Annotated in this window: 53 protein-coding genes and 1 pseudogene; 48 read left to right on the forward strand and 6 right to left on the reverse strand. The window is 60.0% G+C overall.

Annotated elements, in window-relative coordinates; all coding sequences use genetic code 11:
• Positions 1-160: 160 nt before the first annotated feature.
• The 14 genes from DW661_RS03110 (at position 161) to ffh (ending at position 15,080) form a co-directional block, all read left to right on the forward strand.
• A complete protein-coding gene (locus tag DW661_RS03110) occupies positions 161-550 on the forward strand; it encodes an Asp23/Gls24 family envelope stress response protein (protein ID WP_006234031.1) in 390 nt (129 codons plus the stop codon).
• A 27-nt stretch (positions 551-577) separates the two neighbouring features.
• On the forward strand, positions 578-2,239 hold the full coding sequence (locus tag DW661_RS03115; RefSeq protein ID WP_118934575.1) for a DAK2 domain-containing protein: 1,662 nt from the start codon (positions 578-580) through the stop codon (positions 2,237-2,239).
• Between the two features lie 9 nt (positions 2,240-2,248).
• Positions 2,249-4,426, forward strand: coding sequence for an ATP-dependent DNA helicase RecG (locus tag DW661_RS03120; RefSeq protein ID WP_118934577.1), 2,178 nt, complete (start codon positions 2,249-2,251; stop codon positions 4,424-4,426).
• On the forward strand, positions 4,423-5,073 hold the full coding sequence (gene rsmD / locus DW661_RS03125; RefSeq protein WP_117646443.1) for a 16S rRNA (guanine(966)-N(2))-methyltransferase RsmD: 651 nt from the start codon (positions 4,423-4,425) through the stop codon (positions 5,071-5,073). Before DW661_RS03120 ends, rsmD begins: the two co-directional genes overlap by 4 nt.
• Positions 5,066-5,563 (forward strand): pantetheine-phosphate adenylyltransferase, encoded by a 498-nt coding sequence (coaD, locus tag DW661_RS03130; RefSeq protein ID WP_118934579.1) that lies wholly within the window; start codon positions 5,066-5,068, stop codon positions 5,561-5,563. Before rsmD ends, coaD begins: the two co-directional genes overlap by 8 nt.
• Positions 5,564-5,631: 68 nt before the next feature.
• A complete protein-coding gene (locus DW661_RS03135) occupies positions 5,632-6,129 on the forward strand; it encodes an ATPase (RefSeq protein ID WP_040358176.1) in 498 nt (165 codons plus the stop codon).
• On the forward strand, positions 6,129-6,683 hold the full coding sequence (locus tag DW661_RS03140; protein ID WP_117646444.1) for a DUF177 domain-containing protein: 555 nt from the start codon (positions 6,129-6,131) through the stop codon (positions 6,681-6,683). The genes DW661_RS03135 and DW661_RS03140 overlap by 1 nt, the downstream gene beginning before the upstream one ends.
• A 64-nt stretch (positions 6,684-6,747) precedes the next feature.
• Positions 6,748-6,927 carry a 50S ribosomal protein L32 gene (gene rpmF, locus DW661_RS03145; protein ID WP_022094017.1) on the forward strand — a complete coding sequence of 60 codons (180 nt, stop codon included), beginning with the start codon at positions 6,748-6,750 and terminating at the stop codon, positions 6,925-6,927.
• A gap of 87 nt (positions 6,928-7,014) precedes the next feature.
• A complete protein-coding gene (plsX, locus tag DW661_RS03150; RefSeq protein WP_118934581.1) occupies positions 7,015-8,034 on the forward strand; it encodes a phosphate acyltransferase PlsX in 1,020 nt (339 codons plus the stop codon).
• A gap of 124 nt (positions 8,035-8,158) precedes the next feature.
• Positions 8,159-8,401 carry an acyl carrier protein gene (locus DW661_RS03155; RefSeq protein WP_055309519.1) on the forward strand — a complete coding sequence of 81 codons (243 nt, stop codon included), beginning with the start codon at positions 8,159-8,161 and terminating at the stop codon, positions 8,399-8,401.
• 3 nt (positions 8,402-8,404) lie between these two features.
• Positions 8,405-9,130: a ribonuclease III gene (gene rnc / locus DW661_RS03160; RefSeq protein ID WP_118225802.1), complete on the forward strand. Its 726-nt coding sequence runs from the start codon at positions 8,405-8,407 to the stop codon at positions 9,128-9,130.
• Between the two features lie 10 nt (positions 9,131-9,140).
• Positions 9,141-12,677: a chromosome segregation protein SMC gene (gene smc / locus DW661_RS03165; RefSeq protein ID WP_118934583.1), complete on the forward strand. Its 3,537-nt coding sequence runs from the start codon at positions 9,141-9,143 to the stop codon at positions 12,675-12,677.
• Positions 12,677-13,594 carry a signal recognition particle-docking protein FtsY gene (ftsY, locus tag DW661_RS03170; RefSeq protein WP_089571706.1) on the forward strand — a complete coding sequence of 306 codons (918 nt, stop codon included), beginning with the start codon at positions 12,677-12,679 and terminating at the stop codon, positions 13,592-13,594. Before smc ends, ftsY begins: the two co-directional genes overlap by 1 nt.
• 10 nt (positions 13,595-13,604) lie before the next feature.
• Positions 13,605-15,080 carry a signal recognition particle protein gene (ffh, locus tag DW661_RS03175; RefSeq protein WP_117629292.1) on the forward strand — a complete coding sequence of 492 codons (1,476 nt, stop codon included), beginning with the start codon at positions 13,605-13,607 and terminating at the stop codon, positions 15,078-15,080.
• A 120-nt stretch (positions 15,081-15,200) separates the two neighbouring features.
• On the opposite strand, the gene DW661_RS03180 is transcribed toward ffh, so the two are convergent.
• Positions 15,201-15,965, reverse strand: a complete 765-nt coding sequence (locus DW661_RS03180; RefSeq protein WP_118934585.1) for a DUF134 domain-containing protein — start codon at positions 15,963-15,965, stop codon at positions 15,201-15,203.
• 166 nt (positions 15,966-16,131) lie between these two features.
• Here DW661_RS03180 and thyA point away from each other — a divergent pair, with 166 nt between their 5' ends.
• The 5 genes from thyA (at position 16,132) to DW661_RS03205 (ending at position 21,021) form a co-directional block, all read left to right on the forward strand.
• Entirely contained in the window at positions 16,132-16,980 is an 849-nt protein-coding gene (gene thyA / locus DW661_RS03185; RefSeq protein WP_117629294.1) for a thymidylate synthase, read from the forward strand.
• A gap of 9 nt (positions 16,981-16,989) precedes the next feature.
• Complete coding sequence (locus tag DW661_RS03190; RefSeq protein WP_117820270.1) at positions 16,990-17,508, forward strand: dihydrofolate reductase; 519 nt, start codon at positions 16,990-16,992, stop codon at positions 17,506-17,508.
• A 109-nt stretch (positions 17,509-17,617) separates the two neighbouring features.
• Positions 17,618-18,532 (forward strand): RNA methyltransferase, encoded by a 915-nt coding sequence (locus DW661_RS03195; RefSeq protein ID WP_118934587.1) that lies wholly within the window; start codon positions 17,618-17,620, stop codon positions 18,530-18,532.
• Between the two features lie 125 nt (positions 18,533-18,657).
• On the forward strand, positions 18,658-20,007 hold the full coding sequence (locus tag DW661_RS03200; RefSeq protein WP_117820269.1) for an MATE family efflux transporter: 1,350 nt from the start codon (positions 18,658-18,660) through the stop codon (positions 20,005-20,007).
• Positions 20,008-20,250: 243 nt separating this feature from the next.
• Positions 20,251-21,021, forward strand: a complete 771-nt coding sequence (locus tag DW661_RS03205; protein ID WP_117820268.1) for a transposase — start codon at positions 20,251-20,253, stop codon at positions 21,019-21,021.
• Positions 21,022-21,107: 86 nt separating this feature from the next.
• On the opposite strand, the gene DW661_RS03210 is transcribed toward DW661_RS03205, so the two are convergent.
• Positions 21,108-21,593 carry a cob(I)yrinic acid a,c-diamide adenosyltransferase gene (locus DW661_RS03210; RefSeq protein WP_118934588.1) on the reverse strand — a complete coding sequence of 162 codons (486 nt, stop codon included), beginning with the start codon at positions 21,591-21,593 and terminating at the stop codon, positions 21,108-21,110.
• A 92-nt stretch (positions 21,594-21,685) separates the two neighbouring features.
• Between DW661_RS03210 and ftsH the strand changes: the two genes are divergently transcribed.
• From ftsH to DW661_RS03230, 3 genes and pseudogenes are all read left to right on the forward strand, one after another.
• Complete coding sequence (gene ftsH, locus DW661_RS03215; protein WP_192934582.1) at positions 21,686-23,578, forward strand: ATP-dependent zinc metalloprotease FtsH; 1,893 nt, start codon at positions 21,686-21,688, stop codon at positions 23,576-23,578.
• 78 nt (positions 23,579-23,656) lie between these two features.
• Positions 23,657-24,118 carry a DUF523 domain-containing protein gene (locus DW661_RS03220; RefSeq protein ID WP_117637753.1) on the forward strand — a complete coding sequence of 154 codons (462 nt, stop codon included), beginning with the start codon at positions 23,657-23,659 and terminating at the stop codon, positions 24,116-24,118.
• A 213-nt stretch (positions 24,119-24,331) separates the two neighbouring features.
• A pseudogene (locus DW661_RS03230) lies at positions 24,332-24,553 on the forward strand (IS3 family transposase); the annotation flags it as partial.
• A 114-nt stretch (positions 24,554-24,667) separates the two neighbouring features.
• On the opposite strand, the gene DW661_RS03235 reads toward DW661_RS03230, so the two are convergent.
• Both DW661_RS03235 and DW661_RS03240 read right to left on the reverse strand, forming a co-directional pair.
• Complete coding sequence (locus tag DW661_RS03235) at positions 24,668-25,270, reverse strand: Type 1 glutamine amidotransferase-like domain-containing protein (RefSeq protein ID WP_118934596.1); 603 nt, start codon at positions 25,268-25,270, stop codon at positions 24,668-24,670.
• 515 nt (positions 25,271-25,785) lie between these two features.
• Positions 25,786-26,868, reverse strand: a complete 1,083-nt coding sequence (locus tag DW661_RS03240; protein ID WP_118934598.1) for an iron-containing alcohol dehydrogenase family protein — start codon at positions 26,866-26,868, stop codon at positions 25,786-25,788.
• Positions 26,869-27,378: 510 nt separating this feature from the next.
• Between DW661_RS03240 and ileS the strand changes: the two genes are divergently transcribed.
• The 11 genes from ileS to DW661_RS03295 all read left to right on the forward strand — a co-directional run bounded on the left by ileS (position 27,379) and on the right by DW661_RS03295 (position 39,820).
• Positions 27,379-30,156, forward strand: a complete 2,778-nt coding sequence (ileS, locus tag DW661_RS03245) for an isoleucine--tRNA ligase (protein ID WP_370448140.1) — start codon at positions 27,379-27,381, stop codon at positions 30,154-30,156.
• 238 nt (positions 30,157-30,394) lie between these two features.
• A complete protein-coding gene (gene lspA, locus DW661_RS03250) occupies positions 30,395-30,976 on the forward strand; it encodes a signal peptidase II (RefSeq protein ID WP_118934602.1) in 582 nt (193 codons plus the stop codon).
• Positions 30,976-31,989 carry an RluA family pseudouridine synthase gene (locus DW661_RS03255; protein ID WP_118934604.1) on the forward strand — a complete coding sequence of 338 codons (1,014 nt, stop codon included), beginning with the start codon at positions 30,976-30,978 and terminating at the stop codon, positions 31,987-31,989. The genes lspA and DW661_RS03255 overlap by 1 nt, the downstream gene beginning before the upstream one ends.
• An 82-nt stretch (positions 31,990-32,071) precedes the next feature.
• The gene (locus tag DW661_RS03260) at positions 32,072-33,367 is read left to right on the forward strand and encodes a glycosyltransferase family 2 protein (protein ID WP_117786779.1); all 1,296 of its coding nucleotides are present in this window, start codon (positions 32,072-32,074) and stop codon (positions 33,365-33,367) included.
• Positions 33,368-33,445: 78 nt separating this feature from the next.
• Positions 33,446-33,871: a prepilin peptidase gene (locus tag DW661_RS03265; protein ID WP_118934606.1), complete on the forward strand. Its 426-nt coding sequence runs from the start codon at positions 33,446-33,448 to the stop codon at positions 33,869-33,871.
• A gap of 31 nt (positions 33,872-33,902) precedes the next feature.
• Positions 33,903-35,150, forward strand: a complete 1,248-nt coding sequence (locus DW661_RS03270) for a deoxyguanosinetriphosphate triphosphohydrolase family protein (protein WP_118934608.1) — start codon at positions 33,903-33,905, stop codon at positions 35,148-35,150.
• A 60-nt stretch (positions 35,151-35,210) separates the two neighbouring features.
• Positions 35,211-36,560, forward strand: a complete 1,350-nt coding sequence (locus DW661_RS03275) for a replication-associated recombination protein A (protein ID WP_199584835.1) — start codon at positions 35,211-35,213, stop codon at positions 36,558-36,560.
• 100 nt (positions 36,561-36,660) lie between these two features.
• Positions 36,661-37,248 carry a hypothetical protein gene (locus DW661_RS03280; RefSeq protein ID WP_117639347.1) on the forward strand — a complete coding sequence of 196 codons (588 nt, stop codon included), beginning with the start codon at positions 36,661-36,663 and terminating at the stop codon, positions 37,246-37,248.
• Positions 37,241-37,618, forward strand: coding sequence for an ATP-binding protein (locus DW661_RS03285; protein ID WP_089571730.1), 378 nt, complete (start codon positions 37,241-37,243; stop codon positions 37,616-37,618). Before DW661_RS03280 ends, DW661_RS03285 begins: the two co-directional genes overlap by 8 nt.
• Position 37,619: 1 nt before the next feature.
• Positions 37,620-38,411: an RNA polymerase sigma factor SigF gene (locus DW661_RS03290; RefSeq protein WP_118934612.1), complete on the forward strand. Its 792-nt coding sequence runs from the start codon at positions 37,620-37,622 to the stop codon at positions 38,409-38,411.
• Positions 38,408-39,820, forward strand: a complete 1,413-nt coding sequence (locus tag DW661_RS03295) for an AI-2E family transporter (RefSeq protein ID WP_118934614.1) — start codon at positions 38,408-38,410, stop codon at positions 39,818-39,820. The genes DW661_RS03290 and DW661_RS03295 overlap by 4 nt, the downstream gene beginning before the upstream one ends.
• A gap of 6 nt (positions 39,821-39,826) precedes the next feature.
• Here the strand turns inward: DW661_RS03295 and DW661_RS03300 are convergent, their stop codons facing one another.
• Positions 39,827-40,066, reverse strand: a complete 240-nt coding sequence (locus DW661_RS03300; protein WP_089571736.1) for a hypothetical protein — start codon at positions 40,064-40,066, stop codon at positions 39,827-39,829.
• A gap of 196 nt (positions 40,067-40,262) precedes the next feature.
• Between DW661_RS03300 and alaS the strand changes: the two genes are divergently transcribed.
• From alaS to DW661_RS03370, 14 genes are all read left to right on the forward strand, one after another.
• On the forward strand, positions 40,263-42,920 hold the full coding sequence (alaS, locus tag DW661_RS03305; protein WP_118934616.1) for an alanine--tRNA ligase: 2,658 nt from the start codon (positions 40,263-40,265) through the stop codon (positions 42,918-42,920).
• Positions 42,921-42,937: 17 nt separating this feature from the next.
• Complete coding sequence (gene ruvX / locus DW661_RS03310; protein ID WP_117716063.1) at positions 42,938-43,366, forward strand: Holliday junction resolvase RuvX; 429 nt, start codon at positions 42,938-42,940, stop codon at positions 43,364-43,366.
• Positions 43,359-44,792, forward strand: coding sequence for an endolytic transglycosylase MltG (gene mltG, locus DW661_RS03315; RefSeq protein ID WP_233547444.1), 1,434 nt, complete (start codon positions 43,359-43,361; stop codon positions 44,790-44,792). The genes ruvX and mltG overlap by 8 nt, the downstream gene beginning before the upstream one ends.
• Positions 44,793-44,794: 2 nt before the next feature.
• A complete protein-coding gene (locus tag DW661_RS03320; protein WP_117637704.1) occupies positions 44,795-45,292 on the forward strand; it encodes a YqeG family HAD IIIA-type phosphatase in 498 nt (165 codons plus the stop codon).
• Between the two features lie 8 nt (positions 45,293-45,300).
• Positions 45,301-45,834 carry a shikimate kinase gene (locus DW661_RS03325; protein ID WP_099431675.1) on the forward strand — a complete coding sequence of 178 codons (534 nt, stop codon included), beginning with the start codon at positions 45,301-45,303 and terminating at the stop codon, positions 45,832-45,834.
• On the forward strand, positions 45,831-46,940 hold the full coding sequence (locus DW661_RS03330) for a hypothetical protein (protein WP_118934620.1): 1,110 nt from the start codon (positions 45,831-45,833) through the stop codon (positions 46,938-46,940). Before DW661_RS03325 ends, DW661_RS03330 begins: the two co-directional genes overlap by 4 nt.
• A gap of 132 nt (positions 46,941-47,072) precedes the next feature.
• Entirely contained in the window at positions 47,073-48,203 is a 1,131-nt protein-coding gene (locus DW661_RS03335) for a Xaa-Pro peptidase family protein (protein ID WP_118934622.1), read from the forward strand.
• 159 nt (positions 48,204-48,362) lie between these two features.
• Positions 48,363-48,926, forward strand: a complete 564-nt coding sequence (gene efp, locus DW661_RS03340; protein ID WP_117806186.1) for an elongation factor P — start codon at positions 48,363-48,365, stop codon at positions 48,924-48,926.
• A 24-nt stretch (positions 48,927-48,950) separates the two neighbouring features.
• Positions 48,951-49,313, forward strand: a complete 363-nt coding sequence (locus tag DW661_RS03345) for an Asp23/Gls24 family envelope stress response protein (RefSeq protein ID WP_006233982.1) — start codon at positions 48,951-48,953, stop codon at positions 49,311-49,313.
• A 3-nt stretch (positions 49,314-49,316) separates the two neighbouring features.
• The gene (gene nusB / locus DW661_RS03350; protein WP_118934624.1) at positions 49,317-49,904 is read left to right on the forward strand and encodes a transcription antitermination factor NusB; all 588 of its coding nucleotides are present in this window, start codon (positions 49,317-49,319) and stop codon (positions 49,902-49,904) included.
• Between the two features lie 2 nt (positions 49,905-49,906).
• A complete protein-coding gene (locus DW661_RS03355; protein WP_089571754.1) occupies positions 49,907-50,173 on the forward strand; it encodes an exodeoxyribonuclease VII small subunit in 267 nt (88 codons plus the stop codon).
• Between the two features lie 8 nt (positions 50,174-50,181).
• The gene (locus DW661_RS03360; RefSeq protein WP_118934638.1) at positions 50,182-50,985 is read left to right on the forward strand and encodes a TlyA family RNA methyltransferase; all 804 of its coding nucleotides are present in this window, start codon (positions 50,182-50,184) and stop codon (positions 50,983-50,985) included.
• Entirely contained in the window at positions 50,982-51,842 is an 861-nt protein-coding gene (locus DW661_RS03365) for an NAD(+)/NADH kinase (RefSeq protein ID WP_118934626.1), read from the forward strand. Before DW661_RS03360 ends, DW661_RS03365 begins: the two co-directional genes overlap by 4 nt.
• Positions 51,832-53,460 (forward strand): DNA repair protein RecN, encoded by a 1,629-nt coding sequence (locus tag DW661_RS03370; protein WP_118934628.1) that lies wholly within the window; start codon positions 51,832-51,834, stop codon positions 53,458-53,460. The genes DW661_RS03365 and DW661_RS03370 overlap by 11 nt, the downstream gene beginning before the upstream one ends.
• A 221-nt stretch (positions 53,461-53,681) precedes the next feature.
• Here the strand turns inward: DW661_RS03370 and DW661_RS03375 are convergent, their stop codons facing one another.
• Positions 53,682-54,539, reverse strand: coding sequence for a MurR/RpiR family transcriptional regulator (locus tag DW661_RS03375; protein ID WP_117639502.1), 858 nt, complete (start codon positions 54,537-54,539; stop codon positions 53,682-53,684).
• 271 nt (positions 54,540-54,810) lie between these two features.
• Between DW661_RS03375 and DW661_RS03380 the strand changes: the two genes are divergently transcribed.
• The gene (locus tag DW661_RS03380; protein ID WP_118934630.1) at positions 54,811-56,814 is read left to right on the forward strand and encodes a fructose-specific PTS transporter subunit EIIC; all 2,004 of its coding nucleotides are present in this window, start codon (positions 54,811-54,813) and stop codon (positions 56,812-56,814) included.
• Positions 56,815-57,157: the final 343 nt, after the last annotated feature.

Consider the following 57,157-nt stretch of genomic DNA (forward strand, 5'->3'; position numbering starts at 1 on the left):
GTTGTAAAACCCGTCGCTTATGCGGCGGGTTTTTTCATGCCGCGATCGCTTGTGGCGAACGTTACCGTATCAACATTTCGTGTCGAGGATGTAATCGTGAACCCCGCCGCCTTAACATGGCGCGGTCGTTGTAAAATGTTGGAATGATTGCTCCCACGACATGGTGCCGCGAGCACCAGAAAAGGAGATTCTTGTGTCTGAGACCATTAACGGCAGCCTGAGCGTCTCGAACGACGTTATTGCCGATATTGCCGGTTATGCCGCGATGACGTGCTACGGCGTCGTCGGTATGGCCGAACAGCTCCAGGGCGCCGAGAGCGTGCGCCTGCTTGCCGGCCAGCGCCTTCGCAAGGGCGTGCTTGTTTCCGCCGACGAGAACGGCCTTACGGTCGATCTTCACGTCGTGCTCGAGAACGGCGTCAATATGAAGTCCGTCTGCCACAATCTTTCGAGCTCCGTTGCCTTCACCCTGCAGGAGATCGCACAGATCGATCCCGCCAGCCTTAAGATCGGCATTCACATCGACGCGCTCAAGAGCCGTCTGAACTAGCATCCGAAAACGGAGATTCAAATACCCATGATTGCAAAGACCATTCGCACCTGTTTTCCGATCGCTGCGGCTGCCGTTTCCGACAAGGCCGAGGAGATCAACAAGCTCAACGTCTTCCCCGTACCCGACGGCGACACCGGCACCAACATGTCGCTCACGCTCGCTTCGGTGACTAAGGAGCTTTCCGCCCTTCCCGCCGACGCCGACATGGAGGCCATTGCCGGAGCCATCACCCACGGCTCCCTGATGGGCGCCCGCGGCAACTCCGGCGTCATCACCTCGCAGATTCTGCGTGGTGTGGCCGAGGGCCTCGTCTCTGCCGATGAGGCCATTACGTCCGCCAATATCGCCTTCGCCTTCCGTCGTGCCGTCAAGGTCGCCTTCCAGGCCGTTCGTAAGCCCATCGAGGGCACGATCCTTACGGTGCTGCGTGACGTCTCGACCAAGGCAGACGAATGCGAGAAGAAGAAGTTCTCGGCCGAGGATGCGCTCGACGCCATCGTCGTCGAGGCCTACCAGTCCGTCGCCCGCACGCCCGACCTGCTGCCCGTTCTGAAGGAGAACGGCGTGGTCGACTCCGGTGCCTTTGGCTTTGCCATCTTCCTGGAGAACTTTGTTGCCGCCGCGCTTGGCCGCAGCACCGTGGTCGAGGATTTCTCCGCCACGTTCGATTCCGCTGGCTCTGCCCGCGACGCGGCCCTCGATCGCGTCGAGATCGAGGCCAACGACGATTGGGAGGGTTCGGAGTTCCGCTACTGCAACGAGTTCCTCTTTAAGGCCGACGCCCCGTTTGACGAGGACGAGTGCCTTAAGTTCCTGGGCTCCATGGGTGACTGCGAGCTGCTCGTGGGTGCTTACCCCGACTACAAGATCCACGTGCACTCCAACACCCCGAACTTGGTGCTTGAGCACATGCTGCAGCTTGGTCAGATCTACGAGGTCTTTATCCACAACATGGAGATGGAGGCCCACGACCGTACCGCTAAGATCCACGAGGACCAGGAGAAGGCCGCCGAGCCCGCGAAGGCCCTGGGCTTTGTCGCCGTTGCCGCCGGTTCCGGCGAGGCCGACATCCTCAAGTCCCTCGGCGTCGATGTTATCGTGTCGGGCGGTCAAACCATGAATCCCTCGACCGCCGACCTGCTGGGCGCCGTCGACCAGGTCAACGCGACCTCGGTCATCATCCTGCCCAACAACGGCAACATCCGCATGGCTGCCGAGGCCGCTGCTTCCGCCTGCACCGACAAGAAGGTCGCCGTCGTTCCCACCAAGACCGTTCCGCAGGCCTTCTCCGCGCTGTTCGCGGTCCTGCCCGATTCTGAGCTCGAGGACGCCGTTGCCGCCATGGTCGACGCCATCAGCGAGGTCCGCGATGGCGAGGTCACCCGCGCCGTGCGCGACTCCAGCGCCTCCGACGGCTCGCCGATTCACTCCGGTGACGTCATGGGTATCATTGCCGGTTCCATCGACGTGGTCGGCTCCGATGTGAAGCAGGTCACGCTCGACTGCATCAACCTCATGCAGGAGGAAGAGGAGGGCGACGCGCTGACGATTTTGGCCGGCGAGGAGCTGTCCGATGAGGCCTTCCAGGAGATCGTCGACGCCATCGAGGAGGCTCAGCCCGATCTGGAGATCGACGCCCATCGTGGCGAGCAGCCGCTCTATCCCGTGATCTTCTCGATCGAGTAGGCTCTGCCTATGTCCGAGCTGTGCTCCGTGCCGCGCGTCTCGGAGCGTTTTGCCCAGAGCAATGCGCTCGATGAGGATATCGCGCGACTCAAATATGTTTCGGGTAAACGTGAGGAGGCCCTTCGCCGTCTGGGAATTCGGACGGTGGGGGACCTCCTTCTCCATATTCCTCATCGCTACCTGGACTTCACTCGCTCGTGGTCCATCGAGATGGCGCCCATCGGTACCGTGTGTACCATCATCGCCACGGTCGATCGTATTGTCCAAAAGCAGCCCCGTCCGCGTATGCAGGTGACTGAGGTCTCGCTCGTGGACGAGACGGGCGTGCTGCAGGTTGCCTTTTTCCGTCAGCCTTGGATTGCCCAACAGCTTAAGCAGGGCGACCGCCTGGCCGTGATGGGCAAGGTCGAGTTTGCCTACGGTTTTAAGCAGATGGCCTCGCCCCACTTTGAAAAGCTCGAGGACGGGCGCGCCGCCGGCACCATTTTGCCGGTTCACTACGTAAGTGACGGCGTGAGTCAGGCATGGATGCGCCGTATCGTGAGCGGTGCGCTCGAAGTGGCTGCTAATCCGTTCGATCCCATTCCCGCGCCGCTGCGCGCAAAGCGGAAGCTCATGAGCAATGCCCGTGCGCTGCGCTCGATCCACTTTCCCTCGAGCATGGCCGAGCGCGACATCGCACGCCGGCGTCTTGCGTACGAGGAGTGTCTCTGCTTGCAGCTCGCACTGCGTCTGCGCAACGATGGCGGTATGGTCGACGTGGTGCCTTATGCGCATGCCGCGGGAGGGCACCTGGCGGCGCTCAAGGAGGCCCTGCCGTTTTCGCTGAGCGACGAGCAGGAGGCCGCGTTCCAAGACATCCTGCACGACATGTGCGATGGCGGGCGCGTGATGAACCGCCTACTGCTGGGCGACGTCGGTACCGGCAAGACGGCCGTCGCCGCTTGCGCGCTGGCCGTCGCGGCCGATTCGGGTACTCAGTCCTGCGTTATGGCGCCTACGGGCGTGCTGGCGCGCCAATATGCCGATAAGACCGGCCCCTTGCTCTCGCAGGCTGGCATGTCCTGGGCGCTCCTGACGGGTGCCACGCCGGCGGCCGAGCGCGAGCAGATCCATGCGCAGCTGGAATCGGGCGAGCTTGACGTGCTCTTTGGCACCCATGCGGTGCTTTCGGATAACGTTGCGTTCAAGCATCTGTCGCTTGTCGTCATCGACGAGCAGCACCGGTTTGGCGTCGGCCAACGCAACGCCCTACGCGCGAAGGGCCCCGGTGCGGACCTGCTCGTTATGACGGCCACGCCTATCCCGCGCACGTTGGCGCTCTCGGTCTATGGCGACCTGGATACGAGCATCATCCGCCATCGTCCAATTCCGGGTGCCGGCGTGACGACGCGCGTCCTCACCGAGTCGAGTCGCGACCTGGCCTATGGCGCCATCCGTGAGGCGCATGAAAAGGGTCAGCAGGCCTACGTGATTTGCCCGCTCGTGGAGCCGAGTGACTCGGCCGATGAGCTGGAAGACGTGCCCGGTATTGCCCGCGACGATGAGGGCCGCGTGACGGTTCCCGTGCCGCTGCACGATACGGCGACCGAGCTCGATCGCCTGCGTCTGGCGTTGCCGGGCCTTGCCATCGAGCGCCTTCACGGCCGTATGCCAGCGGGGGAGAAGGACCAGGTTATTGATGCCTTTAAGCGTGGCGAGATTGACGTGCTCGTCTCGACTACGGTGGTCGAGGTGGGCGTCGACGTGCCTAACGCCACCGTCATGGTCATCGAGAACGGCGAGCGCTTTGGTTTGGCTGCCCTGCACCAGCTGCGCGGTCGCGTGGGCCGCGGCAGTGTGTCGGGCACGTGCCTGGTCATGACGCACTTCAAGGGCAACGGCGGCGCGTCGCCAGCACAAGATCGCCTGCAATCGCTCGAAAAAACTTCGGATGGTTTTACGCTTGCCCAGATGGACCTGCGTCTGCGTCACGAGGGCGAAATCCTGGGTTACCGTCAGCACGGCGGCGTGACCTTGCGCTTTGTGGACCTGGACGCCGATGAGGACCTTATCGAATGGGCCCATTTGGACGCGGTCGAGCTCTTGCGGTATGCTTGCACCCTTGACTCCGTGGCGACGCGCCCCCTGCGCGATGCGGTCGCCATGCGATATCGACACATTTTTAAGGAGGTCAGCGGAGGATGAGAATCATCGGCGGTGAATGGCGCGGTCGCAAAATCGAAGAGCCGCGCGGTCGCGATGTTACGCGTCCGACGACCGACCGCGTGCGCGAAGCGTGCGCATCCATGGTCCTATCGGCCTTTGACTTTGATTTGGACGAGGTCCGCGTACTGGATGCCTTTGGCGGCTCCGGTGCCCTAGGCATTGAGATGCTCTCGCGGGGAGCCCGTTCGCTCACGACGTTCGAGATCGATCGCAATGCCGCGAGGCTCATTACCAAGAATATCGAGTCGCTCTGCCGCGATCGCGCGCGTTGGCGTGTGGTGACGGGCGATGTCCTTGCGAGCGCTTCGCGCGGCCGCGTGCCGGGCGGCCCCTTTGATCTGGTCTTGCTCGACCCGCCCTATGCTTTTGGTGCCGAGCCGGTCGATGAGCTGCTGCAGAACCTGGCCCAGCAGGGTTTGCTCACCCCGGGCGCCTATGCTCTGTTTGAGCATGCTGCCGCCGACGTGGGCGCACATCCTGCCGGCTTTGTAACCGTGCGTGAGAAACGCTATGGCATCACCTCGGTCGACCTGCTCCGTTGGGTCGGCGAGGGCGAGGATGACGATACCGTCGCCGATGCCGATGGCAGCGACGGCACGACTTTTCAGGAGGATGCTCATGAATGACACCATCAACCGCGTGATCGTCCCGGGCACCTTCGATCCCATCACGTTTGGCCATATCGATGTGATCCGCCGCGCCCGTCGCATCTTTCCCAGCGTGATCGTCGCTGTTGCCGAGTCGCAGGGCAAAAACGGCGTGGGCACCACGTTTATGCTCGATGAGCGCGTGGCGCTGGCCCGCGAGGCGCTCGGCGATATCGACGGCGTCGAGGTCCTGCCCTTTACCGGCCTCTTGGTCGACTTCGCTCGTGAGCAGGGGGCGGGGGCCGTGGTCAAGGGCCTGCGCGCCATGACCGACTTTGAGTATGAGCTGCAGCAGGCCGACCTCAACTATCGCTTGGATAACGAGCTGGAGTCCATCTTTGTCATGAGTGCTCCACAGTACGGCTACATCTCGAGTTCGGTGGTGCGCCAGATTGCTTCGCTCGGTAGCGACGTTTCCAATTTTGTTCCGCCCAATGTGGTCAAAGCGCTCAAACATCGCTTTTGGTGACGTTTCTTATTGCCTGGTGGCATGTGGTAAACTAGCACGATGATATGTTACCTATGAAAGGAGACCGGATGCCGGGCGAGAATTTTCCTGGCGATAGGATCGTCAGCTTGGTCGATGAGCTCGAAGGGCTGATCGAGGAAGCCAAGCCGCCTTTCGGCAAGAACGCTCAGTTCAAGGTCATCGACGCCGACGTGTTCTTCAACATCCTCGACGAGATCCGCATGAGCTATCCCGAGGAGTGGCAGAAGTCCCGCCGTATCCTTAAGGAGCGCGAGGAGCTTATGGCTTCCGCCGCCGCCCAGGCCGATTCCATCATCGCCGACGCTCAGCAGCAGGCCCTCACCATTGCCGGTGAGCAGGAGATCGTCCGCCTTGCGCAGCAGCAGGCCGACGACATCCGCGATCGTGCCCAGCAGTACGAGCGCGAGACGCGTTATGCTGCCGAGGACTATGCAGAGCAGGTCTTTACGCACCTGGAGGAGAACCTCAAGAGCCTGACCGGCACCGTTACCCGTTGCCGTCAGCAGCTCAACGAGGGTGCCGCCCAACAGAATGGTCAGTGGTAATGGCTGAGTTCCCGAGCGTTACCGTCGATCTTTCCGAGCAGCTCGAGTTTCCTGGAGATTCGTATCCGCTGACCGGTAAGGTCGATGTTGCCACCTATACGGTGGGCGAGAAGGAGTACCAGCTGCAGAACGGCATTGATTACGATGTGGTCTTTACCAATGCCGGCACCGGTGTTCTGCTTACGGGCATGGTCCGCGCGCATGCAACCGGTGAGTGCGACCGTTGCCTGGAGCCCGCTTCGTTTGATATCGCCGGTGAGATCGAGGAATTCTATCTCTTTAACGAGCCCGAGGATCCCGAGGCCTACGAAGACGGCTACGAGTTACTGGGCGAGGATCGCATCGTCGATCTGGGTGAGCCCATCAACGACGCGGTTGTCATGGACACGCCGTTCGTTGTCCTGTGCAAGCCCGATTGTCGCGGTCTGTGTCCCACTTGCGGTTGCAATCTCAACGTCGAGCAATGCGATTGCGCCGCACAGGCAGAGGCAGAATGGGCCGCTGCCACGGAAAATCCATTTGCAGCATTGAAGAATCTTAAGCTCGATGAGTAAAACTGTGGTAGTATCGCTACTTGCGCGTAATCGCCACACTGGATAGTTTATAAGGAAGGTCACTATGCCCGTACCTAAACAAAAGCAGGGTCGTATCCGCACTCACACCCGTCGTTCCGCCAACATGAAGATCTCGGCTGCGGCTCAGTCCACGTGCCCCCGTTGCGGCGCTGTCAAGCTTCCGCACCACGTGTGCCCCAGCTGCGGTTTCTATAAGGACCGCGAGGTTATCGTTACCGAGTAACGGTATACTCTGGATGCGATGCCGTTCCAAATGGAACCACAATGGCCGGCTCAATGAGTCGGCCATTTTTGTAAAAGGAGTATGTATATGAGTAACGTTCGCGTTTGTGTAGACGTTGTGGGCGGAGACGAGAAACCTCAGGTTGTTCTCGATGGTATCGAGGCTGCACTTGCCGCCGATCCCGATATCGAGGTCCTGGCAGTCGGTCCCGCCGAAATCGTCAATCTCTTTGCCGCGGCCCATGCACGTGTGGAGGCTCTGGAAGCCCCTGACATTATCGCCATGGATGACGATCCCATTCGCGCCGTGATGACCAAGCGCAAGTCCTCGATCGTGCTTGCCTGCCGCGCCATCAAAAAGGGCAACGCGGACGCGTTTTTCTCCGCCGGCTCCACCGGCGCCATGACCGCTGCCGCGACCGCCTACGTGACGCCGTTTAGGTATCAGGCCGAAGGCAAGAAGCAGCCGGTGCGCCCCTGTTTGACCAATGCGCTGCCCAATCGCGCCGGCGGTCTGACGGTGCTGTGCGATATGGGCGCCAACCCCGATGTCGAGGTCGACGACATGGTGCGTTTTGCCCAGATGGGTAGCGCCTATGCCCGCGTTGTCCTGGGCATCGAGCATCCTCGCGTGGGCCTGCTTGCCAATGGCACCGAGGATGAGAAGGGTTCCAACTTTACCAAGGCCTGCTTCCCGGCCATGAAAGCCGCCGTTCCCGGCTTTGTGGGCAACTGCGAAGGCACCGACCTCACCTCGGGCAATTTCGATGTCGTTGTTGCCGACGGCATGTCGGGCAATATCGCTCTCAAGGCTACCGAGGGCGCTGCCAAGTTTTTGCTACAGGAGCTCAAGGGCGCCTTTATGGCCTCGCTCGGCACCAAGATCGCCGCGCTGCTCATCAAAAAGCAGATGCGCGAGATTAAGGCCAAGCTCTCTGGTGATGCCAAGGGCGGCGCGATTCTTTTGGGCCTGCGTGGCGTGGTCCTGATCGGCCATGGCGCCACATCGGTCGAGGCTGTTAAAAACGGTACGCTCGCGGCGGCCGAAGCCGTGCGCGCGGGGCTGGTCGAGAACGTCGCCAACTCCATGGACGGCATCGTTTTGTAAGAGCGAGTTAGAGCGCTGTTATGTGCCTCGCGGCCTGCTTCGTGGGGTAGAATCAGAACCGTGTCTTGGTACCGCCCGGGCGGTACCATTCTTTTGGTATTCATGCACTATGAGAGGAAGCGCTATGGACCGCTCCGAAATCTTCGACAAGATCGCCGAGGTCGCTGCTGACGTTCTGGGCGTCGATGTTGCCGAAATTAGCGATGAGACCACCTTTGACGACCTCGATGCCAACTCGCTCGAGCGCCTGCAACTGGTTACGGCTATCGAGGACGAGTTCAATCTCGAGATCGATGACGAGACCCTGCTCTCGCTCAACTCTGTCGCCGACGCCGTCGACGCGATCGAAAACGCCAGGGAGGCTTAGGTCTTGGCTTTATCCGAACGACTTACGCGCGCCCAGGAGATTCTGGGCCACGAGTTCAATAATAAGGTGCTTCTGCGCGCGGCGCTTACGCATCCCTCGGCAGTCGAGGGCCAGCCGGTTTCTGCCAGCTATGAGCGCCTTGAGTTCTTGGGCGATTCCATTTTGGGCGCCGTCGTCGCCCGTTCGCTCTTTGAGTCCTATCCCGAGTTTGACGAGGGCAAGCTCACGCGCCTGAAGGTGTCGCTTGTCTCGGGCGCTACGCTATCCGAGGTGTCGCATGAGCTGGGCATCGACGACATCATCATCTTTGGTGCCTCCGAGACCGGTACCGGCGCGCGCGGCCTGCACTCGGCGCTCGAGAACGTCTACGAGTCGCTCGTGGGTGCGCTGTACCTGGATGCCGGCTGGGATGTTGCGGCGGACTTTATCCATCGTACGCTCAAACCGCACCTGGCCTCCGAGCGTGCCGAGCACCCCGCGAACCCCAAATCGTTCTTGCAGGAGTGCGTGCAAGCCGACGGTCACGAACCCCCGGCGTATAAGCTCGTTGGCTCCGAGGGCCCGGCGCATGCGCCCACCTTTACCGCCGTGGTGTTGGTCGATGGTATTCGCCAGGGTCGCGGCTCCGGCTCCTCAAAGAAGGAAGCCGAGGGAGCCGCTGCACTTGAGGCACTTGACCGCATGGGCTACACCACCAACGGCGTGATTCTCAACAAGAAGCCTGTTTAAGCGAGGAACCGTGTATCTCAAGTCCCTCACGCTCAAAGGGTTCAAGTCGTTTGCCGACCGCGCCCATATGACGTTTGAGCCGGGCCTGACCGTCATCGTCGGTCCCAACGGCTCGGGAAAATCGAACATCTCTGACTCGATTCTGTGGGTCCTGGGCGAGCAGAGCGCCAAGCAGCTGCGCGGCCAGGCCATGGAGGATGTCATCTTCTCGGGCTCGTCAGCGCGCAAGCCGGTGGGTGTCGCCGAGGTCACGCTGGTGCTCGATAACTCGGACCATATGCTGCCCGTCGATTTTGACGAGGTCGCCATCACCCGTCGCATGTATCGCTCGGGCGAAAGCGAGTACCTCATCAACTCGAGTCCGTGCCGCCTGATGGACATTCAGGACATCCTGCACGATTCGGGCCTGGGCAAGGATACGCATTCCATCATCAGCCAGGGCAAGCTCGATGCCATTTTGCAGAGCCGCCCCGAGGAGCGCCGTGCCCTCATCGAGGAGGCCGCCGGCATCTCCAAGCACAAGCGCCGCAAGGAGCGTGCGCTCAAAAAGATTAAGTCGATGGACGAGCACCTGACGCGTGCCCGCGACATCAATAAGGAAATTGCCCGTCAGCTGCGACCGCTGGAGCGTCAGGTCGATCGTGCGCGCAAGTACAAAGAGCTGTCCTCGCGCGCGAACGAGCTTACGCAGATGCTAGCCGTCGACGAGCTGCGTTCGCTGCAGTCGCAGTGGAACGACCTGGAGAGCCGCTCCAAGGAAGGCGCCGCCGAGCTGGAGCTTGCGCGGTACCGCATGGGCGAAAAGGAGCGCGAGCTCGAGAAGCTCCAGGTTATGCTCGAGGAAAAGGGCCTGTTTGTGGGCGACCTGGGCGAGCAGCGCCGCCATATGCAAGACGTGGTCGGCCGCATTAACTCCGATATGCGCCTGCTCGAGGAAAAGGGCCACAATATGGTGTCGCGCCTGTCCGACATGCGCGGCCAGATCTCGAGCTCCGAGCATCAGCGTCGTCGCGTTGTCGAGGAGCTCGAGGATGCACGTGCGCAGCTTGAGGAAGTGACCGGCGCGCACATGCAGGCCCAGGAGGACGTTGACGCCGCTGGTCCTGCCGCCGCTGAGCTCCACGAGCGGCGCGTGGCGCTCGACAATCAGATTTCGCAGCTTACGCGTGAGCAACGCGATGTGCAGCGTGTGGCCGATAACGCGGCGCTCGAACTCGCCAAGGTAAAGGACTCGCTGAGCAACGCCGAGGTCGAGGACAACATGTACGCCTCGCGCCTGGAGCAGATTGATGAACAGCTCGAGGAAGTCACGGCTTCGCTCGAGAGCCGTCGCGACCGCGCCGAGGAGCTTGAGGGTGCTCTTGAGGAAGCGCGCCAGGCTCAGGTCGATGCGCGTGAAGCCACCGAGACGGCACGCGCGGCCCTGAAGGACCTGCGTGCCCGCGAGAGCGAGGCACGCAACAAGTTATCCGAGGTGCGCTCGGAGCTTGCCAGCCAAAAGAAGCTCGATGCCCGCATGGCTGACAGCTCGCCGCTGGTGAGCCGTCTGATGGGCGCGCTGGGCGATGATGTCTCGGGTCGTCTGGGTGACGTGCTCGAGGCTCCTCGTGAGCTCGAGGGCCTGGTCGAGCAGCTGCTTGCCGGCGATATCGATGCTCTTTTGTTTGATGACGCCGCCACGCTTGAGCGTGCCGGTCGCGCGGCCCTGGACCAAAAGAAGGCCTCGGGTGAGGCACTGTTGATGGCGCGCGGCGTGAGCGCCTCTGCTGCCGCTAAGGGCGCTGCCGGTTCCCGCCTGGTCGATCGTCTGTCCGTGCGTGCGGGCTACGGTCCCGTCGTCGAGGCGCTGCTCGGCGGTTATTACGTCGTGGACGATCTTGCTGCCGCGCTGTCGGCGCCGGTCGTTGACGGCGTGATTTACGTGACCCCCGATGGTGCCCGCGTCGCCTGCGGCGGCCTGGTACGTGTGGGGCTCGACGCCGGCGAGGCTTCGGGTGCTTTGGAGCGCAAGCGTCGCATTCGCGAGCTGGAGGGCCTGGAACCCGATCTGGCTGCCATCTTTGAGCATGCTTCGGACCAAGTCGTTGAGGCCAACGCCGCCGTCGAGGAGGCACGTGCCGCCGAGGGCGATGCCGCCGGTGAGATCGCCCGTCTTGAGGGCGAGCGCCGCTCGCTGCTCTCCGAGATCGGCCGCTTGGAGCAAAGCGTCAACAATGCCGAGGTCGAGTGCGTGCGCATCTCCAAGCGCCGCGAGCAGGCCGCCGAGGCCGTTCGCGCTGCGCGCCCGCGCGTTGACGAGCTCACCCGTTCGCGTGACGAGGCGCGTGCACAGGCAAGCGACCTGGGTCTCCAGATTGCCGAGGCCAACGATGAGCTCGATCGCGTTCGCCGTGACGATTCCGAGGCCGCCGGTAAGCTCGCCGATGTCAAGGTGCGCCTGGCCCAGACGAGCGAGCGCCTGCGTTCGCTGAAGGGCCGCGTGCCCGACCTTGAGCATCGTCTTGAGGGCATCGACCGTCGTATCCGCGGAACACGCCAGGCTTCGCGCTCGCTCGAGCTGCTGCGCCTGCGCGTCGACCCCATGCACGAACGCTATTCTGCCCTGTTGGAACGCGCATCGAATTGGGCAGCGCGCCTGCGTGACCAGGCCTCTCTGGAAGAGGCGGACTCCGCTTCGCTCAAGAAGACCATCGAGGATGCCAAGGCCGGGATCTCCCGTGCCAAGGAGCGGGTTGATGCCGCCACGGCGACGCAAAATGAGTTCAAGGTTGCGCGCGGCAAGCTCGAGGTGCAGGTAGAGGCGGCCATCAAGGTTATTACCGCCGACGGTACCACCGTGCTCGAGGAAGCGCTCATGCTGCCGGCGCCCACCGATCGCGATGCCGCCGAGCGCGAGCTCAACCAGCTTGTGCGCCAGATCAACAATCTGGGCCCCGTGAACCAGGTTGCCATGGAGGAGTACGAGCAGCTCAAGCGCCGCGCCGACTACATCGAGGAGCAGCTGGCTGATCTGGAGAGCGCGCGCAAGGCGCTCACCAAGATCACGGTGGCCATTGATCGCAAGATGCGCAAGGCGTTTCTGGTGACGTTTGAGAAGGTCGACGCGAACTTCCGCGAGATCTTCGCCATGCTGTTCCCGGGTGGTCAGGCTCATCTGGAGATGACCGATCCCGAGCATCCGGCCGAGACGGGTATCGAGGTCGTGGCGCAGCCGCGCGGCAAGCGCATCACCAAGATGATGCTCATGTCAGGCGGCGAGAAGAGCCTGACGGCGCTCGCCCTGCTCTTTGCCGTGTACCGCACGCGCACGGTGCCGTTCTATGTGCTGGACGAGGTCGAGGCAGCACTCGATGACGCCAACCTGTCCAAGCTCATCGGCGCGCTCGATGTGTTGCGTTCCGATACGCAGCTCTTGGTCATTTCGCATCAGCGTCGTACCATGGAGGACGCTGACGTCCTCTATGGCGTCTCGATGCAAGCCGACGGCGTCAGTCGCGTCGTCTCGCAAAAACTCGATCGCGAAACCGGAAAGGTCGTGAATGCATAATGGGATTCTTTGACGCTCTCTCGCGCGGACTTGAGCGCAGCCGCGAGGCCCTCAACGAGGTCTTCTACTTTGGCGGCGAGGTCGACGAGGACTTTTGGGAGGACCTTGAGGACACCCTCGTTATGGGTGACATGGGTGCCGAGGTCGCCATTCAGGTCTCCGATGACCTGCGCGAGACGGCCGCCAAGAAGAACCTCAAGACCGCCCCGCAGCTCCGTCGTGCCCTGGCTGAGCAGCTCGAGCAGCATTTTGTGCCCGCCGAGCGCGATCCGTTCTCCGACACGCCGAGCTGCGTGCTGTTTGTAGGCATTAACGGCGCCGGCAAGACCACGACGGTCGGCAAGATCGCGAGCGCCATGGCCGCCCGCGGCAAGAATGTCGTGATCGGTTCTGCCGATACCTTCCGCGCCGCCGCCATCGAGCAGCTCGATGTGTGGGGTCAGCGCGCCGGCGTCCCCGTCATCAAGCGCGATCGCGGCTCCGACCCGGCAAGTGTTTGCTACGACGTGCTCGATGAGGCCGATAAGCGCGGCAGCGACCTGGTGCTGATCGACACCGCCGGCCGCCTGCACACGAGCCCCGAGCTCATGCGCGAGCTTGCCAAGGTGGTTAACGTGACGCGTAAGCGCGCCGCCAATATGGCCGCCGGCCCCATGCCCGTCTCGGTCGTGCTCGTGATCGATGCCGCCACCGGCCAGAACGGTCTGAACCAGGCGCTCGAGTTTAACGAGGCGCTGGGTCTGGACGGTATCATCATGACGAAGCTCGACGGTACGGCAAAGGGCGGCATCGCCATGGCCGTGGCCGAGAAGCTCAAGCTCCCGATTCTGCGCGTGGGCGTGGGCGAGCAGGTCGATGACCTACAGGAGTTCAATGCCAAAGATTTCTGCCGCGCCCTGGTGGGCGAGTCCAATTAAGGAGTGACTAGTGTTTGATTCTCTGAGCGATCGCCTCAATGACACATTTGACCGCCTGCGCGGCAAGGGTAAGCTGACCGAGGCCGACATCACCTCGGCCATGCGCGACATTCGCATGGCGTTGCTCGAGGCCGACGTCAACTTTAAGGTTGTCAAGGAGTTCGTCGCCAAGACCAAGGAGCGCTGCATGACCGCCGAGGTCATGGAGTCGCTGTCGCCGGCGCAAAACGTCGTCAAGATCGTGCTCGACGAGCTTACCGAGATGCTCGGCTCCACCGAGAGTAAGCTCGTTTTTAGTAACCGCATTCCTAATGTCATCATGCTCGTGGGCCTGCAGGGCTCCGGTAAGACCACGGCGGCCGTAAAGCTGGCCTACCTGCTCAAGAAGCAGGGCCGCTCGCCGCTGCTCGCCGCGTGCGACGTCTACCGTCCCGCCGCAGCCGACCAGCTAGCCACGCTTGGCGGAGAGATCGGCGTGCCGGTCTTCCGCGGCGACGGTGCACACCCGGTCGACATCGCCAAGGGCGCTATTCAGGAGGCCGTCGACCACCTGCGTGACGTGGTCATCGTCGATACCGCCGGTCGTTTGCAGATCGACGAGCAGATGATGCAGGAAGCCGTGGACATCAAGAAGGCCGTCAAGCCCGATCAGGTGCTGATGGTCGTCGATGCCATGACCGGCCAGGATATCGTCAACGTCGTCTCGACCTTCGCCGAGCGCACCGACTTTGACGGCGTGATCATCTCCAAGCTCGACGGCGATGCCCGTGGTGGCGGCGCGCTTTCCGTGCGCCAGGTGACCGGCAAGCCCATCAAGTTCGTGAGCATGGGCGAGAAGCCCGATTCGCTGGAGCCGTTCTACCCCGACCGTATGGCCAAGCGAATCTTGGGCATGGGCGACGTCGTCGGCATCATCGAGAAGGCCCAGGAGGCCGCCGATGCCGAGCAGCTCGAGGCCGCCGAGCGCATGCTGCGCGAGGGCTTTACCATGAACGACATGCTCGACCAGATGAAAGCCGTTAAGAAGATGGGCGGCATGAAGGGCATTCTCGGCATGCTCCCCGGTGGCCAGCGCGCGCTCAACCAGATGGGCGGCAACTTGGACGAGGGCATCTTCGACAAGAACGAGGCCATCATTATGTCGATGACCAAGGAGGAACGCCTGCGCCCCTCCATCATCAACGGCCAGCGTCGCGCCCGCATTGCCAAGGGCGCCGGCGTGACCCCCACCGAGGTCAACAGCCTTATGAAGCAGTGGGGCGAGATGAACAAGATGATGGGACGCATGCGCACGATGGCCAATCAGGCGCAGGCCGGCGGCAAGAAGGGCAAAAAGGGCAAGAAGGGCAAGAAGATGCGCATGCCCAATATCCCTGGCCTGGACGCTATGGGTCTGGGCAGCATGGGCGGCCTGGGTACGGGCGGTCCCAAGTCCGATATGGAGCTGCTGCGCCAGATGGAAGCGCAGATGCGTAATAAGAAATAGAGCTGTAATTCCAGCTTGATATGGCAAAGGCCACTCGGAAGCTACCGGGTGGCCTTTGTTGTTGGCTTTGATTGTTGGATTGCGTTCAGTATCGCGCCCCGAGCTCGCGGTGCCGTGCCGTTAGTGGCAGCCGCAGCCCTCGTGGCCCTCGTGCTCGTGATGGCCGTGGCAGCTGCAGGAATCGCCATGCTCGTGAGTGTGGTCGTGGCCGTGGCCATGGCAGTCGCAGGTGGCCTCGCCGGTCTGCGCGAGCGTGCCGGCAATGAGGGCCTCGACGCAAGCGTCGCAGCTGCCCTGGGCACCTGCGTATACTGTGATGCCGGCTTGGGCAAGCGCGTTGATGGCGCCACCGCCGATGCCGCCGCAGATGAGCGTGTCCACGCCACCGTTGGCGAGCAGGCCCGCAAGGGCACCGTGGCCGGTGCCGTCGGTGCCCACGACCTGCTCGTTGAGTACCTTGCCATCCTGAATGTCGTAGATCTTGAACTGCTCACTGCGGCCAAAGTGCATAAAGATGTTGCCATTGTCGTACGTGGTTGCCACCCTCATGGTGCCGACCCCCTTTGCTGGCCATGCGGCCGTTGTCGTGGTGATGGGGGAGTACGCGATATTGCCGCCTTCGATGATGAGCGCCCGACCATTGACCAACGCGTTTGCCACCTTGCGATGCGCTCGGCTGCAAATAGCCGCCACCGTGGCGCGCGCGATGCCCATGTGCTTTGCGACGGCCTCCTGATTGAGGCCTTCCAGGTCGCACAGGCGCAGCACCTCGAGTTCGTCGACCGTCATGTCGATGGCGTCTCCACTGGCAAGGCCGTCGGGGGTAAAGCCGCGATATTCGGGGATGATCCCAACACGGCGCAATTTCTCGCGTCTTCCTGCCATACGTGCTCCTTATCTGACATATGTCAACAATAGAATAACGAACGTGCAGATTTACGCAAGAGATTTCTGGCATATGTCAGAAAACAAGGGCTTATGTTTGGGCTGTGGGGCCGCGTGCGCCTGGGCTACAATGAATCTCGCTTGTAGGCGACTGACAGGAGGGTCAATGAGCAAGGCTGATCAACAGTTTGTAACCATGTGCCGCGATATTCTGGACCATGGCACCACCACCGAGGGCCAAAAGGTCCGTCCGGTGTGGGAGGACGGCACCCCTGCCTATACCATTAAAAACTTTGGCGTTACGGCACGCTATGACCTGCGTGAGGAGTTTCCGGCGCTTACCCTGCGTCGTACGGCCCTCAAATCTGCCATGGATGAGATCCTATGGATCTATCAAAAGAAGTCCAATAACGTGCATGACCTCAACAGCCATATTTGGGATGAGTGGGCTGACGAGACCGGCTCCATCGGTAAGGCCTACGGGTATCAGATTGGGCAGAAGAGCCATTATGCCGAGGGCGATTTCGACCAGATGGACCGCGTTCTGTACGACCTTAAGAACACGCCGTACAGCCGCCGCATTATGACGAATACCTATGTGTTTAGCGATTTGTCCGAGATGCACCTGTATCCGTGCGCCTACAGCGTGACGTATAACGTGACGCAGCGCCCGCAGGATGACAAACCGACGCTCAACATGATTCTCAACCAGCGCAGCCAGGACATTTTGGCCGCGAACAACTGGAATGTGTGCCAGTACGCCATCTTGCTGATGATGGTCGCGCAATCGGTCGATATGATTCCCGGCGAGCTGCTACATGTGATTGCCGATGCCCACATTTACGACCGTCATGTCGATATCGTCCGCGAGCTTATCGAGCGTCCGCAGTTTGCCGCGCCCAAGGTAACGCTTAACCCCGATGTGCATGACTTCTATGCGTTTACGACCGACGACCTGATCGTCGAGGGTTATGAGCACGGCCCGCAGGTCAAGAACATCCCCATTGCGGTGTAGGTGACGCGCATGACGTGTAAGCTTTCTGCCATTGTCGCCGTGTGCGATGACTGGGGCATTGGGTGCGAGGGCGACATGGTGGTGTCCAATCGCGCCGACATGCGCCATTTTGTGGCGTGCACCAAAGGGTGCCCGGTTATTATGGGACGCAAGACCCTGCTGAGTTTTCCCGGTGGGCGTCCGCTCAAGAACCGCCGCAATATCGTGCTCACGCGTGACGAGAGCTTTGCTGCCGAGGGCGTCGACGTGGTGCATAGCGTCGACGAAGCGCTCGCCGTGGTTGCCGATGAGCCCGTTGCGTGGGTGATCGGCGGTGGCGAGGTGTATCGTCAGTTTTTGCCGTACTGCGTGGAGGCCGAGGTCACGCATGACCACTGCGTCCATCCCGTGGACACGTACTTTCCCGACTTGGACGCCGATCCCGCGTGGGAGATTGCGCGGCGTGGCGGGGTTGCCACGATTGCCTCGGGCGAGGGTGACGAGGGTGTCGATTATGAGTTCGTGACGTATCGTCGCGTTGAGGCATAAATCGCCTGGCGTGAACGGTATCATCGGGTTGATTGAATGCATGGGGCGGCGCTTAGCGTCGCCTCGTTTGGTATAGATGTGCTGTAAAGAAGGGTGCGGGCTGGCTGCTATGACTGATGCCGTTGAGGTGCTGCGAATCGATTCGCTCGAGGACGAGCGGCTCGATGCCTACGTGCGACTGACCGAGCGTGAGCTTCGCTGCGTGCTGGAGCCGCAGAAGGGCATTTTTATCGCCGAGAGCGCCAAGGTCATCGAGCGTGCGGTGCGTGCCGGATACGAGCCGGTGAGCTTTCTTTTGGGCGAACGCTGGCTCGATCAGATGATGCCGCTGTTTGAGCGCCTGGTTGTGCGCGAGGGCGCGGGTCCGGCCCCGGTGTTCGTTGCCTCCATGGAGCTCATGGAGCAGCTGACGGGTTTTAACGTGACGCGCGGTGCGCTCGCGGCATTCCGTCGTCCACGCCAGATTCCGGTAGCCGAGTTCTTGAGTGGCGTCGTCGAGGCGGCGGCCGAGCGCCCGGTGCGCGTGTGCGTGCTCGAGGGCATTGTCGACCACACCAATGTCGGCGCGATTTTCCGCTCGGCGGCTGCGCTGAACGTCGATGGCATTTTGGTGAGCCCCACTTGCTGTGACCCGCTGTACCGTCGCTCGGCCCGCGTGAGCATGGGCACGGTGTTCCAGGTGCCCTGGACGCGCATTGGCAGCGAGGCGCGCGTATGGCCGCATGATGGGCTGGCGGCGCTGCACGATGCCGGCTTTTCGTGTGCCGCCATGGCGTTGACGGATGATTCGGTGTCGCTGGACGATCCCGTGCTGCAGGAGATTGACCGCCTAGCGATCTTTATGGGTACCGAGGGTGCCGGCTTGGGCACCAAGACCATTGCCGGCTGCGACCGAGCCGCGCGCATTCCGATGGCGCACGGGGTCGATTCACTCAACGTTGCCGCTGCGAGTGCCGTCGCCTTTTGGCAACTGTGCCCGCATGTGAGCAACGAGTACCACTACCAGCCGGGGCTGTATCACTAGGCAGATATTTCGCACCGGGCTCTGGTTCGGGACGTTTCGGCCGACGTCGGTCGGTGCTAAGCTGGTTTTGGCTTTCGTTTTAAAGTGCCGTTTTGTTGTTTGACGTACGCTGGTGGGGAGGGCGTGTGGCTAAGAAATCTACGGCTATCGATGTAACGCAGGGCGTTATTTGGCAGCAGCTGCTGTCGCTGTGCGTCCCCATCTTCTTTAGTTCGTTCTTTCAGCAGGCATACACGCTTATCGGTACCTATATCGTCGGTCAGTTTGGCGGCAAGCTCGCGCTGGGTGGCATTCAGGCCACGATGGTGCTTACGGAGCTCTGCATTGGTTTTTGCGTCGGTGTTGGTGCTGGATGTGCCGTTATTACCGGCCAGTTTTTTGGTCAGCACGATGACGAGCGCTTGAGCCGATCGGTCCATACGGCCATGACGCTCGCGCTGGTGGGCGGCATTGTCATTTCCATTCTGGGCATGGTGTTTGTCGAGCCGATGCTTGTGCTGATGAATACACCGCATGAGCTGCTGGCCGAGGGTGTGGCGTATGCCCGTTGCTACTTTGCCGCCATGTTTGCGGCGCTGCTGCTCAATATGGGCACCGCGCTGCTGCGCGCCGTGGGTGATACGCGTGGCCCTGCCGTGATCATTGCCTCCGGCTGCCTCGTGAACGTGGTACTGGATATCATTTTTGTCGCCGTGCTGCATATGGAGGCCCTGGGCTGCGGTATCGCTGTGGCGCTGACCATTTGCTCCAATGCCACGATGATTGTGATTCGCATGATGCGCGCTCCGGGCGCGTGGCGCCTGTCGCTCTCTAAGCTCGGCATCGATCGCGGCATTTGCAAGAGCATGCTTTCGTGCGGTTTGCCGCTTGGTTTTCAATCGGCGGCGTATTCGATCTCCAACGTCTTGATTCAGGTGTCGGTCAACTCGTTTGGAGCCGATGTCACGACCGCTTGGGGTCTTTCCGGTCGCCTGGACGGCATTATCTGGATGGTGACCGAGGCGCTTGGTGTGTCGATTACTACGTTCTCGGCGCAGAACTTTGGTGCGCGCAATTACGATCGCATGCGAAAGGGATACCACACGTCGCTCGTGCTTTCATTTGTGCTTATCGGTGGCCTGTCTGCCGTGCTGCTGGTATTCTCGGGCCCGCTTTCGCGTCTGTTTATCGACGATGCCGCAATTTCGGCCTACACCACGACGATTCTTCATTTCATCGCGCCGTTCTACGCGATCTTCTCGATTATCGAAAACGCGTCCGGCTCCATCCGCGGCGCTGGCGTGAGCTTCCAGCCTATGATGCTCACGATATTCGGCACGGTCGTGCTCCGCGTGGCGTGGGTGTTCGCGATTATGCCGCTCGACCCCTCGCTCGAGCATCTGCTGCTGGTCTACCCCGTAACCTGGGTAATAACCGCCACGATGTTCACCATCTACCACCACAGCGGCAACTGGCTAGGCCGCGCCACTGCCTAGCCGGCACTTGGGAACTGGCTAGGCCGCGCCACCGCCTAGCCGGCACTTGGGGACGTTCCTTTTCTGCCGGCACATAGGGACGTTCCTTTTCTGCCGGCACTTTGGGACACTCCTTGGGAAGTAATTTCGCCTTTTTCGGAGACTCTGTTTGTCGTGCCCTGTAAACTGTCAAAACGGGCTTAGCAAATTAGATCGTCCGCGCCTATCAGATGTTGCCCGGTGGGTTTGTGATGGGAGGGCGATATGCCAAGAACGGGTAGAGTCGTTTCGTTAACAGGCTATAACCACATAATCGCACGCGGTAATGGCGGCATCTGCATCTTCGAAGACGATGAAGATCGCTATCGGATGCTTACGCTGTTCGAGGATAAACTTGTCGGTAATGGCGTTGGCGTTACAGCATGGTGTCTCATGTCGAATCATTTCCATCTTATGGTCGACGATCATCATGAGAAGATATCTTCGTGCATGAGCGGCGTTCTTACCTCGTATGCGATGTATTTCAATCGCAAAACAGATCGAGTTGGGCACTTGTTCCAAGATAGATTTACTAATATTCCGGTCGAGAATGATGTACAAGCAATTTCGCTTGCCGACTATATTCATATGAATCCGGTCAAGGCAGGCATTTCCGCCGTTGATACATATCGTTGGTCCAGTTACCGAGCGTATGCTTACGGTTATGATGGATTTGGATTCTGTGACCCCGGGATTGTTCTAGATCTCGTGGGTGGATCTCTTGAGTATCGTCACTATCTTGCCGATCGAATTGACCAAGCGCCCTACGATGCTGAGCCTCGACCACGCATCCTGGATGATGAGGCTCTTGAGGTCGCCAAAAGCGTTGCCGCCCCTATATCACTTCCCGAGCTTGCTTCCATGAAACCATCTGAGCGAAAGCCCATTCTCTGCAAATTGAGAAGAGCGGGTCTCACGATTAATCAAATAGTGAGGGTCGTTGGCATTGGTCGTACGTCTGTTGTTTCTGGTACGGCAGGTTGGAAGAAGATTTAGGTTACTGGATAGGTGACGGCGCAGGAGTGTCCCCAACTGCCGGCAAAAAAGAAACGTCCCCAAGTGCCGGATTCCCTTCGGATCATTTAGTATTCGATGCCTTGGCGGGCTAGGAGGCCTTCGTCGAAGTAGTGTTTGATGGGACGCATTTCGGTTGCTAGGTCGGCAAGGTCGGCGAGGGGCAGCAAGCCGCGGCCGGTGAGCACGAGCTCTGTGGTGGTCGGTTTCATCGCAATCAACGCTTCGACATCTTCGCGCGTCACAAAGCCCCGTCGCATGGCTTCTCCCAGTTCATCCAAGATCAGCATGTCTACCTGGCTAATCTGCTCGCGTGCGAGCTCCATGATCTGCGCGGCGCAAGTCTCGGGCGTGTCGCGGTCGGCCTGTACGATGCGTAGCCCCAGACGCGGCGCGGCATCGTGTTCGGCGCAGTGCAGCTTCTTTGCAAATTGCAGCATAAGTACGTTGAGCCCATAACCTGTGGCGCGCAAAGCCAGCCCCAAGGCGGCCGTGGTTTTGCCCTTGCCGTCGCCCGTGTAGATTTGAACCTTGCCGACTTCCAGTGATGCCATCTCTGTCCTTTCGTGCTCGGCGTCGGTTTATCGCCGTCCTGGTTGGGTATTCTAGAAAGCATTATCAACCCCAGTAGATGGAGTTCAAGCAGATGGAGATGGATGACAACAAACGTAGACGGAATATGATCCTCTACGTGCTCATCGCCTTCGTCGTCTACCTCGTGCTCTCGACCGTTCTGTTCCCCAACATCGGTCACACGCAGCAGATTACGAAGACCGATTACTCGACGTTTGTCAAAGCGCTCGATAAGAAGAGCGTCGACAAGGTCGAGTACAACACTGACGATTACACGATTTATTACACTAAAAAGGGCGAGGACGAGAACATCGCCTACAAGACGACCGGTGTGCCGAATGACGCGGGCTTTACCGATCGCGTGCTTGAGTCTGGCGCTTCGCTGGAGTCGGTCGTTCCCGACAAGAGCTCGGGCCTGATGACCTACTACCTGATTACGCTCATTCTTCCCATGGCGATTTTCTTCCTGATTGGCTGGTGGCTCAACCGCCGCATGAAGAAGGCTATGGGCGATGACGGCCCGTCGATGAACTTTGGGGGCGGTGGTTTTGGCGGCGGCGGACTGGGCAAGTCCGGCGCGCGCGTGATCGCCTCCAAGGACGTGGGCGTGACCTTTAAGGACGTCGCCGGCCAGGAAGAGGCCAAGGAGTCCCTCAAGGAGGTCGTCGACTTTCTGGAGAAGCCGCAGCGCTACGAGGAGATCGGCGCCAAGCTGCCGCGCGGCGCTCTTCTTGTGGGCCCTCCGGGTACCGGTAAAACCCTGCTTGCCAAGGCTGTGGCCGGCGAAGCTGGTGTTCCGTTCTTTAGTATTTCTGGTTCTGAGTTCGTCGAGATGTTCGTCGGCCGTGGCGCTGCCAAGGTGCGCGATCTGTTTAAGCAGGCCAAGGAAAAGGCCCCGTGTATCGTCTTTATCGATGAGATCGATACCATCGGTAAGAAGCGTGACGGCGGTGGCTTTAGCGGCAACGACGAGCGCGAGCAGACGCTCAACCAGCTGCTGACCGAGATGGACGGCTTCGATAACCACAAGGGTATCGTTGTGCTTGCCGCAACCAACCGTCCCGACAGCCTCGATCCCGCCCTGTTGCGCCCCGGTCGTTTTGACCGCCGCATCCCCGTTGAGCTGCCCGACCTGACCGGACGTAAGAACATTCTTGAGCTGCATGCCAAGAGCGTGAAGACGCAGCCGCCGATCGACCTGACCGCGATTGCCCGCGCCACGCCCGGTGCCTCGGGCGCCGACCTGGCCAATATCATCAACGAGGGCGCGCTGCGTGCTGTCCGCGAGGGTCGCAAGCGCGCCACGCAGGACGATTTTGAGGAGTCGGTGGAGGTCGTCATCGCCGGTCAGCAGCGTAAGTCCACGGTTCTGTCCGACCACGAGAAACAGGTTGTTTCGTACCACGAGATCGGCCATGCCATCGTTGCCGCCCGCCAGAAGGGTTCTGCGCCGGTTACCAAGATCACCATCGTGCCGCGTACGAGCGGTGCTCTGGGCTACACCATGCAGGTCGAGGAGGATGAGCGCTTCCTGACCACGCGCCAGGAAGTCCTGGACAAGCTCGCCGTCTACTGCGGCGGACGTGCTGCCGAGGAGCTGATCTTTGGCGAGATGACGACTGGCGCGGCCAATGATATCGAGCAGGCCACCAAGCTCGCCCGCAACATGGTGACGCGCTTTGGTATGTCGGATGAGTTTGGCATGATGGCGCTCGGTACCGTACAGAATGCCTACCTTAACCAGGACACGTCGCTCACCTGCGCCCCCGGTACGGCCGAGCGCGTCGACGCGATCGTCGCCAAGCTGATCGAGGATGCGCACGATCGCGCCCTGCAGATCCTCAAGGAGAACAAGTTTAAGCTCCATGAGCTGGCTCGTTATCTGTACAAGAAGGAGACCATCACGGGCGAGGAGTTTATGAATCTCCTCACGCGTGAGAATCCGCTGATGCCAAAGCAGCAGTAATCCTAGTTGCGCAGTGTCGATCGCCCCATTTGAGTGTTCATCTCAAATGGGGCGATTTTGCGTGAGGAGAGTTGTTATATGAAGATCGTGGTAAGTGCCTGCTTGATGGGCGAGAGCTGTAAGTATAACGGGCTCGACAACTACCATCGCGAGCTGATCGAGGCTTGCAAGCGCACGGGGGCCGAGGTCCTGCTGGTGTGCCCCGAGGTCTTTGGCGGCCTTCCCACGCCGCGCAAGCCATCCGAGATTGTGAACGGCGAGGTCCGTACCTGCGAGGGCGTCTCGATCGATCGCGAGTTTCGCCTGGGCGCAGAGCGCGCACTCGATATGTGCGAGCAGGCGGGCGGCCCGTCCGAAATCGCTGCGTGCATCCTTCAAGATCGTAGTCCCTCGTGCGGCGCGGGTCGCATCTACGACGGAACGTTCAGCGGTACGCTCACTGCGGGCAACGGTGTTTTTGTCGACCTACTGCTGCACCACGGGTATCGTGTGATTCCCGCAAGTGAGTTCGACCCCAGCATACTGGAACATTGTCCATAGCACTCGAACCCAACACTTCCTCACGGGTGACCGTTTTGGCATCATCCGTGAAGTTTATATTGAGTACGACCCGGTCATCAAAGACGTAGACCGAGTTGACAGGCGCCGTACCCAGGCAGCCCCTCCCCGCGGCTCTCGCGCAGGAACGCGTACACGGCCCTCCCGTCTCTTGCGCCCCTCCCGGAACTGTCCACATCAGTGTAGCCAATCCAGTCCGCCAAGGGCTGCAGCTCGGACAACGCGGCGATGGAGGGCTTCTTCGGCCTGCTCAAGAAGGAGTTCTGGCACGGCAGGGACTGGTCGGACTGGACCCCCGCCCGCTTCATCGAGGAGCTCGGGGGCTGGATCGGCCGATACAATACGGAGAGGTGCAGCGATGCGCTCGGTGGCCGCACGCCGGCCGAGCTCCGCTCCGCGCTGGGAAGGGCCGCGTAACGGTCCAAGAAATCGTCCGCAGTTCCCATTCTTGCCCCTTTGGGACGGCTTCTTGTTGGGGCGTGTCTGCCCCAAACCCTGCTAGGAACGAGTACAGCAAACTGGAATTTTAAATTAGTCTTTGCAAATAACCTTTGAACCTTCACCATCAATTACAATTCCCTGACGATTGTTAATTGGGCATAGATTCAAATCCGAAAACTCAGTCATTATTTTCTCGGTAACTTTCTTAAATGGTGCTGTGAGATAATGCGGAAGAACATAGAAATCAATCAAATTAAGCCCTGCATCATCTTCTTGTGAGTAGTCCTCCGGCTTTTCATCCATTTGCTCGATATATTGGATGTTTGGAGCGCATACAATCGCACCTGCCGATTCACCAATCATCAGTTTTCCCTTTGCCAATTCTTTCTTCAACAGCTCATCCGTTCCCGTTTTACGGAGCTGGTCTATAAGGAAAAAAGAATTTCCGCCGGTAAAATAGATCACATCCGCATCTTCAAAAAGAGACTGTATCGTTGAATAAGCCTCCGTTGAAATATCAATTTCAGTTACGATTGCTCCCAACTTTTTGAATAATTTTCGAGCCGAGCCGACATAACCGGTGTAGTCTTCACGCAGCGAAGCTGTTGGAATAAATGCGACTTTTTTATTTTCAATTTCTTCCTTTATCAGACTTCCTACACTTGAAAAGTGCGAACATAAAAACAGTTTCATCAATATTCTCCTTTATATATAAAATCTAATTTGTTGAACTAAGCCGTGTATACCATACTCTCCAATGAAAGAACGCCCTGATATAGCGAAATATTGCCGTTTTCCTGCATACGTGCGTACGCACTCCACAGGAATTCTAAGGGGCCTGCCCCCTTAGCACGCGGACTTTGGAACAAAGTCTAGTGTGCTACGCCTTGCCAGAGGTGTACTGGCTCCCGGTACGCACGTACGCAGCAATTGCCATCAATGCGTCATATGGGTGGCGATCAAGTTCGCACAAACCGACCTTGATCCCGAAAAACAAAAGGTAGGATACCATCACCACGATGATATCCTGCCTTTTGTTCGTTCCTGTTTACCGTTCCGAGTAGTCCTTCCGCAGAATTTCCGATAAACAAAAAACGTACCCGAACCCTTTCTCGTAAAGAATCGGGTTCGAGTACGAACTGAATGCTGGAGCAATATAAAACCACCACAAAGGTGCCTGTCCCCTTTGTGGCGGTTTTGGGTCAGTCCTAGAGCGTGTGGCCGTAAGCGTTGGCGGCCTTGATGGCGGCGGCGAATTTCTCGTCGGTGAAGGGCTCCGGGTTGCCTTGCTTCCATTCGTTGGTGGCGTGCGCGTACTCGCACAGGGCAGGGATATCAGCCTCGGAAAGCCCGACCTGCTCAAGCGTCACGGGCAGGCCCATCTGATTGTTAAAGGCGGCGTAGCGCTCAAGGTTCTCGGTATCGCCCGTATAGGCGAACAGTACCAGCACACCCAGGCTTACGACCTCGCCGTGCAGGTAGGAGCCCTCGCGCGGAATGCTGCAGGAAGCGTTGTAGAACGCGTGCGCCACGCTCGAGTTGTAGTAGTAATCGTTTTGGTTGGTCAGGTTCGAGACATAGCCCGTGTTGACCACGATATCGAGCGCGATCTGCTTGACGGCTTCGGTCGACAGGTTCTGGCGAACGTCCTCAAGACCCTGGACGCCAAAGGTAAACAGCGGCTCGGAGCAGGTGTGGGCGAGTGCTAGGCCAAGGCCTGCCGTGTGCTCCAGGTTGCCGGCGCTCGTGGCGTACTCGACCTCGGGCTGCTTGGACAGGGCATCACCCACGCCGGCCCAGAAGTACTCCGCCGGAGCCTCGGCGATGATCTTGGGGTTGATGAAGATGTGCGCAGGTCGGTTAGGGTACGAATAGCCCTCGAGCGAGCCGTCGTCGTTGTAGACAACGGCAATGGCGGTCGCGGCGGAGCAGTTGGAACAGATCGTCGGTACCGTAAAGACAATCTTCTTGAGCTCGATAGCTGCGGTCTTCACGGTGTCGAGCGCCTTGCCGCCGCCGCATGCGATAAGCACGTCAGCTTCCTGGCAGGCAGGGGAGTTTACGACCTTGGCGATATTTGCGCGCGTACTGTTGGTGCCGTAGACGCGCGTCTCCAGAATCTCGACGTCGGTACCTGCCAGCGCAGCTTCGATACCGGGAAGTGCTGCGGCCAGTGCTCGTTTACCACCAATGATGGCGACCTTGGTTGCTCCGTACTCGGCCAACGCGCCGTGCAGCTCGTCAAAGCAGTCCTCGCCGACGGTGTAGTCGCTCATTCCAATCGTGCGCATAGCAGCCTTCTTTCGTTAGATAAAGTGCTTTCAGGTATTTTGCTCCAAGTGAGTGCTTGCGACCGCGAGAAATTACTAAAGTATGAAACCGATGTTGAGGGTTTTTCGCCGGCGTTGACCGTGCTACCATACAGCGCATAAGCGTTGATGGGGACGAGTAGTCGGCCGTCCGTGTGCTACAGAGAACGGGGAGCGCTGAGAACCCGTGCATGCGACCGATGAAAATCACCCCGGAGCTGCGGTCCCAACGGACGCGCCGTACAGGCACGTCTTAGTAGACATCGCCGAGATGGTCGTCGATACAGGCCAGCCGAGTAACGGATGCGAGCGCGCTGTAATGCGGGTGAGGGCATCTAAGCTGGGTGGTTAAGCGAAGAGCTTTTGCGGGCAGACGGCCCGTTTTGTGGCGCTTCGTCCCAGCTTGCAGGGACGGGCGCTTTTTTGGTGCCCAGAGGGCGTGCGCGCCCATGACAAGAAAGGGGTACCGTGGCAAACGAGTACAAGCAGACGATGAATCTGCCCAAGACCGGTTTTCCCATGCGTGCCGGTCTTTCCAAGTCCGAGCCCAAGCGACTCAAGGACTGGCAGGACAATAAGGTCTACGAGCAGGTTCTGAAGAAGAACGAGGGTCACAAGAAGTTCGTGCTGCACGACGGCCCTCCGTACGCCAACGGTCCGATCCACATCGGCCACGCCATGAACAAGATTTCCAAGGACATGATCAACCGCTACTGGATGATGCAGGGCTATGAGGTTCCCTACGTCCCCGGTTGGGACTGCCACGGCCAGCCGATCGAGCACAAGGTCGAGGAGAAGCTTGGCACCGAGAAGTTCAACCAGACCCCCACGGCCAAGATTCGTGAGCTCTGCAACGAGTTCGCTGTCGAGAACATCGAGCTGCAGAAGGCCGGTTTCCGTCGCTTGGGCGTGCTCGGCGACTGGGACAACCCCTACCTGACGCTCTATCACCAGCATGACGCCGCCGACATCGAGGTTTTCAAGGCGATGTTCGATAAGGGCATGATCTATCGCGGCCACAAGCCGGTTCACTGGTGCAAGCACTGCCACACTGCGCTGGCCGAGGCCGAGATCGAGTACTCCGACGAGACGAGCCCGTCCATCTTCGTGCGCTTTGAGATGACCTCCAAGCCCGCCGGCCTCGAGAACTTCGACGGCCCGGTCGACTTCATCATCTGGACGACTACGCCGTGGACCATCCCGTCCGACCAGGCCGTTTCCCTCAAGCCCGGTGCCGCCTACGTCGCCGTTGAACACGAGGGCCGTGCCGAGGTCATGCTCGAAGACCTGGCTCCCAAGTGCTGCGAGGAGTTTGGCTGGGAGTATACCCCGGTCATGGTCGACGGCAAGCCCTACGTGGTTCCTGCCGAGACCTTCCACCACATCCACTACAAGCAGCCGATCTTTGACGGCGTTGAGGGCGTGGCGCTGCTGGCCGATTACGTCGGTGTCGATGACGGTACCGGTATCGTCCACAACTCGCCTGGCCACGGCGTCGACGACTACTTCGCCTGCCTCAAGGAGGGCATCACCGACATCTGCATGCCGGTCGATGACGACGGCAAGTTCTACACCGGCGAGGAGTTTGGCACCGGCGGCCCCTTTAGCGGCATGGATACCGATGAGGCCAACCCGCACATCATCGAGTTCCTGCGCGAGCGCGGCACCCTGGTCCTCGAGAAGAAGATCACGCACAGCTATCCGCACTGCTGGCGCTGCAAGCACCCGGTGCTCTTCCGTGCTACCGACCAGTGGTTCGTCTCGATGGACAAGACCGGTTTGCGCGAGCAGGCTGGCAAGGAGGTCCGTGAGAACGTCAAGTGGTATCCGGCTCACGCCGCCAACCGCATCGGCGCCATGGTCGAGCAGCGTCCCGACTGGTGCATCAGCCGTCAGCGCAACTGGGGCGTGCCTATCCCCAGCTACACCTGCGCCGACTGCGGCGAGAAGGTCATGAACGACGCCACGCTCGACGCCGTCATCAAGCTCTTCCACGAGAAGGGCTCCGACGCCTGGTTCACTGACGCTCCCGAGAGCTACCTGGGCGAGGCCTGCGTCTGCCCCAAGTGCGGCGGCCATCACCTCAAGGCCGATAAGGACATCCTCGACGTGTGGTGGGACTCCGGCGTCTCCTGGAAGGCCGTCTGCGAGTATCGCCCCGAGCTGGAGTATCCGGCGGACGTGTACCTCGAGGGCTCCGACCAGCACCGCGGTTGGTTCCAGAGCTCGCTGCTCACCTCGGTGGGCGCCAACGGCCACGCTCCGTACAAGGCGGTCGTCTCGCAGGGCTTCACGCTCGACGGCCAGGGCCGCAAGATGTCCAAGTCGCTCGGTAACGTCATCGACCCCAATAAGGTCTGTGACGAGATGGGCGCCGACATCATCCGTCTGTGGGTCGCCTCGGTCGATACCAGCTCCGACGTCTCCATCGATCACGAGATTCTCGCCCGTACGTCCGATGCCTATCGTCGTTTCCGCAACACGCTGCGCTTCCTGCTCTCCGAGCTCGAGGGCCAGTTTGAGCCCGAGACCGACGGCGTCGCTTTTGCCGACCTGCTGCCGCTCGACAAGCTCATGGTTGCCCGTCTGACCCAGGTCCAGGCCGAGGTCGACGACGCTTACTCTTGCTACGAGTTCCCGCGCGCTTACCGTGCGCTTTACGACTTCGTGGTTACCGAGCTTTCCAACGTGTACCTCGACGCCCTGAAGGATCGTCTGTACTGCGACAAGCCCGGTTCGCTCGAGCGCCGCAGCGCCCAGACCGTGCTTGCCGAGCTCTTCTCGATGCTCATGCGCGACCTGCAGCCGATCCTGTCCTACACGGTCGACGAGGCCATGGCCTATGCACCAGCCGGCTGCGTCGATCACCAGAAGTACGCCGCGCTGCTCGATTGGTATAAGTCGCCCATTACGGTCGACGAGGCCAATGAGTTTGAGGGCGTGCTTGAGGCTTCGCTCGAGCTCCGTAGCGCCGTGACCAAGGCCCTTGAGGATGCCCGCTCCGCCGGCACCTTCACTAAGAGCCAACAGGTCCGCGTCAAGGCGGTCGTTCCCGCCGAGATGTATGCGCTGCTGACCGGCGACAAGGCCGTTGACCTGGCCGAGTTCTACATCGTCTCCGCTGTTGAACTGACCCAGGGCGAGGAGCTCTCCGTTGCCATCGAGGCTGCCGAGGGCGAGTGCTGCGACCGTTGCTGGAACTACCGCACCACCGTCGGCGAGTACAACGGCCACGCACATATTTGCAAGAGGTGTGCGGAAGCCCTTTAAGGCACGGTAACTCGGCATTTTAGTTATAGGGAGTATTTGGGCGCCCTCGCCCCTTTTGCTCCGCTGAATAAAAGCGGCATTCCGTTATCGGGAATGCCGCTTTCTTTTATGCTGGTTATTTATCTGACGTTAGCGAATGTGTCGTGCGCTCTGCGTGTGGCAATATAAGATGGTTATTTGCGTTAAACGGAATTTGATTATCTGAGGGTAGGGGATTTCTTTGGGTCGTGGTGCGGATATGACGCCGCCTTTGCGTTGGCGGTTGGGTGCTGCTGGTGGGGTGGCGCTGGTTGTGCTGCTTGTTGACCAGCTGACCAAGCTTGCGGTTCGTGCCGTGGGCGACGCTTTGCATGTGACCGTCATCCCCGGTGTTATCGACTTTATGTTTGTCCGCAATATCGGTGCTGCCTTTAGCATGGGCGAGGGGCATAGCATCGCGTTTGCCGCGCTGGCGTTGGCGGTCATTATCGCTATTGCCGTGTACCTCGTTCGTGCACCCCAGCTCGCCCATCTTGAGGTTGTGGGCATGGCGATGGTTGCGGGCGGTGCTATCGGCAACGCTATCGATCGTTTGGCCTTTGGCTTCGTGACTGATTTTATTGCCACCACCTTCATCGACTTCCCCGTCTTCAATGTGGCCGATATCGGCATCACCGTAGGCGTCGTGCTTGCCCTCTTTGGCTACATGTTCTTGAGCCCCGCGGCCCGTGAGGTCGATGCGACCGCCGAGCTTAACGCTCGTGACGAGGCCCGCGCCAAGCGCAAAGCCAAGCAGCGTGGGGAGCGTGCCCGCAAGATTCGCGAAAGGAATGAGCGCTAATGGCCGACATCCATATCCTTGTTGCCGACGATGCCGCTGGTCAGCGCCTTGACGCCTATCTGGGCGCCAATGACGGCTGCCCTACGCGCTCTGCCTGCGCGCATCTGATCGAGGGCGGCGCCGTAATCGTGAACGGCGAGACCTGTTTGTCAAAAAAGTATGCCGTACGCGCCGGTGACCGCATCTCGGTTGACCTGCCCGAGCCTCACGATCCGACTGACGTGATTCCCGAGGCCATTCCCCTCGATATCCGCTACGAGGACGATTACCTCATCGTGCTTTCCAAGCAGCGCGGCCTGGTGTGCCATCCTGCGCATGGTCATGAGAGCGGTACGCTCGCGAATGCCCTGGTCTATCACTGCGGTATCGACCATCTGGGCACCATGCAGGGTGAGGACCGCCCCGGCATCGTGCATCGCCTGGATCGCGATACCTCGGGCCTTATGCTCGCGGCAAAAGACGACGACACCCAGCGCGCGCTTCAAAATCTCATCCGTACGCGTACGCTCGACCGCCGCTACATTACGCTCGTTCACGGACACATCGCCATGGACGAGGGCACTATCAACACCGGTATTGCCCGCTCAACGCGCGACCGCGTGAAGATGGCGGTTTCTGATGACCCCTTTGCGCGCCAGGCCATCACGACCTTCAAGGTGCTCGAGCGCTTTGATTCCACGCGTTTCGACGACGGCTACACGCTCGTCGAGTGCCACCTTTTTACCGGCCGCACGCATCAGATTCGTGTGCACATGCGCCATATCAACCACGCTTGCGTGGGCGATCCGCTGTACGGCAAGTGCGATGCGCGTGCCGATCAGGGTCTGACCAGGCAATTCCTCCATTCCTGGCGCGTGGCGTTCGATCATCCCGTGACGGGAGAGCGCATTGAGTGCCGCGACGAGCTGCCGTGGGATCTCGCCGCCGTCCTCGACGACTTAGCCCCGCGTTCGCTTGGTCGCACTACTGCCGGCGACGAAATCGTACCGCAGCTCGGTCTGCTCGAAGCCTAGCCAGTATTAGGTGGTTTCTTGAACTCGGTAAGCCTGCGGTAAGATATACGGTTGTTTACGTAACGCGTTCCTGGGAGCCTGCATGCTCGCCTTTTTACAAACCAACACACCCATCGTGATCTTCAACCAGATTGTCGTCACGCTGCTCACGGTCTGCTTCTTGTACCAGGTGGTCTTCTTTGTCATCGGTGCTCTCCGCGGCGAGGTCGCGCCTCCCAAGGCCAAAAAACTCCACCGGTATGCCTTCTTTATTGCAGCACACAACGAGGAGGCCGTTATCGCCAACCTCGTTCGCTCCATCAAGGACCAGGATTATCCGTCCGAGCTCATCGAGGTCTTCGTGGTCGCCGATGCGTGCACCGATAACACCGCGCAGCTCGCGCGCGAGGCGGGCGCTGTCGTGTACGAGCGAAACGACCTGGCCCGTAAAGGCAAGAGCTGGGTCATGGACTTTGGTTTTGACCGCATTCTTAACGAGTATCCCGATACCTTTGAGGGCTACTTTATCTTCGATGCCGACAACGTTATCTCCCGCGATTACGTCTCCAAGATGAATGACGCCTTTGACCAGGGCTTCCATGTGGTCACAAGCTACCGCAACTCCAAGAACTTTGGCAGCTCGTGGATCTCGGCTGCCAACGCCACTTGGTACCTGCGCGAGGCGCGTTTCCTTAACAACGCGCGTAATATCTGCAAGACGTCCTGTGCCGTCTCGGGTTCGGGCTACCTCATCTCCGCCAGTGTTATCGAGGGTATGCACGGCTGGCAGTTCCACACGCTGACCGAGGACATCCAGTTCACTACGTTCTGTGCCATTCACGGCATTCGCATCGGTTATGCGCCGGCGGAGTTTTTTGACGAGCAGCCCGTGACGTTTAAGGCGTCCTGGAAGCAGCGTATGCGCTGGACCAAGGGCTTCTACCAGGTGTTCTTTACCTACGGTAAGCATCTGGTCAAGTCGACCTTCCGTTATCACCGCTTTGCCGCCTACGACATGTTTATGACGATTGCTCCGGGTATGCTGCTGTCCCTGATCTCCATGCTCGCCAACGCGACCTTCCTCATCGTGGGCGGGCTTTCGCACGGCTTCTTGGCCACCGAGGTTGAGATGCAGGCTTGTGCCGCCTCGCTCATTATGACCTTCGCGATGATGTATCAGACCTTCTTTATCCTGGCGCTGCTCACGACTATCTTCGAGTACAAGCACATCCATTGCGCGCAAAAGTGGCGCCTGGTGACCAACCTGTTTACCTTCCCGATCTTTATGTTCAGCTATATCCCCATTACGGTGGCTGCGTTGTTCCTGAAGGTCGACTGGGTCCCGACGCAACACGCCGTCAACGTTACCCTCGACGAGGTCATGCAGGGCGCTAAATAACCACCACCAAAACCACCACGAAGGGGACAGGCACCTTTGTGGTGGTTTTTGCTTTTGAGTGACTGCCCCGGGAGGTGCATGATGTTCTACATCCCATTTTGGATCTGCGCTTTTGCCGGCGCGGTGATTGATGCCCGTGAGCGGCGGTTTCCCAATGAGCTTGCCGGCGTGTGTGCGGTGGCGGCGCTTGCAGGCGTTTGGCTCGACAGAGGTGTTAACACGGCGCTTGACCACGCCGGTCTTGCGGTCATCGTCTACCTTGCCCTTGTGCTCACTGAGTCGCTCTGGCGTCGTGTTCGCCAAGCCTCCGGCATCGGCATGGGGGATGCCAAGGCGCTCTTCGCGCTTTGCACGCTCGACCCTCTGGGGGGCATCGTGGCATTTGCCGTCGCGCTCCTGGTCCTGGCCCTCTCCTGCCTCTTCACAAAATCGCGCTCCCTGCCATTGCTCCCGTTTTTTGTGCCGATTTTTGCCATAATCGAGGTCGTGGGCTGCACATTGTAACCGATTGCGCATCCTTTTTAAGGAGCATGCCATGGCAACTAATCAAGAAACGGCCGTCATTAAGGCGCGCATGGACCGCATTCCCGCGGCGTTGTCGCCCGAGCTGGTCGAGCGTATCGCCGCCGACCGCGCCTCGGGTGTCGTTAATCCTTATCGATGCGGCGATGACCAGGTCATTCGTCGTATTGATCGCGCTGCCGACAAAGGCACGCTCATGCGACCGGCATTTATGCGCGACACCGAAAAGATCCTTCATCTTCCTGCGTACACGCGTTATGCAGGCAAAACGCAGGTCTTTAGCTTTCGCAGCAACGACGATCTGTCGCGGCGCGGCCTTCATGTGCAGCTCGTCTCGCGCATTGCCCGCGATATCGGCCGTGCCCTGGGCCTCAACTGCGATTTGATCGAGGCGATTGGCCTGGGCCACGATTTGGGCCACACGCCCTTTGGCCATGCCGGCGAGCGTTTCCTCAACGATATCTATCACGAGCGTACGGGTCGTTATTTTTTCCATAACGTGCAGTCCGTCCGCGTGCTCGACGAGCTGTACGGCCGCAACGTGTCGCTCCAGGCGCTCGACGGCGTGCTGTGCCATAACGGCGAGTACGAGCAGCGTGTCTTTGAACTCTCGGACATGGTGTCGTTTGACCAGTTCGACCGTACCCTCGAGGACTGCATTGCCACGGGCTATGGCGCGATCGAGCACCTGCGCCCCATGACGCTCGAGGGCTGTGTGGTCCGCATTTCGGATATCCTCGCCTACGTTGGGCGCGATCGCCAAGACGCCATTGCGGCGGGCCTGTTGTCACCCGACGCTTTTGACGATGGCCTGGGCGGGGCTTACAACAGCTGGATCCTCACGCACGCTTCTATCGATATCGTTGAGCATAGCTACGGCAAACCGCGTATCGAGATGAGCGAGGACCTGTTTGAGGAGATCCGGCGGGCGAAGCGCGAGAACTACGAGAAGATCTATAGCAAGGGCGGTATCGAAGGCGACTCCGAAGTGGAACTGCGCGAGGCCTTCGAAAAGCTCTACGACCGTTGCCTGCAGGATATAAACGAGGGTGACGAGTCCTCCTACATCTTTAAGCACCACATTTCGCGTGTTGAGCAGCAGCTTTCCTACTACGATCGCGCCTATGCCTGGCAGGATGACAAGGATCAGGCCGTCGTCGATTACATCGCAAGCATGACGGATGGTTATTTCTGCGAGCTGACGAGCAAATTGTTCCCAGGTCTAAAGTTTCCGCACCGCACCTATATTAACGAACGGTAGTTCGTATCCTTTCGGTATACTGTTGGTCAACAACGATTTTGATTAATGCACGGGATGGCTATGGACGACCTTTTTTCTGCTTCGACGCGCGAGCGCTCCTTTAAAAATGCGCCGCTTGCGGTGCGTATGCGCCCCAATTCGCTCGACGAGTATGTGGGCCAGCAAAAGGCCGTCGGTAAGGGCTCGTGGCTGCGCGCCGCGATTGAGCATGATGTGCTGTCGAGTGTGATTCTGTACGGCCCCGCCGGTACGGGCAAGACGACGCTGGCCCATATTATCGCCAACCATACCAAGAGTGAGTTTGTCGAGGTCAGCGCCGTGACGGGCACCGTGAAGGACCTGCGTCGCGTGATCGACGAGGCAAAGACGCGCCTGAATACGTACGACCGCCGCACCATTCTTTTCATCGACGAGATTCATCGCTTCTCTAAGTCGCAGCAGGATGCCCTGCTGCATGCGGTCGAGAACCGCATCGTCATTATGATTGGCGCCACGACGGAAAACCCGTACTTTGAGGTCAACTCCGCACTGTTGTCGCGTGGGCGCGTGGTAGAGCTTGAGCACCTGAAGGACGAGGATATCGCCACGCTCATTGAGCGTGCGCTCGAGGCGCCGCAGGGTTTAAACGGTAAGTTCTCGGCCGATGAGGATACGGTTAAAACCATTTGCACATTGGCCGCGGGCGATGCTCGCTCAGCACTCACGACGCTCGAGCTTGCGAGCGAGATTGCCGTTACGCGTCCCGATACCGAGGGAACGCCAGCGCCGGCGGCGGGGGAACGCTATCCCATTACCGTCGATGACGTGAAGATTGCCAACCCGCGCCGCGGTTTTTCGTATGACAAAAACGGCGACATGCACTATGACATTATCAGTGCGTTCATCAAGTCCATGCGCGGCAGCGACCCCGATGCCACGATCTATTGGCTCGCGCGCATGATTGACGCGGGGGAGGATCCTAAGTTTATCGCCCGTCGCATTATGATTCAGGCTTCTGAGGATGTTGGCAATGCCGATCCGCAGGCACTTTTGGTGGCACATGCCGCGTTTAAGTCTGCCGAGGTCATTGGCTATCCCGAGTGCCGCATTAACCTGGCTCAGGCTGCACTCTATGTGTGCTTGGCGCCTAAATCCAACGCGTGCGAGGCTTCGATCGATGCGGCGCTGGCCGATATCCACTCTAGTGGGCTTCGCGAGGTGCCGAGTTATCTACGCGATCGCCATCGCCCGGGCAGCGATGAATACGGTGTGTATAAGTATCCGCACGATTATCCCGAAGGCTGGGTCGACCAGCGCTATTTGCCCGAAGGCTTAGAACGCGGTGCATTTTGGCAGCCTGCCGGCCGCGGTTGGGAAGAATGGCGCGTAGAGCAAAGCGAACGCGACCGCAGCGGGAATGCACCGAAGTAGCTGCTGATAATTTTGTCCCACGTTGCTGCTCTTGGCATGTTCGGTCCCCTTTGGGGTACCATGGAAAGCGTTTGTATTTCGATTCCTTTGGGAGGCTTGTATGAGTCCCATTCAAATCGCCTTGCTGCTGCTTGCCGTTGCCGGCGTGTGGGCTATCGTTGAGCTTGCGCTCACCCTGCGCAAAACCCGCACCGTTGTCGACTCGCTCGACAAGACGGTAACCGACCTCAACAATACGATTGCCGAGGCGCAGCCCGTGGTGGCAAAGCTTGATGGCGCCGTTGACGAGCTTACGCCGGCACTTGCCCAGATGGAGCCGCTCCTCAAGTCGAGCAAGACTGCCGTTGATGCTCTGACGTCTAACCTCGTTGAGGTTGAGGCGGTCGTTCGCGACATTTCCGAGGTCACGGGCAGCGTGGCCGAGGCCAGCAATGCCGTATCGAGCGTGACTGATTCTGCTGCTGGCGCCGTGCAGAAGCTCTTCAATAAGGTGAAGGCTCCTGCAGCCGACGCCGATCGCAAGCTCGCCGCTGCCGCTGCCGAGGCCGAGCAGCCCACTGAGCGCGTTCTGATTGGCGACGACGATGCCGCTGCTGACGACGATGATGTTCAGAAGCCCGCTGCTAAGCCTGCTCAGTATTACACCTATACGCCTGCCGAGACCTCCGAGGAGTCCTGCGATGAGTAGCGAAGCAACCTGCCCCATTACGCTGAGCGTTGCTGGTGATCCGCGTCTCGCGCGCTTGGTGCGCATGACGGCCGCCAACGTCGGCGCCCTGTGCTCTATGTCCGTCGATCGCATCGAGGATATCCGCATGGCTGCCGAGGAAGCCTTCATCTTTGGGTGCACCGCGGTCGACTGCGACGACATCACGATCAATTTCGATGTGGACGAATCTCACGTCGGCATGACCTTTACCTTTGGGGAACAGGCCACCGTCGACGAGGATGACCAGGCTACTGTGTATGCCGAGCTCATTCTTGCAAGCGTGTGCGATTCCTACGAAAAGACTGCGGCGCCCCTAACGCTTTCCCTCGACCTCAAGGCGGATATCTAATATGACCGAACGTTCCCGGAGCGGCAAGACCGCTTGGGACAAGGAGAAAACCCGCGAGCTGTTTCGTCGTTATAAGGAGACCGGTGATCCGGATGCCCGCGAGCAGCTCGTCATGTCCCATATGAATCTGGTAAGGTTTCTTGCCAACAAATTTAAGAACCGCGGCGAGCCGCTCGATGACCTTTTGCAGGTCGGGTACTTGGGCTTGCTCAAGGCTATCGACCGCTTTGACCCTGAACGCGGACTCGAGTTCACGACGTTTGCCACGCCCACCATCTTGGGCGAGATTAAGCGCCACTTCCGCGACAAGGGCTGGAGTGTGCGCGTGCCGCGTCGTCTGCAGGAGCTCTCTGCCAAGGTTAACCAGGCCACCGATAAGCTCACCAACGAGCTTCAGCGTTCGCCCAAGGTTGAGGAAATCGCCGATTACCTCGACGTGACTGTCGACGAGGTGCTCGAAGCCATGGAATCGTCCTCGGCCTATACCTCGGTGCCCATCGAGGCTCCCGGCGCGTCCGACTCCGACGATGCTCCCTCGATTCTCGATCGCTATGCCGACGACGACAACGAGCTCGACTTTACCGATGACCGTCTGGTAATCGAGGAAGCCATCCGCGATTTCTCGCCTCGCGAGCGCGAGGTTATCGAGCTGCGTTTTGTGAAGGGCATGACCCAGATCGAGATTGCCAAGAAGCTGGGCATCTCGCAGGTGCAGGTTTCGCGTCTGCTGCGCCGCACGCTTAAGAAGATTCAAGATAAGATTGACCCCGACGGAGTGATGGTTCGTTCATGAGTGAGCACCCCCAACAAATCGACCGCACGCTTCGCGATACCCGCATTCTGACGCTGCGCATTTGGGGCGTCGTCGGCTGCATTGTCATCGCTGCCGTCATCTTTAACCTTATGGGCATCCTGGCACCGGTCATCGAGTTTCTCGCTGTCGGCTCCATCATCGCTTTTGTGATGTCTCCGATCACCAACTGGCTCGAGCATCACGGCGTCGGACGTGGCCTCGGTTCGCTCATCGCGCTCATTGTGGTTGTTGCCGTGCTCGTCGGCGTCGTCTGCATCCTATCGCCTATTTTGCTCGGTCAAATCATGGAAGTCCTGAGCCGCCTGCCCGAGCAGCTTCGTGTTGCGGGTGGTGATCTCAACGAGATGCTCTCGCACGCCAAGACGCTCAACAACACGCCGCTCAAGGAGTATCTGGACGACAATCTTTCTTCGCTGGTTACCGTAGCGTCCAAGTACGTCTCGCAAATCGCTGCGGAGCTCGGCCGCGGCGTGTTTCCGCTCATTACCAACACGGCCTCGCAGCTGTTCGTCATCTTCCTGGGTCTGGTGCTTGCCTACTGGCTTGCCTGCGATTATCCCCGCATGCACCACGAGGTCTGCACCATCATCGGACAGGAAAAAGAGACCTCGTACCGCTTTATGGTTGCCATCCTTTCACGCTCGGTCGGCGGCTATATGCGCGGCATGGTCGTGACGTCCATCTGCGGTGGCTTTTTGGCTTTTATCGGCTTTACGCTCATTGGCCATCCATACGCAGCGCTCATGGCCATCTTTACCGGCATCATGCATTTGGTTCCGGTTGTCGGTCCCTGGGTGAGCGCGGCGATCGCCACGGTGCTCGGTTTTATGTTCAGCCCTATGCTGGCGTTATGGACGCTTGTCGTGACCATGGTGGCTCAAAACGTCACCGATAATGTCATTTCGCCTAAGGTCATGCAGAGCTCGGTGCAGGTGCATCCCGTTATGAGCCTGACGGCTCTCGTTATCGGTTCGGCACTCATGGGTCCCATCGGCATGGTTATCGCCATTCCGCTGTGCGCGGCCCTCAAGGGCATCTTCGTCTACTACTTTGAGAACGAGACCGGGCGTCAGCTCGTGGCATACGATGGCGCCGTGTTTAAGGGCACGCCGTATCGCGATACCGAGGGCAACCCGGTCGCCGCCTACGACGCGCTTGGAGACGATACGTTCATCTATGAGTCCGAGCTCATCGGCAACGAGACCGCGCCCGAGGCCCAGGCCATGCCCAAGCCCGAGCTCGATAATCCCTGGATTAAGCTCTCAGGCCTGCAGCCCGACGCGACGGGTTTCTTTAAGAACCCCTTTGCCAAGGACGACGACACAAGCTCTGACGACGACACCAAAACCGGCATCGACGGCTCCATGGACGATTCGGATTCCAAATAGGCCCTGTTAGCGTTTCTTGATGTTGTAAATAACAATAAACGCGATCAAAGCGATTGATAAGGGGCCAGCCACATAGAAAAAGATGGCGTCAATTGCGCTTAGGGTGTAATACGCTTTATCGCCAGATGTTACTGCGTACAATGCGTAGCCAAATCTCGGCTGGTTCACATACCAGCTCGAGTAAGCGAAGATTGCTAAAAGGGCTACCGAGGTTAGTGCATTCACGACAAACCGTTTGCTATTCATCGATCGCTCCTTCCGGACGATTCTTATATGCAATTATACCGAAATCATTTTTTTCAAAGTATTTGACAGACCTAAATAACGTGCACTTTCGCTGGAGGGTCGCTGTTTGGCGGCCCTCTTTTTTGCACAGGCGCGGTGGGATGGTAATATCGTTACGTTTGAACTGTTTCGATGTGAAACCGAGGAGATTCCCTCTATGAGTGCTGACTACCCGTCAATGACTACGGCCGAGATTCGCTCCAAGTTCCTCAACTTCTTTGAGGAGCGCGGTCTTAAGCTCTATCCTTCTTCGTCCCTCGTCCCTGACGATCCTTCGCTGCTGCTTGCCAACGCCGGCATGAACCAGTTTAAGGAGTACTACCAGGGCAAGAAGACCATGAAGGAGATCGGCGCGATCTCCTGCCAGAAGTGCGTCCGCACCAACGACATCGACTGCATCGGCGAGGACGGCCGTCACCTGTCCTTCTTTGAGATGCTCGGCGACTTCTCCTTTGGCGGCGTCTCCAAGCAGCAGGCCTGCGCTTGGGCCTTTGAGCTCATCACCAAGGAGTTCAAGCTGCCGCTCGACCGCCTGTACTTCACCGTCTTTACCGAAGACGACGAGACCCATGACGTGTGGCGCTCCCTGGGCGTTGCCGAGGATCACATCTCCCGCCTGGGCGAGGACGACAACTTCTGGGCCGCTGGCCCCACCGGCCCCTGCGGTCCGTGCTCCGAGATCTACTTTGACATGGGCGAGGAGGTCGGCTGCGGCAGCCCCGACTGCAAGCCCGGCTGCGACTGCGACCGCTTCCTGGAGTTCTGGAATCTCGTCTTTACCCAGTACGACCGCCAGGAGGACGGCTCCATGCCGGAGCTGCCGCACCGCAACCTCGATACGGGCATGGGTCTGGAGCGCATGGCCGCCATCATGCAGCACAAGACCGCTAACTACGACGGCGATCTGATGCAGCACCTCATCAAGCTGGGCGAGAAGATCAGCGGCAAGACCTATGACGCCGACGATTACTCCGGTGCTAGCCGCTCCCTGCGCATCATCGCCGACCACTCCCGTGCCGTCGACTTTATGATCTCCGACGGCATCCTGCCCGGTAACGAGGGTCGCGAGTACGTCCTTCGCCGCCTGCTCCGCCGTGCCGTGTTCCACGGTCGCCTGCTGGGCATCGAGGGCGCCTTCCTGACCAAGTTTATCGACGAGGTCAACGCCCAGATGGGCGAGGCCTATCCCGAGCTGCTCAAGAACGTCGCGCTCGTTAAGGGCATCGTCGCCTCCGAGGAGGAGCGTTTCTCAACGACGCTCGACAACGGCCGCGTTTACCTGGACGAGGCCCTGGCCGCGCTCGCCGACGGCGCTGTCCTTCCGGGCGATGTTGCCTTTAAGCTTCACGACACCTTTGGTTTCCCCATCGACCTGACCGTCGAGATTGCTGGTACCGCTGGGCACGACGTCGATATGGATGGCTTCACCGCTTGCATGGAGGACCAGAAGGCCCGCGCCCGCGCCAACGCCAAGGGCGATGCCTGGGGCAGCTTCAATGACGTGTGGGTCGAGCTTTCGGACAAGGTCGCTGCGACCGAGTTCGACGGCTATGACAACGACGTCATCGAGGGCGCCAAGGTTGTCGCTATCGTTCGCAACGGTGAGTCCGTTGAGTCCGCTGCCGCGGGCGAGGATGTCGAGGTCGTGCTCGACCACACTCCGTTCTATGCCGAGATGGGCGGCCAGCAGGGTGACGCCGGTGAGCTTTCCGCCGAGGGCGTTGCGCTGACCGTTTCCGATACCAAGAACCACAACGGCCTGTATGCTCACGTCGCCCACGTCACCGAGGGTACGCTGACCGTCGGTACTACCGTGACCGCCGCGCTCGACGCCGAGCGCCGTGGCTTCCTGCGTCGCAACCACACCGCCACGCACCTGCTCGACGCCGCGCTTAAGCAGGTCCTGGGCGAGCATGTCTCCCAGGCTGGCTCGCTGGTGACGCCCGAGCACCTGCGCTTTGACTTCACGCACTTCGAGGCCCTGTCCTCCGAGCAGCTCAAGGCTGTCGAGGACCTGGTCAACCAGCAGATCTTCGCCTCCAAGCCGGTCGTGACCCGCGTCATGGGCATCGACGAGGCCAAGGCCGCCGGTGCTGTCGCCCTGTTTGGCGAGAAGTATGGCGACGTCGTCCGCGTTGTCTCCGTGGGCGCCGAGGACCAGCCGTTCTCCCGTGAGCTTTGCGGTGGCACCCATGCCGCCAACACCGCCGAGATCGGCCTGTTCAAGATCATCTCCGAGTCCTCCACGGGCTCGAACGTCCGCCGTATCGAGGCCGTGACCTCCAAGGGTGCTCTCGACTACATGGCCGACCGTCTGGCGCTCGTCGACGCCGCCGCTGCTGCGCTCAAGTGCCGTGTGGATGAGGTTCCCGCCCGCGTGGAAAACCTGCAGGCTGAGCTGCGCGAGACGTCCAATAAGCTTAAGAAGGCGCTGACCGGTGGCTCCTCCGATGCTATCTCCAGCGCCATCGAGGGCGCCGTCGAGCTCGACGGCTACAAGCTCGTCGTCGCTGAGCTCCAGGGCCTTGAGGCTGCTGACCTGCGAAACGTCTGGGATACCGTGCACCAGAAGGTTGCCGGCCCCGTCGCCTGCGTCGTTGCCAGCGTGACCGAGAAGGGCACCCCGGCTCTGCTCGCCGCCGGCTCCGATGACGCCGTGAAGGCCGGTTTCCACGCCGGTAACGTGATCAAGCAGATCGCGGGCCTGGTCGATGGTCGCGGTGGCGGTCGTCCCAACATGGCCCAGGCCGGTGGCAAGAACGCCGCCGGTATCGCCGATGCCCTCGCGGCCGCCAAGACCGCGCTTGGCGCCTAAGAACATAAGTAGTCGCTGTGGTCGCGCTCGCACTGGACATAGGGGAGACCAGGATTGGCATTGCCGTCTCGAGCCGTGATGGCAAGATGGCAATGCCTGTCAAGGTGCTTCCGGCTGCCGAGGTCACTGGCATGGCCAAGACGTTCAGTTACCTGGTTGAGGACTATGAGCCCGATATCCTGGTAAGCGGACGTCCCTTGACCATGGCCGGTGAGCCCGGTCCCCAGGCCGAGCGCGTCGCCGCCGTGGCCCAAAAGATTGCCGACGAGCTCGAGCTTCCGCTGGAGTTTGAGGACGAGCGTCTGTCCTCGCAGGAGGCCAAGAGAATCCTGCGCGAGCAGGGGCTCAACGAAAAGCAGATGAGGGGCAAGATTGACATGATCGCCGCCAGCCTGTTCTTGCAGACATGGCTCGATCGTAAAAACGAGGAGGTTTCGCATGCCTAGCGCTTCCGATCCGCGCCAGCAGAATCGCTATGGGCAGCCTACGCCGCGCCCTGCCCAGCCTGGCCAGCGTCCGGCACAGCCGACCCAGCGCGCAGCTCAGTCTGCCGCGCGTCCGGTGCAGTCCTCCTCTCGTTCGGCCCAACCTGTTCAACGGACGGGTCAGCAGCCTTCTGCTCGTTCGGTTCAGCATCCGGCTTCTCACGCGGCTCAGCAGCCCACTGCTCGTTCGGCTCAGCCCGCAGGCGGTATTCGCTTTAAGCAGCAGGCACCTACCCAGAGAACGCAGGCCCCCCAATCGCATTCGCATCACGCTCGCGGCTCGCATGGCGTTGCTCCGGCGACCCGCTCGAGCTACAACACGCATGCTCGTCGCGGTGCCCAAAAGAAAAGCTCCCTGGTGCCTATGATTGTCGGCGTCGTGGTGGCCGTAATCGCGCTTGCTGCTATCGCTTTCTTTGTCGTGCCTGCCGTCAAGGGCTTCTTTACCGGTGAGGATACGAAGGTCACGGCTGGTCAGCAGGTTACGGTGACCATTCCCGACGGTGCTTCGGGCGATACGATCGCCTCGATTCTCTCCGAGAACCATATCGTCGAAAATCCTAAGGATTACTACGCGGCGGTGAAAAAGCTCAACGCCGATATGTCGCTTAAGCCTGGCACCTACTCGTTCTCCACGCTCATGGATGCGACCAAGGTCGTCCAGCAGCTCATGGAAGGCCCCAACGCGGGCTCCAATGCGCTGACTATCCCTGAGGGCCTGACAGTCGATCAAGTCGCGGACCGTGTGGCCCAGGCCTACGACAGCATCTCTAAGGAAGACTTCCTCAATCAGGCCAAGGCCTCTAACTACGTGGACGACTATAGCTTCCTTAAGGGCGCCGCCAACGATTCGCTCGAGGGTTTCTTATTCCCCAAGACCTATTCGTTAGGCGATTCGCCGACGGCTGATGACGTGATTCGCGCCATGCTCGATCAGTTTAAGACCGAGTACAAGTCGCTTGACTTTGCGAGCTGCGAAGCCAAGATCAAGGAACGCTACGGTGTGGAGATGTCCGACTACGACATCGTCAACTTGGCCTCTATCGTTGAGCGCGAGGGCCTCAACGCCGATCAACGTGCGCACGTGGCCTCGGTCTTCTACAACCGCCTTGCCGGCAAGCTCGACGGTCTGCGCTATCTCAACAGCGATGCGACCATGATGTATGTCACCGGCGGCGAGGTTACCGCCGACGACCTGCAGAGCGATAGCCCGTATAACACCTATAAGCACGAGGGCCTGCCGCCCACGCCCATCTGCTCTCCGTCGCTCGAGGCGCTCAAGGCTACCCTTGAGCCGACCGACTCCGATGACCTGTATTTCTACATTACACAGGACGAGGAGTATTTCTCGAAGACCTACGAAGAGCACCAACAGTCTTGGAATTGATCATGAGGATTTTTAGCCCCAAACGATATGTTGCCTCAGTCGACCGCATCGACCTCGATACCCTCTGGGCCGACGGCAAGCGCGCCATTCTACTCGACCGCGATAACACCTTGGTTCCGCGCGATACCGAGCAGGTCCCCGCTGCGGTTTCCGCTTGGCTCGAGGCCGCCCATGCCAAGGGCTTTAAGCTGTGCATGGTGTCCAATAACTGGCATCGCGACCAGGTCATGGCATCGGCGCGCGAGCTGGGGCTCGAGGCCATCAGCCACGCCATGAAGCCCGCTCCGTTTGCCCTGAAGGCGGGTCTTAAGCGTCTGGGCTCCACGGCCGACGAGGCCGTGCTGATCGGTGACCAGCTTTATACGGACGTGTGGAGCGGTAACTTTGCCGGCGTTGACACTATTCTGGTCAAGCCGCAGGCAACCCAGGACCTGTGGTACACGCAGATCTTCCGTATCTTTGAGCGCCGGGCCCTGCGCGACCTTCCCTGCGAGGAATAGGTTTCGCCATGTCTCAGCACATCAAACACGGCTGCGACCATATCTTCTTTATCGGATTTTTGGGCGCGGGCAAGTCGACGCTTGCGCGCAACGTGGGCACTATGTTCAAGCGTCGATTCATCGATACCGATCGTTTGGTTGTGCGTCGATGCGGCAAGTCGGTGACCGAGATATTTGAGACCGAGGGTGAGGATCGTTTTCGCGAGCTCGAGACCTCGGCACTCCGTTCGCTTCAAAGCGAGCGCAGCCTGCTGGTATCGTGCGGGGGTGGCATCGTCGAGACGCCGGTGAACATTGAGCTGATGCACGAGATGGGTACCTGTGTGTACCTCGAAGGTGACTTTGAGGACTCGTTGCGCCAGATTCGCCGCTCCGATACCCGGCCCGATTTCCGCTCGCCCGAGCACGCTGCGCGCCTGTTTGAGCATCGCCGTCCGCTGTATCGTCAGGCCGCCGATATTACCCTTGATATTCGCAACAAGTCCTTCGAGGACGTTTCCTACCTTTGTGCCGAGATGCTTTTGGAGCGTGGACTGCTATGATTCGCCGTCAACTTATCAATTTCCAAAACCGCAGTGTCGATGTCCGCGTCGGATTGGGCGCGTTCGAGGAGCTGCCGCGCATGTTTGCCTCGGCTGTGGGCAAGCCTAAGCGCGCGATGGTGGTTTGGAACGACGCTACATCCGAGCGTTTTGGCGAGGTTGTCGAGCATGCGCTGGTCGACGCCGGTTTTGTCGTGTCGATGCTCGTCCTCGAGGTTTCACCTGCCGGTGCTACGCTGGCTGATGCCGATACCGTCTTTGGCGCCCTGTCGGCTAACGGCATCACCTGCGACGATCTCGTTGTCGCTGTCGGCGACACAGCGACCTGCTCGGTCGTTTGCTGGTGTGCCAATCAGTGGTGCGGTCGCACCGAGTGCGCCTTGCTGCCGACGACGTTCGACGCCATGCTTACGGTCGCGACGACCATGAAGCCGCTTGTCGCCTCGTCGGCGAATGCGCTTCCCGCTATCGCGTTCTGTCCCGAGCCGGGCTTGGTCGTGTGTGACCTCGACCTTGTACGCGAGGCGGACCCCGAGGACCTCAAGCTCGGCTATGCGGTACTTGTTGGCACCATGCTTTCGAGTAGTAAGTCCCGCTGGAATCAGTTTACCGAGACCGTTCCTGAGATTCTCGCGGGCGAGGAGGTCGTGCTCGTCAATGCCGTTCAGTGGTCTCAGACTGCCCGCAAGGACGTACTGATGGCCACGAACCCGAGCGCCCGCCATGCGCTCGATTTTGGCAAGACGGGGGAGCGTACCCTGCGCGCCTGCTTGGGCGATGCCGCTTCGCAGGTGCCTGCCTACCAGCTGTTGTCCGAGGGCATGCGCTTTGAGGCGCGCCTAGCACACGATGCCTGCGACTTCGATATCGATTACGTCTTTGAGGTCGATGACTGCCTGGAGGACTTTGGTATCGAGGAGCTTGCCTTCGATCTGGAGCCTGCTGCATATATCGAGGAGTTCCGCAGGCAGCAGTTTGTCCGCTCGAACCGCAGCATGTTGCCGCTGCCCGCGGCACTCGGCGCCATTCGTCTAACGAGCGTTGAGGACGAGGTTCTTGAGCGCCATGCTCACGCCTACTTGGCTTCTCGCAAAGAACTTCTCTAAGATTTATTGACATCCATCGTCTTTCGTATCATGTTGAGGGGCGGGTTTCCAATCGGTTGCGAATCGCGCGCGATTTCGTCGTTCGGTTGAGACCCGTCCCGTCTTTATGGAGACAACAAGAAAGGAATCTGCATGTCTGAGTTTGCTGCCGGTCCTGTCGGTCGTATCGAGCGTGTCCGTGCCCTGATGGTCGAGCGCGGCTACGATGCCATCGTGGTGCGCGACGAGGCCAACCTTCGTTGGCTCACGGGCGTGAAGGGCGTCTTCGATTACACCTTCGAGTTCCCGCACGCGGCGTTTATTACGGCTGACCAGTGCCTGTTCCATACCGACTCGCGCTACCTCAACAGCTTTGAGGAGAACACGCCCGCCGGCAGCCCTTGGGTCTACGACATGGACGAGGGTACCATCCCCGGTTGGGTCGCCGGCAAGATCGCGGCCAACAAGTGCCGCGTCTGCGCTGTCGAGGACGACATGCAGATCAACTTCTACCAGGGCATTCAGCGTGGTCTGGAGGATCGTTCCGTCGCCTGCATGCTGCCGCTGATGCATGACGACATTCGCAAGATGCGCGCCATCAAGGACGCCGAGGAGATCGAGCTCATGCGCCATGCGCAGTCGATCACCGATGCCGCCTTCCAGCATATGCTCGGCTTTATTAAGCCCGGCATGACCGAGAAGCAGGTTCGCAACGAGCTCGAGAACTTTATGTTCGCCAACGGCGCCGATAGCCTTGCCTTCGGCTCCATCGTGGCGAGTGGTCCCAACACCGCCAACCCGCATGCCGTGCCGAGCGACCGCGTGATCGAGAAGGGCGATTTCGTTCTTATGGATTACGGCGCGGGCTACTGTGATTACCGCTCCGACATGACACGCACCGTCGTGATGGGCGAGCCTACCCAGGAGCAGCTCGACCTGTACGCGCTCGTGCGCCGTACACACGAGGAGTGCGTCGCCGCCATCCATCCGGGCGTGGAGGGCAACGACATTTTCAAGCTTTCCAAGAAGATCATCGGCGATGCCGGCTATGGCGATTACTACAACCATGGTCTGGGTCACGGCGTGGGCATCGACATCCATGAGCTGCCCAACTTCAACCGCAGCAAGAACACCATCGAGGTCGGCTCGGTTATCACCATGGAGCCTGGCGTGTATCTGCCCGGCGTGGGCGGCGTGCGCCTGGAGGACTACGGCGTGGTCACCGAGAACGGCTATGAGCCCTTCACCAAGACCCCGCACGACCTGCACATTATCGATTGCTAGCTCATTTCGATAGATTTTTGGGGCGGGGTGTCCGGAGCAATTCGGGCGCCCCGCGTTCTCTTTTTATGCGCTCGCTGCAGGCGCCGTCTGCAAGTGTATAATTTCGGTCGTATGTAAATTGGACGCTTGTGCGTTCTGCCCATAACAAGAAAGGTCGCTATGCCTACCATTTCTACCGCCGACTTCAAGAACGGCCTCGGTCTCCGCATTAAGGACAAGGTCTACACCATTGTCGAGTTCCAGCATGTCAAGCCGGGCAAGGGCGGCGCGTTTGTGCGCTACAAGACCCGCGACATCAAGAGCGGCCGCGTCGTCGAGAACACCTGCAACGCCGGCACCAAGTTCGAGAGCGTCATGCTCACCACCCGTGAGTTCCAGTACCTCTACAACGATGGCGCCGACTACATCTTCATGGACAATGAGACCTATGAGCAGGTTCCTGTTCCCGAGGACATGGTGGGCGAGAACTCCAAGTGGCTGCGCGAGAACGACATTTGCCAGCTGCTCTTCGCCGACGATGAGCTCATGGGCGTGACCCCGCCGATGTTCATCGAGACCACCATCGTCCAGACCGACCCGGGCTTTAAGGGCGACACCGTCCAGGGCTCCACCAAGCCGGCCACGATCGACACCGGCGCTGTCATCCAGGTCCCCATGTACCTCAACGAGGGCGAGGTCATCAAGGTTGACACCCGCGACGGCAAGTTCGTCTCCCGCGTCTAGCAACCAACTCTTCTAGGAGGACTCATGCCCCAGGAAATCAAGATTGACGGCATCGGCATTTCGCCCGATGTTCTGACCGCCATCGTCTCGCGCGCCGTGTCCGATGTCGAGGGCATCGCCTCCGTTGGCGTCAAGGACCTTGCCACCAACCTTGTCTCCATGATGCTCTCGTCTAAGGCCCCGGCTTCCGAGCCGGCGGTCGAAGCCGAGGTCGTCGGCGACAAGCTCGCACTCACCGTGCGTGTCGTGGTGTTCTTTGGCTATCCGTTCAAGAAACTCGCCGAGGCCGTTCGCGCAGCCGTGGTTGCCGCCATCGATGCCCAGGTGGGCGTCGAGGTCGAGCGCGTTGACGTTTGCATCGACGGCCTCGTTTTCCCCAAGGAGTAACCTTTGAGCCTTAAGGTTTATCGCGGGCGTACGCTTGCCCGCAGTCAGGCGCTGCAGCTGCTGTTCCAGGCCGAGGCCACGGACAGCCCGCTCGAGCGCGTCCTCGAGGGCGATTTCCTGATCTCGAAGGGTCCCCTCGACCCCTATGCGCTGGAGCTTTGTCGCGGTGCCTACGAGCATATCGATCACATCGACTGTGCCCTTCGCGCCGTCGCCAAGAACTGGGATCTTATGCGCATGCCCGGCGCCGACCGCAACCTGCTGCGTATCGCCGTCTACGAGATGCGCTTCCTCACCGACGAGGAGGTCTCGGACGCTATTGTTATCAACGAGGCCGTCGAAATCGCTAAGGCTTATGGCACCGACCAGTCCGCATCGTTTGTCAACGGCGTGCTGGGCAAGATCGCTCGCAGCGAGGAGCTGCCGGGTGAGGATTTGTACCAAGAGCTGCTGGCCGAGGATCGCGCTCGCGAGGAGGCACAGGCTGCCGAGGCGGCCGCCAAGGTCGCTGCCGCTCAGGCTGCTGCCGGTGTACTTGCCGAGGATCCGGACGCTGCTGAGGCCGTCGAGGCCGACTCCGTCGAGGAGTAGCCATGCCAGAGGGTTCCGTCCGCAACTTCGATGAGATCTCGGATCGCCTGGACCAGATCATCGCCACCGTTCGCTCCAAGGATACGTCCCTGGAGCGTTCGCTCGATTTGTTTGACGAGGCGATTGAGCTTGGTTCCCGTGCGGTCGATATGGTCGACAAGTTTGAGCTGACGCCGCGTGAGGCCGACAAGCTCGAGCAGGAATACGATGAGGATGCGGCAAACGAGTCCCAAGATAGACAGGCTGCATCCCCGGATACGAATGGTTGATGGCATTCATGAAACGCGTGCGTCTCGATGACGAACTGATTTCACAGGGCATCTGCGCCGATCGCGCGGATGCCCTTCGCACTCTTATGGCCGGCTTGGTCTCGAGCGGCGGTGAGCGTTTGACCTCTCCGGGGCTTAAGGTGATGCCGGGCCTGCCACTGCACGTTAAGGGGCGCATTCCGTACGTTGGGCGCGGTGGCCTTAAGCTCGAGGGTGCGCTCGATGCGTTTTGTATCGATCCCACGGGCCTTGCCTGCCTGGACGTAGGTTGCTCTACCGGCGGCTTTACCGATTGCCTGCTCAAGCGCGGTGCTGCGACTGTTGTCTCGGTCGACGTGGGCCGTGCTCAGTTCGACTGGTCGCTTCGCCAGGACGATCGCGTGACGCTGCACGAGCGCACGAATGTGACGCAGCTGCCCGAGCTCGGCTACGGCGATGCAATCGACCTGGCCGTGTGCGACGTGTCGTTTACGAGCATCGCGAACATCATCGACGCCGTGCTGGCATGCCTGACGCCGACGGGGTCGTTCTGCACGCTCGTGAAGCCGCAGTTTGAGGCTCCGGCGGCGCTGGTGGGCGAGGGCGGTATCGTGACAGATCCCACTGTGCGTGTTGACACGCTCGTGGCGGCGATTGAGCTGTTCACCGCAAAAGGCTTGTTCCCGGTCGACGTGTGCGTGTCGCCCATCCATGGCGCTAAGGGTAACGTGGAGTTTTTCTTGTACGGCACGAGACTTGCCCCCGGCGGACGCTCCGATGACGAATTGCAATCCCAGGTATCGGCTTTGAGCGAGAAAGCTGCAACGCTATGAAGGTCTTTCTGGTTCCCAATTACTACAAGCAAGAGGCGGTCGAGAGCGGCCTGATGCTCGAGCATTGGCTGACGCGCCAGGGCTACGAGGTCGCATGGGCGGCCGATCAGCGCTCGAAGATTCAGAGCACGCCCGATGTCGACGATGCCGACCTGGTCATTACGCTCGGCGGCGACGGCACGCTGCTGCGCGCCGCCCGCATTCTCAACTACCGTGAGATTCCCATTTTGGGTCTTTCCTATGGTCACCTGGGCTTTTTGACGGCGGCCAGTCCCGAGGAACGCGACGTTTTGCAGGTTGTGAGCGATGCCCTGTCCGGTGAGCTCCACGTGAGTCGCCGCGCCACCATCGCCGCAGATATCGTTTCCGTGCGCGAGGACGGCACCAAGGATGTCGTGCGTTCTTTTGCCCTCAACGACATGGCGCTTACGCGCGGGCCGCTTTCCGATATGGTCGAGTTCGACATCACCGTGTCGGGCCACCATATCGACCGCTTGCGTGGCGACGGTGTGGTCGTATCGACGGCGACCGGCTCCACCGGCTATGCGCTTTCAGCCGGTGGTCCCATCGTAAGCCCCGATTACACGGGTATGGTTTGCGTGCCCATCGCGCCGCACACCATTCAAGCTCGTGCCTTTTTGACCTCGCCAAGCGATGTCGTCGAGATCTTTATGTCTGACGACCGCCCGAGTGTGCCTGCCATCGCTATCGACGGACAGTTTATTACCTGCGACGGCACGGTCGAGAGCGTGGCCGTGCGTCGCGGTCCCGGCGATGTGCTGTTGCTCGACTATGGCCCCGAAAGCTTCTATAACTCGGTGAGCCGCGTATTCTACGGAGTTCGTCATGATCGATGAGCTGCAGGTTTCAAACATTGCACTCATTCGCGAGGCGACGCTGGTGCCCAGCACAGGCCTAACGGTTTTGACTGGCGAGACTGGCGCCGGCAAGACCGCGCTGCTCTCGGCGCTTAAGCTCATTTTGGGCGAGCGTGCCGATTCGTCGACCGTGCGCGAGGGCGAGGCGCTTGCGAGCGTCGAGGCTCGCCTGTTCGATGGCCCGCACGACGCGGAGGGCTTCACCGTGCAGCGCAGCCTTTCTGCCGAGGGCCGCAGCCGCGTCAAGATTGACGGCCGCATCGCCAGCGTGCGCGAGCTTTCCGAGCGCGTCGGCGTGATGATGGATCTTTGCGGCCAGCACGAGCATCAGCGCTTGCTCGATCCGGCGCATCATGTTGCTATGGTCGATGCCTGGGCTGGTCGCTCTGCGCTCGAGGCGCTGGAAAAGTACCGTGCCTGCCTTAAGGCGTCGCGTGCGGCTGCCAAGGAGGTCCGTCGCGTAGAGGAGGCGTCGCGTGCGCAGGGGAGTCGCGTCGAGGAGGCGCGCTTCGCCCTGGAGCGTATCGCCGAGGTCGACCCCAAGCCGGGTGAGTATGAGGAGCTCGAGGAGCTGCTGCCGCGCTCCGAACATGCCGAGGTACTGGTTGCCACAGCTAACGATGCCCATGCATCGCTTGCTGCCGAAGGGGGAGCGCTCGATGCCGTGAACGGCGCCGTGGCAGAACTGTCGCGCATGGCTACCGTCGATCGCAAACTGGGTGTCATCGCCGACGCACTTTCGGATGCCTGCATCTCACTCGAGGATTGCGCCAACGAGCTGCGTGCTTATCGCGATGGCGTTGCGTTCGATCCTCGCGAGCTCGCTCGCATGCGCGAGCGGTATTCCGACCTCAAGGGCCTGCTGCGTCAGTGGGGTCCCACCATGGGCGACGTGTTTGCCATGCGCGATCGCTCGCGGGAGTTGTTATCGCTGGTGGACGATGGTGACGAGCAGATTAGGAAGGCGCGCGAGGCACTTGGCGCGGCGGAGCGCGAACTGTTCGCTGCTGCCAAGGCGCTTAAGCGCGCACGCAATACGGCAGCCCCGCGTTTTTGTCACGAGGTGGGTCGTCAGATGGCGCGCCTGGAGATGGGCGGCGCTGAGCTGGTCTGGGAGTCCCGCGATCTCCCTCGCGCTGAGTGGACACCCGCGGGCCCTTCGAGCTACGAGCTTCTGTATCGCAGCGGTGCCGGCCTCACACCGCGCCCTCTGCGCCGCATCGCCTCGGGCGGTGAGCTGAGCCGCGTTATGCTGGCGAGCAAGGTGGTTTTGGGTAATGCCGATGGTGTCGATACGCTCGTGTTTGATGAGGTCGATGCCGGTGTCGGTGGTTCCACGGCTCGTGCTCTTGCTGGTGTGCTGGCCGATCTTGCCGCCACGCATCAGGTCATCGTCGTAACCCACCTGGCGCAGGTCGCCGTTATGGCCGACAAACACTACGTGGTGAGCAAGGAATCCGGCAACGTTCCTCAGACGCATCTGGACGAGGTGACTGGGGACGCCCGTACCGCCGAGATTGCCCGCATGCTCAGCGGCGATCAGTCGGAGGCAAGCCTAGCGCACGCCAGGCAGATGTTGGAAGAAGCGCGTGCTTAGGCCGAACCGTTACATGTATGTTCGACCCGGCCGCCACGAAACCGGCCCATCTACTACGTTTAATAGGCTTTCGTCAACCACGCCAAGAATTGCAAAGAGAAAACCGCAGGTAGAACGCCTGCGGTTTTCTCTATTTTCGGTATGTGGTTGGGCTATACGGATAAAACGTAGTAGATGGGCCCGTTTCGTGGCTGGTGCTGTTTGTCGGCTCCCCAAAATGTCTACTCCACGACCTTGTCCGGCTGGATGAGCTCCTCGTAGTAGCTGATATGTTCGCGAGCGTCTTCAATCTCGGGCAGCAGGAAGTTGTAGATAACTTCGATGATCATCGTGGCGCTGATCTTGGAGAACGCAAAGTCACCCGTCGTCAGCAGCGCCTCGTGGTTGACGGTATTAAAAGTGTAGTCTGCCAGGCGCGCGAGTGGAGACTTGCTGTCGCTGCTGATGACGACTACGGTGGCACCGCAGTCGCGAGCTGCTTTTGCCATGCGATTCAGTCGGCGCGATTTGCCGGAGTTTGAGATGAGCACGATGACGTCACCGGGGCGCAACGTGAGTGCAAAGCCGATTGATGTCTCGCTAATGGTGCTCGCCATGCAGCGCAGGCCCAGCTGCGAAAACTTAAACGTCGCATCGAGCGCGACTGCGTTCGTATTGCCCACAGCCGCAAACTCAATAACCCCTGCATACTTAAGGGCATGTACAACAGCCGCCAGCGTATCGTGGTCGATCCCGTCGATGGTCGCATTAAGCTCGCTCACCTTTGCAGCCAGGATGTTCTTAAGGCTCTGCTCCATGTTGTCGAGCGAGACTTCGTCAGTCAGGCCCTCGTTGCGCTGACTCTCCAAGTCGCGCGCCAACGAAAACTGAAAGCTGCGGAAGCTGCCAAAGCCCAGCTTGCGGCAGAAGCGCGAAACGGTCGCCTCGGACGTGGCGGCGGCTCGTGAGAGCTGGGCGGCCGTCAGGCGCGGCGCCTCGGACTGGTGCTCCAATATATAGTCGACAATGCGCTGCTCGGACTCGCTGTATCCCTGGTGGGTACTAATGAGGGAAAGTGCGCTCTTGCTACTATCGGTCATGGATGGCTCCTGGTTGGCATGAAAAATGGACTCGTTTGTAATGTCATAGTATAGGGGGATTTTCAATTACAAGATACACCTTGCCGTTTCAAGTGTTGATGGTAAACTTTCATTTACCGTTTACGGTTATGAAAGAACCTTTCACCGGAGAATTGCGCCTTGTCTCTTCTCACGCGGACGGTAGGTTGGTATCTTTCAGTTGTGGAAAAGCGCGCAAGGACGCGCGTGTAGGGGAGCGCCTGCGGGCGCAGTACTCAAGAAGGAGGGACACATGGCTAAGTTTGACATCATCGCCGCCACCGGTTGCCCGACCGGTATCGCGCACACCTTCATGGCGAAGGAGGCGCTAGAGAAGGCAGCTGCCGAGCGCGGTCTGACCATTAAGGTCGAGACCCATGGCCAGGTCGGTGTCGAGAACGAGCTCACCAAGAGCGAGATCGCTGGCGCCAAGGCCGTTGTCGTCGCAGCCGATAAGGATGTCCAGGCTGAGCGTTTCGCCGGCAAGCCCATGGTTTCCGTTGGTGTTTCCAAGGCCCTGTCTGTTGAGGCCGCCGGTAAGCTGATTGACCGCGCGCTCGCCGCCAAGAGCGACGGCACGGTTGCAGCCGCTGCCGATGTCGAGGACGAGGTCGAGGAGAAGGAGTCTATCGGCCACGTCATCTATAAGCACCTTATGAACGGCGTCAGCCATATGCTGGTCTTCGTCGTTGCCGGTGGTGTTCTGACCGCCGTCTCGTTCCTGTGGGGCATTACGTCTTTCGATTCGACTGCGTCTGACTACAACAGCTTTGCTGCGATGCTCAAGATCATCGGCGGCATCGCCATGAACCTCATGGTTCCGGTGCTTTCCGCCTACATCGCCGAATCCATCGGCAAGCGTCCTGCGCTCGTCCCCGGTTTTGTTGCCGGTATGATCGCCATCCAGGGCCTGCCTGTTAACGCCGAGACCGGTATGATCGACGCCGGTGGCGCCGGCGTGGGTTTCGGCTTCCTGGGCGGCATCGTCGGCGGCTTCCTCGCCGGCTATGTCATCCTGCTGCTCGAGAAGGTCTTTGCCGGTCTGCCCAAGAACCTGGACGGCCTCAAGGCCATCTTCCTGTACCCGCTGTTCTCGACGGCTATCGTCGGCCTGGTCATGCTCGGTATTTCCGGCCCCATGGCTGCCATCAACACCGCCATGATGGACTTCCTCAAGGGCCTGTCCGCCTCTGGCGCCGTTGTCCTGGGTCTTGCCATCGGCTGCATGTGCGCCTTTGACATGGGTGGCCCGGTCAACAAGGCTGCTTACGTCACCGGTACCGCTATGCTCACCGAGGCACTGGCTGCTGGCGTTGGCACCGATACCTACAACTTCGGCACCAACTTCATGGCTGCCGTCTCCGCCGCTTGCATCGTTCCGCCGCTGATCACCACCTTCGCCGTCGTTGTCGGCAAGAAGTACTTCAGCCAGGAGGATCACGACGCCGGTATCGTCAACCTCATCCTTGGTTGCACCCACATCACCGAGGGCGCCATTCCGTTCATGACCAAGAACATCTGGCCCGTCATGCCCATCATGATGCTCGGTTCCTCTATCGCTTCGATCCTGACCATTATGTTCAACGTTCACGACCCGGCGCCTCACGGTGGCTTCCTGGTCCTGCCCGTTGTCGAGAACGGTCCGCTGTGGGTCCTCGCGATCCTCATCGGCGCTGTGGTCGGTGGCATCCTGTTCGTGGCCTTCAAGAAGTACGACTTCGAGAAGAACCAGAAGGCCGCTCCTGCAGCCAAGCCGGTTGAGGCTCCCAAGGCCGCTGCCGTCGAGGCCCCCAAGGCCGAGGCTGCCGACTTCGTGAAGGTCGAGAATGTCTTTGTCGCCGAGGACTTCGCTTCTCGTGACGAGGCTCTGAGCTTCGTTTCCAACCAGGCCGTCAAGGCCGGTATCGCCAGCGACGCCGACGCCGTCATGAACGCCTTCCTGGCCCGCGAGGCCGAGGGCACCACGGGCATGATGGAGGGCTTCGCCATCCCGCATGCCAAGTCCGGCGCCATTACCGAGGCTGCCGTCATCGTCGTTAAGGACGAGTCCGGCGTGACCGGTTGGGATACCATGGACGGCGCTCCCGTCAACGTGGCCATCGCTCTGCTCATCCCTGGTGCACAGGCTGGCACCACGCACCTCAAGATCCTGTCCAAGGTCGCCGAGGCGCTCATGGACGAGGACTTCCGTGCCACCGTCAAGGGTTCCACCGACGCCGCCGAGATCGCCAAGACGATCAACGCCCGCCTGGTCTAATCCCACAGTACGCGAATAACATCGCCCCCTGTAACAAAGGCGAGGACTCCACCAGGAGCCCCCGCCTTTTTCTATTCCCTCCCATAAGTCGCGGTGAAATGGGGACTGTTTAAACGATTCAACCCCAAATTCAGTCCCTATTTCACCGCAACTTACAAAAGGGCATAGAGTGAGCTGCCTATCGAGTCTTTGTCGCGAACAAGTCATCAGCCAGAATTCCGTTCGCACGATATTACTTTGGACCGACCGAGTTTCCGCAGTTTGCTCGCCCCGGACCCCGCGCGCGGGGGCCATGAGATTTATCGCGAGTTCCGCACGAGCCGAAGAGCACTTAATGTGCTCT

It is taken from the genome of Collinsella sp. AM24-1 (assembly GCF_003470325.1).
Lineage (GTDB): Bacteria > Actinomycetota > Coriobacteriia > Coriobacteriales > Coriobacteriaceae > Collinsella.

Bases quoted from the DNA above. Each gene is read 5' to 3' on its own strand.
- DW661_RS03110 (WP_006234031.1), top strand. From the start codon at position 161: ATGGTGCCGCGAGCACCAGAAAAGGAGATTCTTGTGTCTGAGACCATT.
- DW661_RS03115 (WP_118934575.1), top strand. From the start codon at position 578: ATGATTGCAAAGACCATTCGCACCTGTTTTCCGATCGCTGCGGCTGCC.
- DW661_RS03120 (WP_118934577.1), top strand. From the start codon at position 2,249: ATGTCCGAGCTGTGCTCCGTGCCGCGCGTCTCGGAGCGTTTTGCCCAG.
- rsmD (WP_117646443.1), top strand. From the start codon at position 4,423: ATGAGAATCATCGGCGGTGAATGGCGCGGTCGCAAAATCGAAGAGCCG.
- coaD (WP_118934579.1), top strand. From the start codon at position 5,066: ATGAATGACACCATCAACCGCGTGATCGTCCCGGGCACCTTCGATCCC.
- DW661_RS03135 (WP_040358176.1), top strand. From the start codon at position 5,632: ATGCCGGGCGAGAATTTTCCTGGCGATAGGATCGTCAGCTTGGTCGAT.
- DW661_RS03140 (WP_117646444.1), top strand. From the start codon at position 6,129: ATGGCTGAGTTCCCGAGCGTTACCGTCGATCTTTCCGAGCAGCTCGAG.
- rpmF (WP_022094017.1), top strand. From the start codon at position 6,748: ATGCCCGTACCTAAACAAAAGCAGGGTCGTATCCGCACTCACACCCGT.
- plsX (WP_118934581.1), top strand. From the start codon at position 7,015: ATGAGTAACGTTCGCGTTTGTGTAGACGTTGTGGGCGGAGACGAGAAA.
- DW661_RS03155 (WP_055309519.1), top strand. From the start codon at position 8,159: ATGGACCGCTCCGAAATCTTCGACAAGATCGCCGAGGTCGCTGCTGAC.
- ftsY (WP_089571706.1), top strand. From the start codon at position 12,677: ATGGGATTCTTTGACGCTCTCTCGCGCGGACTTGAGCGCAGCCGCGAG.
- DW661_RS03180 (WP_118934585.1), bottom strand. From the start codon at position 15,965: ATGGCAGGAAGACGCGAGAAATTGCGCCGTGTTGGGATCATCCCCGAA.
- thyA (WP_117629294.1), top strand. From the start codon at position 16,132: ATGAGCAAGGCTGATCAACAGTTTGTAACCATGTGCCGCGATATTCTG.
- DW661_RS03190 (WP_117820270.1), top strand. From the start codon at position 16,990: ATGACGTGTAAGCTTTCTGCCATTGTCGCCGTGTGCGATGACTGGGGC.
- DW661_RS03195 (WP_118934587.1), top strand. From the start codon at position 17,618: ATGACTGATGCCGTTGAGGTGCTGCGAATCGATTCGCTCGAGGACGAG.
- DW661_RS03205 (WP_117820268.1), top strand. From the start codon at position 20,251: ATGCCAAGAACGGGTAGAGTCGTTTCGTTAACAGGCTATAACCACATA.
- DW661_RS03210 (WP_118934588.1), bottom strand. From the start codon at position 21,593: ATGGCATCACTGGAAGTCGGCAAGGTTCAAATCTACACGGGCGACGGC.
- ftsH (WP_192934582.1), top strand. From the start codon at position 21,686: ATGGAGATGGATGACAACAAACGTAGACGGAATATGATCCTCTACGTG.
- DW661_RS03220 (WP_117637753.1), top strand. From the start codon at position 23,657: ATGAAGATCGTGGTAAGTGCCTGCTTGATGGGCGAGAGCTGTAAGTAT.
- DW661_RS03235 (WP_118934596.1), bottom strand. From the start codon at position 25,270: ATGAAACTGTTTTTATGTTCGCACTTTTCAAGTGTAGGAAGTCTGATA.
- DW661_RS03240 (WP_118934598.1), bottom strand. From the start codon at position 26,868: ATGCGCACGATTGGAATGAGCGACTACACCGTCGGCGAGGACTGCTTT.
- ileS (WP_370448140.1), top strand. From the start codon at position 27,379: ATGAATCTGCCCAAGACCGGTTTTCCCATGCGTGCCGGTCTTTCCAAG.
- lspA (WP_118934602.1), top strand. From the start codon at position 30,395: ATGACGCCGCCTTTGCGTTGGCGGTTGGGTGCTGCTGGTGGGGTGGCG.
- DW661_RS03255 (WP_118934604.1), top strand. From the start codon at position 30,976: ATGGCCGACATCCATATCCTTGTTGCCGACGATGCCGCTGGTCAGCGC.
- DW661_RS03260 (WP_117786779.1), top strand. From the start codon at position 32,072: ATGCTCGCCTTTTTACAAACCAACACACCCATCGTGATCTTCAACCAG.
- DW661_RS03265 (WP_118934606.1), top strand. From the start codon at position 33,446: ATGATGTTCTACATCCCATTTTGGATCTGCGCTTTTGCCGGCGCGGTG.
- DW661_RS03270 (WP_118934608.1), top strand. From the start codon at position 33,903: ATGGCAACTAATCAAGAAACGGCCGTCATTAAGGCGCGCATGGACCGC.
- DW661_RS03275 (WP_199584835.1), top strand. From the start codon at position 35,211: ATGGACGACCTTTTTTCTGCTTCGACGCGCGAGCGCTCCTTTAAAAAT.
- DW661_RS03280 (WP_117639347.1), top strand. From the start codon at position 36,661: ATGAGTCCCATTCAAATCGCCTTGCTGCTGCTTGCCGTTGCCGGCGTG.
- DW661_RS03285 (WP_089571730.1), top strand. From the start codon at position 37,241: ATGAGTAGCGAAGCAACCTGCCCCATTACGCTGAGCGTTGCTGGTGAT.
- DW661_RS03290 (WP_118934612.1), top strand. From the start codon at position 37,620: ATGACCGAACGTTCCCGGAGCGGCAAGACCGCTTGGGACAAGGAGAAA.
- DW661_RS03295 (WP_118934614.1), top strand. From the start codon at position 38,408: ATGAGTGAGCACCCCCAACAAATCGACCGCACGCTTCGCGATACCCGC.
- DW661_RS03300 (WP_089571736.1), bottom strand. From the start codon at position 40,066: ATGAATAGCAAACGGTTTGTCGTGAATGCACTAACCTCGGTAGCCCTT.
- alaS (WP_118934616.1), top strand. From the start codon at position 40,263: ATGAGTGCTGACTACCCGTCAATGACTACGGCCGAGATTCGCTCCAAG.
- mltG (WP_233547444.1), top strand. From the start codon at position 43,359: ATGCCTAGCGCTTCCGATCCGCGCCAGCAGAATCGCTATGGGCAGCCT.
- DW661_RS03320 (WP_117637704.1), top strand. From the start codon at position 44,795: ATGAGGATTTTTAGCCCCAAACGATATGTTGCCTCAGTCGACCGCATC.
- DW661_RS03325 (WP_099431675.1), top strand. From the start codon at position 45,301: ATGTCTCAGCACATCAAACACGGCTGCGACCATATCTTCTTTATCGGA.
- DW661_RS03330 (WP_118934620.1), top strand. From the start codon at position 45,831: ATGATTCGCCGTCAACTTATCAATTTCCAAAACCGCAGTGTCGATGTC.
- DW661_RS03335 (WP_118934622.1), top strand. From the start codon at position 47,073: ATGTCTGAGTTTGCTGCCGGTCCTGTCGGTCGTATCGAGCGTGTCCGT.
- efp (WP_117806186.1), top strand. From the start codon at position 48,363: ATGCCTACCATTTCTACCGCCGACTTCAAGAACGGCCTCGGTCTCCGC.
- DW661_RS03345 (WP_006233982.1), top strand. From the start codon at position 48,951: ATGCCCCAGGAAATCAAGATTGACGGCATCGGCATTTCGCCCGATGTT.
- DW661_RS03355 (WP_089571754.1), top strand. From the start codon at position 49,907: ATGCCAGAGGGTTCCGTCCGCAACTTCGATGAGATCTCGGATCGCCTG.
- DW661_RS03360 (WP_118934638.1), top strand. From the start codon at position 50,182: ATGAAACGCGTGCGTCTCGATGACGAACTGATTTCACAGGGCATCTGC.
- DW661_RS03365 (WP_118934626.1), top strand. From the start codon at position 50,982: ATGAAGGTCTTTCTGGTTCCCAATTACTACAAGCAAGAGGCGGTCGAG.
- DW661_RS03370 (WP_118934628.1), top strand. From the start codon at position 51,832: ATGATCGATGAGCTGCAGGTTTCAAACATTGCACTCATTCGCGAGGCG.
- DW661_RS03375 (WP_117639502.1), bottom strand. From the start codon at position 54,539: ATGACCGATAGTAGCAAGAGCGCACTTTCCCTCATTAGTACCCACCAG.
- DW661_RS03380 (WP_118934630.1), top strand. From the start codon at position 54,811: ATGGCTAAGTTTGACATCATCGCCGCCACCGGTTGCCCGACCGGTATC.